The sequence below is a fragment of the Dyella mobilis genome, assembly GCF_016904945.1.
In the GTDB taxonomy this organism is placed as follows: Bacteria; Pseudomonadota; Gammaproteobacteria; order Xanthomonadales; family Rhodanobacteraceae; genus Dyella_B; species Dyella_B mobilis.
Genome location: NZ_JADIKF010000040.1, coordinates 509,598 through 561,839, shown reverse-complemented (window position 1 = coordinate 561,839; position 52,242 = coordinate 509,598). Strand labels below are relative to the sequence as shown.

Annotated in this window: 76 protein-coding genes and 1 tRNA gene (2 of these 77 running past the window's edge); 62 read left to right on the top strand and 15 right to left on the bottom strand. The window is 60.2% G+C overall.

All coding sequences use genetic code 11. From position 1 onward, the window contains the following. From ISS99_RS18875 to ISS99_RS18825, 11 genes are all read right to left on the bottom strand, one after another. Nucleotides 1–276, bottom strand: the start of a protein-coding gene (locus tag ISS99_RS18875) for a hypothetical protein (RefSeq protein ID WP_204633153.1). Its footprint begins 576 nt before the window's first position; 276 of the gene's 852 nt are visible here — the first part of the coding sequence; its start codon is at nt 274–276; its stop codon lies beyond the left edge, outside the window. Between the two features lie 39 nt (nt 277–315). Further along, nucleotides 316–1,515, bottom strand: coding sequence for a hypothetical protein (locus tag ISS99_RS18870; protein ID WP_204633152.1), 1,200 nt, complete (start codon nt 1,513–1,515; stop codon nt 316–318). A gap of 59 nt (nt 1,516–1,574) precedes the next feature. Next, nucleotides 1,575–2,006 (bottom strand): Lcl C-terminal domain-containing protein, encoded by a 432-nt coding sequence (locus ISS99_RS18865; RefSeq protein WP_204633151.1) that lies wholly within the window; start codon nt 2,004–2,006, stop codon nt 1,575–1,577. Nucleotides 2,007–2,020: 14 nt separating this feature from the next. Beyond that, a complete protein-coding gene (locus ISS99_RS18860) occupies nt 2,021–2,221 on the bottom strand; it encodes a hypothetical protein (RefSeq protein WP_204633150.1) in 201 nt (66 codons plus the stop codon). Continuing rightward, nucleotides 2,218–2,433 (bottom strand): hypothetical protein, encoded by a 216-nt coding sequence (locus ISS99_RS18855; RefSeq protein ID WP_204633149.1) that lies wholly within the window; start codon nt 2,431–2,433, stop codon nt 2,218–2,220. The genes ISS99_RS18860 and ISS99_RS18855 overlap by 4 nt, the downstream gene beginning before the upstream one ends. Nucleotides 2,434–2,560: 127 nt before the next feature. After that, a complete protein-coding gene (locus tag ISS99_RS18850; RefSeq protein WP_204633148.1) occupies nt 2,561–2,938 on the bottom strand; it encodes a hypothetical protein in 378 nt (125 codons plus the stop codon). 26 nt (nt 2,939–2,964) lie between these two features. Next, nucleotides 2,965–3,399, bottom strand: coding sequence for an Lcl C-terminal domain-containing protein (locus ISS99_RS18845; protein ID WP_204633147.1), 435 nt, complete (start codon nt 3,397–3,399; stop codon nt 2,965–2,967). Between the two features lie 31 nt (nt 3,400–3,430). Continuing rightward, entirely contained in the window at nt 3,431–3,619 is a 189-nt protein-coding gene (locus ISS99_RS18840) for a hypothetical protein (RefSeq protein ID WP_204633146.1), read from the bottom strand. Between the two features lie 403 nt (nt 3,620–4,022). After that, on the bottom strand, nt 4,023–4,874 hold the full coding sequence (locus ISS99_RS18835; protein WP_204633145.1) for a helix-turn-helix transcriptional regulator: 852 nt from the start codon (nt 4,872–4,874) through the stop codon (nt 4,023–4,025). Nucleotides 4,875–5,113: 239 nt separating this feature from the next. Further along, nucleotides 5,114–5,497, bottom strand: a complete 384-nt coding sequence (locus ISS99_RS18830; protein WP_204633144.1) for a hypothetical protein — start codon at nt 5,495–5,497, stop codon at nt 5,114–5,116. 170 nt (nt 5,498–5,667) lie between these two features. Continuing rightward, nucleotides 5,668–5,916: a hypothetical protein gene (locus tag ISS99_RS18825; RefSeq protein WP_204633143.1), complete on the bottom strand. Its 249-nt coding sequence runs from the start codon at nt 5,914–5,916 to the stop codon at nt 5,668–5,670. A 114-nt stretch (nt 5,917–6,030) separates the two neighbouring features. Between ISS99_RS18825 and ISS99_RS18820 the strand changes: the two genes are divergently transcribed. From ISS99_RS18820 to ISS99_RS23565, 35 genes are all read left to right on the top strand, one after another. Further along, a complete protein-coding gene (locus ISS99_RS18820; protein ID WP_204633142.1) occupies nt 6,031–6,468 on the top strand; it encodes a hypothetical protein in 438 nt (145 codons plus the stop codon). Continuing rightward, entirely contained in the window at nt 6,465–6,761 is a 297-nt protein-coding gene (locus ISS99_RS18815; RefSeq protein WP_204633141.1) for a hypothetical protein, read from the top strand. The genes ISS99_RS18820 and ISS99_RS18815 overlap by 4 nt, the downstream gene beginning before the upstream one ends. Next, nucleotides 6,758–6,988 carry a hypothetical protein gene (locus tag ISS99_RS18810; protein ID WP_204633140.1) on the top strand — a complete coding sequence of 77 codons (231 nt, stop codon included), beginning with the start codon at nt 6,758–6,760 and terminating at the stop codon, nt 6,986–6,988. The genes ISS99_RS18815 and ISS99_RS18810 overlap by 4 nt, the downstream gene beginning before the upstream one ends. After that, nucleotides 6,985–7,110 carry a hypothetical protein gene (locus ISS99_RS23570; RefSeq protein ID WP_275578207.1) on the top strand — a complete coding sequence of 42 codons (126 nt, stop codon included), beginning with the start codon at nt 6,985–6,987 and terminating at the stop codon, nt 7,108–7,110. Before ISS99_RS18810 ends, ISS99_RS23570 begins: the two co-directional genes overlap by 4 nt. Nucleotides 7,111–7,239: 129 nt before the next feature. Then, entirely contained in the window at nt 7,240–7,593 is a 354-nt protein-coding gene (locus ISS99_RS18805; protein ID WP_204633139.1) for a hypothetical protein, read from the top strand. Next, complete coding sequence (locus tag ISS99_RS18800; RefSeq protein WP_204633138.1) at nt 7,590–8,549, top strand: DNA cytosine methyltransferase; 960 nt, start codon at nt 7,590–7,592, stop codon at nt 8,547–8,549. The genes ISS99_RS18805 and ISS99_RS18800 overlap by 4 nt, the downstream gene beginning before the upstream one ends. 136 nt (nt 8,550–8,685) lie before the next feature. Continuing rightward, the gene (locus ISS99_RS18795) at nt 8,686–9,528 is read left to right on the top strand and encodes a YdaU family protein (protein WP_204633137.1); all 843 of its coding nucleotides are present in this window, start codon (nt 8,686–8,688) and stop codon (nt 9,526–9,528) included. Then, a complete protein-coding gene (locus ISS99_RS18790; RefSeq protein WP_204633136.1) occupies nt 9,482–10,120 on the top strand; it encodes a hypothetical protein in 639 nt (212 codons plus the stop codon). The genes ISS99_RS18795 and ISS99_RS18790 overlap by 47 nt, the downstream gene beginning before the upstream one ends. Continuing rightward, entirely contained in the window at nt 10,117–10,509 is a 393-nt protein-coding gene (locus ISS99_RS18785; RefSeq protein WP_204633135.1) for a hypothetical protein, read from the top strand. The genes ISS99_RS18790 and ISS99_RS18785 overlap by 4 nt, the downstream gene beginning before the upstream one ends. Further along, nucleotides 10,506–10,880, top strand: coding sequence for a hypothetical protein (locus ISS99_RS18780; protein ID WP_204633134.1), 375 nt, complete (start codon nt 10,506–10,508; stop codon nt 10,878–10,880). The genes ISS99_RS18785 and ISS99_RS18780 overlap by 4 nt, the downstream gene beginning before the upstream one ends. A 420-nt stretch (nt 10,881–11,300) precedes the next feature. Further along, nucleotides 11,301–11,972 carry a hypothetical protein gene (locus ISS99_RS18775; RefSeq protein ID WP_204633133.1) on the top strand — a complete coding sequence of 224 codons (672 nt, stop codon included), beginning with the start codon at nt 11,301–11,303 and terminating at the stop codon, nt 11,970–11,972. A 104-nt stretch (nt 11,973–12,076) separates the two neighbouring features. Further along, a complete protein-coding gene (locus ISS99_RS18770) occupies nt 12,077–12,523 on the top strand; it encodes a lysozyme (RefSeq protein ID WP_204633132.1) in 447 nt (148 codons plus the stop codon). Beyond that, the gene (locus ISS99_RS18765) at nt 12,520–12,831 is read left to right on the top strand and encodes a hypothetical protein (RefSeq protein WP_204633131.1); all 312 of its coding nucleotides are present in this window, start codon (nt 12,520–12,522) and stop codon (nt 12,829–12,831) included. Before ISS99_RS18770 ends, ISS99_RS18765 begins: the two co-directional genes overlap by 4 nt. Continuing rightward, complete coding sequence (gene lysC, locus ISS99_RS18760) at nt 12,828–13,091, top strand: Rz1-like lysis system protein LysC (protein WP_204633130.1); 264 nt, start codon at nt 12,828–12,830, stop codon at nt 13,089–13,091. The genes ISS99_RS18765 and lysC overlap by 4 nt, the downstream gene beginning before the upstream one ends. After that, nucleotides 13,088–13,468 (top strand): hypothetical protein, encoded by a 381-nt coding sequence (locus ISS99_RS18755; protein ID WP_204633129.1) that lies wholly within the window; start codon nt 13,088–13,090, stop codon nt 13,466–13,468. Before lysC ends, ISS99_RS18755 begins: the two co-directional genes overlap by 4 nt. Continuing rightward, entirely contained in the window at nt 13,465–13,737 is a 273-nt protein-coding gene (locus ISS99_RS18750; protein WP_204633128.1) for a hypothetical protein, read from the top strand. The genes ISS99_RS18755 and ISS99_RS18750 overlap by 4 nt, the downstream gene beginning before the upstream one ends. Nucleotides 13,738–13,741: 4 nt before the next feature. Next, nucleotides 13,742–14,410: a hypothetical protein gene (locus tag ISS99_RS18745; protein ID WP_204633127.1), complete on the top strand. Its 669-nt coding sequence runs from the start codon at nt 13,742–13,744 to the stop codon at nt 14,408–14,410. A 1-nt stretch (nt 14,411) separates the two neighbouring features. After that, the gene (locus tag ISS99_RS18740; RefSeq protein WP_204633126.1) at nt 14,412–14,981 is read left to right on the top strand and encodes a lipase family protein; all 570 of its coding nucleotides are present in this window, start codon (nt 14,412–14,414) and stop codon (nt 14,979–14,981) included. A 124-nt stretch (nt 14,982–15,105) separates the two neighbouring features. Continuing rightward, nucleotides 15,106–15,486, top strand: coding sequence for a hypothetical protein (locus tag ISS99_RS18735; protein WP_204633125.1), 381 nt, complete (start codon nt 15,106–15,108; stop codon nt 15,484–15,486). A 20-nt stretch (nt 15,487–15,506) separates the two neighbouring features. Beyond that, entirely contained in the window at nt 15,507–15,809 is a 303-nt protein-coding gene (locus tag ISS99_RS18730) for a hypothetical protein (RefSeq protein ID WP_204633124.1), read from the top strand. Then, entirely contained in the window at nt 15,754–16,968 is a 1,215-nt protein-coding gene (locus tag ISS99_RS18725; RefSeq protein WP_204633123.1) for a PBSX family phage terminase large subunit, read from the top strand. Before ISS99_RS18730 ends, ISS99_RS18725 begins: the two co-directional genes overlap by 56 nt. Next, complete coding sequence (locus ISS99_RS23355) at nt 16,965–18,464, top strand: DUF1073 domain-containing protein (RefSeq protein WP_239538180.1); 1,500 nt, start codon at nt 16,965–16,967, stop codon at nt 18,462–18,464. Before ISS99_RS18725 ends, ISS99_RS23355 begins: the two co-directional genes overlap by 4 nt. Further along, the gene (locus ISS99_RS18720; RefSeq protein WP_338081596.1) at nt 18,367–19,119 is read left to right on the top strand and encodes a phage head morphogenesis protein; all 753 of its coding nucleotides are present in this window, start codon (nt 18,367–18,369) and stop codon (nt 19,117–19,119) included. The genes ISS99_RS23355 and ISS99_RS18720 overlap by 98 nt, the downstream gene beginning before the upstream one ends. 10 nt (nt 19,120–19,129) lie before the next feature. Further along, complete coding sequence (locus tag ISS99_RS18715) at nt 19,130–20,539, top strand: DUF2213 domain-containing protein (protein ID WP_204633121.1); 1,410 nt, start codon at nt 19,130–19,132, stop codon at nt 20,537–20,539. Between the two features lie 13 nt (nt 20,540–20,552). Further along, on the top strand, nt 20,553–21,044 hold the full coding sequence (locus tag ISS99_RS18710) for a structural cement protein Gp24 (RefSeq protein ID WP_204633120.1): 492 nt from the start codon (nt 20,553–20,555) through the stop codon (nt 21,042–21,044). 76 nt (nt 21,045–21,120) lie between these two features. Continuing rightward, nucleotides 21,121–22,125, top strand: coding sequence for a DUF2184 domain-containing protein (locus ISS99_RS18705; RefSeq protein ID WP_204633119.1), 1,005 nt, complete (start codon nt 21,121–21,123; stop codon nt 22,123–22,125). A gap of 1 nt (nt 22,126) precedes the next feature. After that, nucleotides 22,127–22,330 (top strand): STY1053 family phage-associated protein, encoded by a 204-nt coding sequence (locus ISS99_RS18700; RefSeq protein ID WP_204633118.1) that lies wholly within the window; start codon nt 22,127–22,129, stop codon nt 22,328–22,330. 3 nt (nt 22,331–22,333) lie between these two features. Then, the gene (locus ISS99_RS18695) at nt 22,334–22,726 is read left to right on the top strand and encodes a DUF4054 domain-containing protein (protein WP_204633117.1); all 393 of its coding nucleotides are present in this window, start codon (nt 22,334–22,336) and stop codon (nt 22,724–22,726) included. A 1-nt stretch (nt 22,727) separates the two neighbouring features. After that, nucleotides 22,728–23,213, top strand: a complete 486-nt coding sequence (locus ISS99_RS18690; protein WP_204633116.1) for a hypothetical protein — start codon at nt 22,728–22,730, stop codon at nt 23,211–23,213. A gap of 2 nt (nt 23,214–23,215) precedes the next feature. Continuing rightward, nucleotides 23,216–23,590: a hypothetical protein gene (locus ISS99_RS18685; RefSeq protein WP_204633115.1), complete on the top strand. Its 375-nt coding sequence runs from the start codon at nt 23,216–23,218 to the stop codon at nt 23,588–23,590. Between the two features lie 3 nt (nt 23,591–23,593). Beyond that, nucleotides 23,594–24,154 carry a phage neck terminator protein gene (locus ISS99_RS18680; RefSeq protein ID WP_204633114.1) on the top strand — a complete coding sequence of 187 codons (561 nt, stop codon included), beginning with the start codon at nt 23,594–23,596 and terminating at the stop codon, nt 24,152–24,154. 19 nt (nt 24,155–24,173) lie between these two features. Further along, nucleotides 24,174–25,658, top strand: a complete 1,485-nt coding sequence (locus ISS99_RS18675) for a DUF3383 domain-containing protein (protein WP_204633113.1) — start codon at nt 24,174–24,176, stop codon at nt 25,656–25,658. A gap of 15 nt (nt 25,659–25,673) precedes the next feature. After that, complete coding sequence (locus ISS99_RS18670; RefSeq protein WP_204633112.1) at nt 25,674–26,114, top strand: tail tube family protein; 441 nt, start codon at nt 25,674–25,676, stop codon at nt 26,112–26,114. Nucleotide 26,115: 1 nt separating this feature from the next. Further along, nucleotides 26,116–26,508 carry a phage tail assembly chaperone gene (locus tag ISS99_RS18665; protein WP_204633111.1) on the top strand — a complete coding sequence of 131 codons (393 nt, stop codon included), beginning with the start codon at nt 26,116–26,118 and terminating at the stop codon, nt 26,506–26,508. A 56-nt stretch (nt 26,509–26,564) separates the two neighbouring features. Next, complete coding sequence (locus tag ISS99_RS23565; RefSeq protein WP_275578206.1) at nt 26,565–26,687, top strand: DUF6889 family protein; 123 nt, start codon at nt 26,565–26,567, stop codon at nt 26,685–26,687. Here ISS99_RS23565 and ISS99_RS18660 read toward each other — a convergent pair. Beyond that, the gene (locus ISS99_RS18660) at nt 26,684–27,202 is read right to left on the bottom strand and encodes an HNH endonuclease (RefSeq protein WP_204633110.1); all 519 of its coding nucleotides are present in this window, start codon (nt 27,200–27,202) and stop codon (nt 26,684–26,686) included. The genes ISS99_RS23565 and ISS99_RS18660 overlap by 4 nt on opposite strands. Nucleotides 27,203–27,245: 43 nt before the next feature. Here ISS99_RS18660 and ISS99_RS18655 point away from each other — a divergent pair, with 43 nt between their 5' ends. From ISS99_RS18655 to ISS99_RS18605, 11 genes are read left to right on the top strand one after another with little or no spacing between them, the layout of a single operon-like run. Further along, the gene (locus ISS99_RS18655; RefSeq protein WP_204633109.1) at nt 27,246–29,219 is read left to right on the top strand and encodes a hypothetical protein; all 1,974 of its coding nucleotides are present in this window, start codon (nt 27,246–27,248) and stop codon (nt 29,217–29,219) included. Further along, complete coding sequence (locus ISS99_RS18650; RefSeq protein ID WP_204633108.1) at nt 29,216–29,812, top strand: phage baseplate protein; 597 nt, start codon at nt 29,216–29,218, stop codon at nt 29,810–29,812. Before ISS99_RS18655 ends, ISS99_RS18650 begins: the two co-directional genes overlap by 4 nt. Further along, nucleotides 29,809–30,117, top strand: coding sequence for a phage baseplate plug family protein (locus ISS99_RS18645; RefSeq protein WP_239538177.1), 309 nt, complete (start codon nt 29,809–29,811; stop codon nt 30,115–30,117). The genes ISS99_RS18650 and ISS99_RS18645 overlap by 4 nt, the downstream gene beginning before the upstream one ends. Then, nucleotides 30,114–31,040, top strand: coding sequence for a phage protein (locus ISS99_RS18640; RefSeq protein ID WP_204633107.1), 927 nt, complete (start codon nt 30,114–30,116; stop codon nt 31,038–31,040). The genes ISS99_RS18645 and ISS99_RS18640 overlap by 4 nt, the downstream gene beginning before the upstream one ends. Then, the gene (locus ISS99_RS18635; protein ID WP_204633106.1) at nt 31,033–31,737 is read left to right on the top strand and encodes a Gp138 family membrane-puncturing spike protein; all 705 of its coding nucleotides are present in this window, start codon (nt 31,033–31,035) and stop codon (nt 31,735–31,737) included. Before ISS99_RS18640 ends, ISS99_RS18635 begins: the two co-directional genes overlap by 8 nt. Then, nucleotides 31,738–32,403, top strand: coding sequence for a hypothetical protein (locus ISS99_RS18630; protein ID WP_204633105.1), 666 nt, complete (start codon nt 31,738–31,740; stop codon nt 32,401–32,403). 57 nt (nt 32,404–32,460) lie between these two features. Further along, nucleotides 32,461–32,814 carry a contractile injection system sheath initiator gene (locus ISS99_RS18625; protein ID WP_204633104.1) on the top strand — a complete coding sequence of 118 codons (354 nt, stop codon included), beginning with the start codon at nt 32,461–32,463 and terminating at the stop codon, nt 32,812–32,814. Then, nucleotides 32,811–33,992, top strand: a complete 1,182-nt coding sequence (locus ISS99_RS18620; RefSeq protein WP_204633103.1) for a baseplate J/gp47 family protein — start codon at nt 32,811–32,813, stop codon at nt 33,990–33,992. The genes ISS99_RS18625 and ISS99_RS18620 overlap by 4 nt, the downstream gene beginning before the upstream one ends. Nucleotide 33,993: 1 nt before the next feature. Further along, nucleotides 33,994–34,572, top strand: coding sequence for a DUF2612 domain-containing protein (locus ISS99_RS18615; RefSeq protein ID WP_204633102.1), 579 nt, complete (start codon nt 33,994–33,996; stop codon nt 34,570–34,572). A gap of 36 nt (nt 34,573–34,608) precedes the next feature. Continuing rightward, complete coding sequence (locus ISS99_RS18610; RefSeq protein ID WP_204633101.1) at nt 34,609–36,342, top strand: tail fiber domain-containing protein; 1,734 nt, start codon at nt 34,609–34,611, stop codon at nt 36,340–36,342. Further along, nucleotides 36,342–36,935, top strand: a complete 594-nt coding sequence (locus ISS99_RS18605; protein ID WP_204633100.1) for a hypothetical protein — start codon at nt 36,342–36,344, stop codon at nt 36,933–36,935. Before ISS99_RS18610 ends, ISS99_RS18605 begins: the two co-directional genes overlap by 1 nt. Before the next feature lie 12 nt (nt 36,936–36,947). On the opposite strand, the gene ISS99_RS18600 is transcribed toward ISS99_RS18605, so the two are convergent. Further along, nucleotides 36,948–37,247 carry a hypothetical protein gene (locus tag ISS99_RS18600; RefSeq protein WP_204633099.1) on the bottom strand — a complete coding sequence of 100 codons (300 nt, stop codon included), beginning with the start codon at nt 37,245–37,247 and terminating at the stop codon, nt 36,948–36,950. Between the two features lie 81 nt (nt 37,248–37,328). Between ISS99_RS18600 and ISS99_RS18595 the strand changes: the two genes are divergently transcribed. The 3 genes from ISS99_RS18595 to ISS99_RS18585 all read left to right on the top strand — a co-directional run bounded on the left by ISS99_RS18595 (nt 37,329) and on the right by ISS99_RS18585 (nt 39,515). Beyond that, nucleotides 37,329–38,330, top strand: coding sequence for an SOS response-associated peptidase family protein (locus tag ISS99_RS18595; RefSeq protein ID WP_204633098.1), 1,002 nt, complete (start codon nt 37,329–37,331; stop codon nt 38,328–38,330). Between the two features lie 88 nt (nt 38,331–38,418). Continuing rightward, nucleotides 38,419–38,495, top strand: a tRNA-Arg gene (locus ISS99_RS18590). Nucleotides 38,496–39,176: 681 nt separating this feature from the next. Then, nucleotides 39,177–39,515 (top strand): hypothetical protein, encoded by a 339-nt coding sequence (locus tag ISS99_RS18585; protein WP_204633097.1) that lies wholly within the window; start codon nt 39,177–39,179, stop codon nt 39,513–39,515. A 92-nt stretch (nt 39,516–39,607) separates the two neighbouring features. Here ISS99_RS18585 and ISS99_RS18580 read toward each other — a convergent pair whose 3' ends face one another. Together ISS99_RS18580 and ISS99_RS18575 are read right to left on the bottom strand one after the other, a co-directional pair. After that, a complete protein-coding gene (locus tag ISS99_RS18580; RefSeq protein WP_204633096.1) occupies nt 39,608–39,862 on the bottom strand; it encodes a GlsB/YeaQ/YmgE family stress response membrane protein in 255 nt (84 codons plus the stop codon). Nucleotides 39,863–40,259: 397 nt separating this feature from the next. Further along, nucleotides 40,260–41,264: an OmpA family protein gene (locus tag ISS99_RS18575; RefSeq protein WP_204633095.1), complete on the bottom strand. Its 1,005-nt coding sequence runs from the start codon at nt 41,262–41,264 to the stop codon at nt 40,260–40,262. 462 nt (nt 41,265–41,726) lie between these two features. On the opposite strand from ISS99_RS18575, the gene ISS99_RS18570 reads away from it, so the two are divergent. The 13 genes from ISS99_RS18570 to ISS99_RS18510 all read left to right on the top strand — a co-directional run. Continuing rightward, a complete protein-coding gene (locus ISS99_RS18570; RefSeq protein ID WP_204633094.1) occupies nt 41,727–42,023 on the top strand; it encodes a pilus assembly protein in 297 nt (98 codons plus the stop codon). Between the two features lie 117 nt (nt 42,024–42,140). Continuing rightward, nucleotides 42,141–43,772, top strand: coding sequence for a pilus assembly protein TadG-related protein (locus tag ISS99_RS18565; protein ID WP_204633093.1), 1,632 nt, complete (start codon nt 42,141–42,143; stop codon nt 43,770–43,772). 53 nt (nt 43,773–43,825) lie between these two features. Then, nucleotides 43,826–44,344 (top strand): hypothetical protein, encoded by a 519-nt coding sequence (locus tag ISS99_RS18560; RefSeq protein WP_204633092.1) that lies wholly within the window; start codon nt 43,826–43,828, stop codon nt 44,342–44,344. A gap of 115 nt (nt 44,345–44,459) precedes the next feature. Beyond that, nucleotides 44,460–45,353 carry a TadE/TadG family type IV pilus assembly protein gene (locus ISS99_RS18555; protein WP_204633091.1) on the top strand — a complete coding sequence of 298 codons (894 nt, stop codon included), beginning with the start codon at nt 44,460–44,462 and terminating at the stop codon, nt 45,351–45,353. After that, entirely contained in the window at nt 45,343–46,029 is a 687-nt protein-coding gene (locus ISS99_RS18550; RefSeq protein ID WP_204633090.1) for a hypothetical protein, read from the top strand. The genes ISS99_RS18555 and ISS99_RS18550 overlap by 11 nt, the downstream gene beginning before the upstream one ends. Continuing rightward, a complete protein-coding gene (locus ISS99_RS18545; protein ID WP_204633089.1) occupies nt 46,026–46,217 on the top strand; it encodes a hypothetical protein in 192 nt (63 codons plus the stop codon). Before ISS99_RS18550 ends, ISS99_RS18545 begins: the two co-directional genes overlap by 4 nt. A 23-nt stretch (nt 46,218–46,240) precedes the next feature. Next, nucleotides 46,241–47,026 (top strand): Flp pilus assembly protein CpaB, encoded by a 786-nt coding sequence (gene cpaB / locus ISS99_RS18540; RefSeq protein WP_204633088.1) that lies wholly within the window; start codon nt 46,241–46,243, stop codon nt 47,024–47,026. Nucleotides 47,027–47,029: 3 nt separating this feature from the next. After that, nucleotides 47,030–48,385 (top strand): type II and III secretion system protein family protein, encoded by a 1,356-nt coding sequence (locus ISS99_RS18535; RefSeq protein ID WP_204633087.1) that lies wholly within the window; start codon nt 47,030–47,032, stop codon nt 48,383–48,385. A gap of 8 nt (nt 48,386–48,393) precedes the next feature. Further along, nucleotides 48,394–50,133: a TadA family conjugal transfer-associated ATPase gene (locus ISS99_RS18530; RefSeq protein ID WP_204633086.1), complete on the top strand. Its 1,740-nt coding sequence runs from the start codon at nt 48,394–48,396 to the stop codon at nt 50,131–50,133. Continuing rightward, nucleotides 50,126–50,980, top strand: coding sequence for a type II secretion system F family protein (locus ISS99_RS18525; protein ID WP_204633085.1), 855 nt, complete (start codon nt 50,126–50,128; stop codon nt 50,978–50,980). The genes ISS99_RS18530 and ISS99_RS18525 overlap by 8 nt, the downstream gene beginning before the upstream one ends. Then, nucleotides 50,977–51,867, top strand: a complete 891-nt coding sequence (locus ISS99_RS18520; RefSeq protein WP_204633084.1) for a type II secretion system F family protein — start codon at nt 50,977–50,979, stop codon at nt 51,865–51,867. The genes ISS99_RS18525 and ISS99_RS18520 overlap by 4 nt, the downstream gene beginning before the upstream one ends. Continuing rightward, entirely contained in the window at nt 51,867–52,220 is a 354-nt protein-coding gene (locus tag ISS99_RS18515; RefSeq protein WP_204633083.1) for a DUF192 domain-containing protein, read from the top strand. Before ISS99_RS18520 ends, ISS99_RS18515 begins: the two co-directional genes overlap by 1 nt. Beyond that, a protein-coding gene (locus tag ISS99_RS18510) for a tetratricopeptide repeat protein (protein ID WP_204633082.1) crosses the window boundary here: on the top strand, nt 52,220–52,242 show its beginning. It continues 526 nt past the right edge of the window; the window shows 23 of its 549 coding nt (coding positions 1–23); its start codon is at nt 52,220–52,222; its stop codon lies beyond the right edge, outside the window. The genes ISS99_RS18515 and ISS99_RS18510 overlap by 1 nt, the downstream gene beginning before the upstream one ends.

The window sequence follows — 52,242 nt, the reverse complement described above, 5'->3', positions numbered from 1 at the left end:
CTTGACCCGATAGTGGATCTCGCCGGATTCGCCGAGGTCTTCGACATCCACATCCGAGCCGAGACGGAAAACGGCCATTAACTTCTCGGCGCCCGCCTTATAGAGGCTCTGCGATTGCGTGCCAGGTATCTTGCCGTAATGAGTGCCATCAATCATGACGGAGCGCATCACGTCCTGAATCAGATTCACTTGGGCGCGGATGTCTGCTGCTGTGAGGCTTTGCTCACCGTATACGGCTACCGCTTGTTGCTTCATTTGTGCGAGCTGTCCGCTCATATCGAATCCTCTGCGCGCAGCCGGCGCGCACGGTGTTGACTAAAGGGGTTGACCGGTCAGCTCTTCGCCAAGACTTACGACCTTGTCAAAAAGGAAGCTCTGCAACTCGCGCGTGAGGTCGTGCCAGCCCTGACGCAGATGGAGGTATTCCTCGATCAGGGTGGATGCGAGCTGCTTCGTACCGCCGAGATGGAAGACGCGTTCGGCGATGTAAATCGTCTGATCCTTCGCCAAACCGAGGCAACCTTCGCCGAGACTTTCGACAACCCTGATGGGATAGGCGTCTCGGATTTGGAAGCCGATGCGACCGCAGAAGTCGAGTGCCTTCTCCATGGTCATCTGCTGGACCCGTGTCAACTCGATTTCGCGCGGCTGAATAAGGTCCTTGCAATGCTCATTGAACTTCTTGAGGGCAGAAACGTTGAGCTTCGTGACGCGGTCAGCAACGCATTCGCGCATTACCTTCATGAACGCAGAGCCTGGCGTTATGCCGCCCCAGTCGAAATCGATATGCCCCTCAAAGGAGTCGGATGGTGCAGTAAGGATCGAATAGAGAAACGGCTCGTTTTCGCATTCGAGCAGGGCATTGGCGATCCGATGCTGCACGCTCCAAGAATTTTTTACCGTGCGGTCTTCGGTCAGTTCGAGCGTCGCCGTCTGGTTGAAGGTATAGAGCGACGGGCGCTGCAGATTCATCACTCGAACCCCGCGATAAAAGAACGCGGTTGACGGTCGCCTGCGCACCTCGAGGCCTGGTAGTACGAAATCAGACTCGTCCTCGAGCAGGTAATCTCGACGGTTCGAGTGCACATCCGCGAACGCGTCGCCAGTGACAAACACCCGCGTGATACCCGCAATAGGGGAAAAATCGTCGTTCGTGCGCGAGGCGCTTCCTGCCTCATCTTTGCAGTTGCAGGCGATCTCGCGATAAGCCATCCACAGTTCCCAGGTCTTGCCAAGTTCCGTCGTGAAGCCCATCGGAAACGGCTCGGCGCCGTTGAGGGACATCATCACGAAGTCGAATTCCTGGCCACGGACGACTTCGGCGCGCTTGCTGAACTCGACGACGGTCGCGCCGGAATGGATGGTGATGCCGTGGCCGGTTCGCAGAAGCACGGCAATGGCATATTTCAGGCCCGTGCCGAAGAAGCCGATCGGGTTGTCGCTTTCCTTAACGCTGACCCCAAAGGTGGAAATCGAGCGGATGTCGATCTCGCCAGGGTTCTCGAACACGATCATGGGAATCCTCTGCCGGCTATCCGGCCGGCGCGGTGTTGGAAGGGATGATCAAAGTTCAATCACTGACGGGCGGGCACGGACGCCACCGGCCGGCAGAAAGCCCTGTAGTAGCGAGTGAGGTCGTAGACGCTGCCGCCGTCGAAGTACACGGCGAAGACGAAGGACGTACTCCAAGGCACCGTCTGGCCTGTCCAGTAATAGGCGCCCTGCATATCGGGGTAGAAATCGCGATCCGCCATCACGTCTTCATCGACGTACTTGACCTGCGTCAGCGATTCCCACGGCTCCGGCCTGCGCCAGGTGGTAATGCCGAGATAGCTGTCCGCGTTGAGCTTAGCGACTGCGGCGTCGGTGTCCGCATCGTTCATGCGCTGATCGAAGCCGGGTGCATTGACGGACTCGTACAGGCCGAGCGTTTCGTTGTGCACGATGACGTGGCCGGTCTCGACCGGTTGCAGATCCGCGCCGAGCTTGTGCTTGATGAAGGTCATGGCTTATTCCTGGATTAGTGGCTTAGGGGCTGATACCAAGCGATCACATCGCGCGCCTGGTCGAGAGTGAGCGGAGGACACTGACCAATCTCCCCGCCAGAGAGGATCGATTGCGCACGCATGCGCATCTGCGTTTCGTCAGGGAATACGGGCGCGGCCAATTCACTCCATTGCTTGTCGCGTCCGGTTATTTCCGCGAGGAGTTCGATGGTCATGCCGCCTTCTCCTGATAGGCGCCAACCGCCCCGGCTTCCACGCAGGGGGACGCTTCCACCGAAGCGGTTGGCATAAAACGGTTGGCTCGCGCACGGATGCCTTCATCGATAGCGAGTTCTTTGCGGCGGCGATCCGCCAGCATGGCTTCGAGTGCGCACATTTGGCGCTGGGTCTCAAGGTCGTAGTCGGATATAGCGGCGAGGCACATCACGCAGCCCTCCGGCGGATCGGCACGTATCGCATGACGATGTGCCATTCCGGAGACCACTGACCGAAGGGGCCGATGTAGTCGATGCGCATACCATCGGCGCGCTGGAGCTTGCAGCGGAATAGGCGGCTCACAGCGCACCTTCCCTGGCCGCGATACGCAGCTCAGCCTTCTCGACCTCGAAATGGAGTAGCGTCTGTTCGTCGATGCGGTCGTAGAACTCCAGGTCATGCTTCTCGCGCAACCACACCAAGGCACTGCGAACGACCTCGGCTGGCGCCGGCACTTCGGAGCCATCCGGCATCTCTGCTGTGGTGCTGTGCGGGCAAAGCTCCTCGAGCTGAGCGGCGAGCTGTGCAGTCGCCTCCTTCTGGAAGGAAAGGCGCCGCTCCAGGTCGAGCAACTGCGCTTCGAGCTGGCGAATGCGCGACACGGCCGCATCCTGCGGCGGCGCTACGCCAGCGAGCGCAGTAGACATGATCGGATGAACCTTGCTCACGCTTTGCATGACGCTCTCCAGAGTTCAAAAATCAATCACTGACGGGCGGGCACGGACGCCACCGGCCGGCAGAAAGCCTTGAGGTGGCGATTGAGGTAGAAGACGGCGCCGCTGCCGAAGGTCACGGCGAAGACGCAGGACGTAGCGGCCGGATTCACCTGATCCGTCCAGTACCAGTCATCGGTACGCATGTCGGGGAAGGCGTCGGCGTCGTACACCTTGTTGCCATGCGTGTAGCCGACCAGGGAGAACAGTTCGTGTGGTGTCGGCAGGCGCCAGTCCTTGCGGCCACCGTGATCCAGCTCGGCTATGGCCTTCTTGGCTTCCTCGTACGTCATGAACTTGCCCTGCAGGCTCGGCACGTTGACGGCCCATTCGAGACCTGCCGCGGCGTCGATCACGCTGGTATGCGTGGCAGGGTGCTGCTTGGTGAAGCGAGAAACCGGAGCAGATGCGAGCTGTGCGGACATGAAGACGTCTCCCGGATGGGCTGAGGAAGGGTTAGGCGCGGGTGGCGAAGGCGCTGATGGCCAGGACGGCGATCACCAGCAGCACGGTTGCGAAAGGGGTCGAGAGCTTGCGCGGCGGAAGGCGCTCGGGCAGGTAGGCCGGATTCGTGCGGACGCGGATGAGCAGGGCGTCGACGTGCAGCGTGGCGCTCTGGTGCTGGAGGTAGTCGAGGCGGGACATGCTGGTCTCCCAGGCCTTCGGTGAAGGCGATGTGGGAGATTGTCAGGATGCTGACCAATATTGTCAATATACTGACAGCCGAATGTGTCAGAAAGCTGACTTGCGTTTACTATTCATTCAGCATTAGTGCGCCCGCAGAGCGCAGCCAAGCCGGAATCCTTTAGGCTTGCAGCAAGTGCTGGATACCAATTAAAAAGGGCGAATTATGGATAGAAAAATATGTAGCATCCTGCCATTCAAGAAAACAGCAGAAGTGCGATCTAACCCAGCCCCTCAATTGAATGAACGCCAATTTTTCGCGCCAACTGGGCACGATTCCATTCGGTGGTCGAAGGAAGATTATGTGAGGCTCGGACGGGCTCTTGAAAAGCTCAAAATCAGAGCTGAGTCAAGCTAACGCGAATTAGAATTCGCGCAATGTCCATACGGCTACGGCGCGGCCACCTATTTCAATTTCCCTCAAATCCACATCGATTGGAGGGTATTTTGGATTTTCGCTTAAGATGCGAACTTTTCCATTTCCGATTAATTGCAGCCGCTTAATTTGCACTCTGCCATTCCATCGATAGCAATAGGCGGAATCATCATCAAATTGCTTGATGCGTGAATCGATGAAAATCAAATCTCCATTGTTGTACTGCCCGCGCATGCTATCACCGCGTCCAGTGATAACTCTGATCGACTCAAGCGGTATTCCCCGCAGGCTGTCCTGAGCCCACTCCCTGGTTACCTCTACGAATTCAACGATTTCTGGAAAATCGCCCACGTAATCCCCCCTGCCAAGTCCGGCAAACCCTTCCAACTGGGCGAAGCGAACATATCCAGGATGAGTCTCATATGATGACTTACCAAAAACGTTCCAGAGTGTAGCCTTCGACCTGGCCGTTTCGTCAGAATCGCGCACCCCTTGGAAGTCACTCTGCTCAGGTAGAAATTGATAGGACACGAGAGGGTCTGAAGGGTCTCCTTGTACAGGAAAGCCGCTCTCTCCCAAACCATCAGTTAGCCACGCTAGCTTGACTTGATAAGCCATTGCCGCTGCAAGCTGATATTTGCTGCCTTTGATAGTGCCTGACCCATTCTCCCAGCCAATAACAAGGGTGCGCGAGCACCCAATTGCCTGAGATGCCAGGCTCTCAGTTTCAAATCCGGCCTGAAGGCGCGCTGCCTTTGCTAGCCGTGCCAGTTCGTCTCTATCCATGTCAGAAGCTTGACATGGCATCACTGTCAGGGTCTTGACAATATTAGTCAGCATCCTGACAATGCCTGCCCATGAGCATATATAAGCATGAAGCAGTTGCGGCCTATGGCTCCCAGCAAGCACTGGCAGACGCCTTGGGAATTTCGCGAACCGCCGTAACCATGTGGCCGGGCGAAGAACCAATACCGGAAGTGCACGAGCTGAAGCTCCGCTACGAACTTAAGCCACAAATATTCGGTCCGCGCGATCACGGCTCGCCGGGGCAGGAGGCGGCCTAAATGACTAGCCATCGGTCATTTATCCTGGCTTCCGCCGCTCTGATGGGCAGCTGGGCTGTGAGTTGCGGCACTGGCGTTTGGATGGCTAACTCGTTCGCGCGTTACTACCAGGGACATTACCCAGCCAAGCCAGATAACCAACAGAAGAAGGACGCCCAGCAACTTGAACCAGTTCGGTATGGGGTTGGTGGCGATGAGTTCCTCACGATTCCATTGCGCAACGGCTCCTTGTGCATATGCGAACTCATAGACCGTCAAGAGAATGCCAGCGCCAAGAACGGCGTAGAACATCGGCAAAAATATGACGCCGTAAATGTCCGGCTGGCCGAATGCCAAGACGACCAAACCGGACACGATGGCCATAAAAATAGCCATACAGAGCTGCTGCTCGAATTTCATGAATCCCCCTTGTTGGTAGCTGATCAGGTCGCACTGCCAGCTTACCGCAAGGAGGGATTCGCCAATCTTCAAGCCCCGACCGAAATCGAGAGGGGCGCCTGATATGTCCGCCGCGCGCAACCAGACTGCCAAACGCATCGCCCAGCGCGAGGCCGAGGTGATCCTCAGCTTTATTCGTCTTGCAGGGTTAGAAACTTGTCCATGTGCTCTTGCAGGGCACTCAGGTATTGGGCGGACGCCCCTTGAGCAATCAGTCCCACCGAAAGCTCCGACATCACGATTGCATACATTGACCGCATACGTTCCCGCAAAACATCGGGCTCCGGGTGCGCATCTATGAGTGCGGCGACTGTCGCATCGATCACCTGCACCTGCGCAAGCAGCGCAAAGAAGTGCATATCCCGTTCTGCATGGTCCATGGATTCCCTCCTGGTGGTGGGTTCGTTGCCCGCACGGCGAGCCTATCACCGGGAGGAGTCCGCCATCTCGTGTCGTAGCCATGGAAAAAATTTTCAATCAAGGAGGACCGTCCAATGAAGTCCAATGTTTTGCATGCGATGGACGCAGGGCAAATTCCGCTCAAGCTGGTGCGCACGTCCCAGGCCCTGGATCCAACACTCGTCATCGCCCAGCCGACCTTCCTCGCGGCCATCAAATTATGCATCTCCCTGGGCGGTTTTGAGGGCGACAAGCAGGTCTATGGCGCCCTAGGGATTGATGCGAGCCATTGGACCCGGATCCACCGCGGCGAAGCCCATTTCCCGGTCGACAAGCTATTGGCGCTTATGGACCTCTGCGGTAACGAGGCGCCCCTGATCTGGCTCGCGCAGTCCCGCGGCTATGACCCCGCCAGTCTCCGTAAACGCGAAACCGAAACCGAGCGCGCATTGCGTTTTGCAAATGAGGCGCTTGAAGCGGAGCGCGTGAAAGTGCGTGTTCTCACTGATGCCCTGCATGGGAATGTCACATGAACGCTAGAGCCAAGAAATTGCCCCCCCCGGTCATTCAAAGCCGCAACCTCAGCGAATACCGGCTGACGAAGAAGCATCTCGGCGTACTCCAGAAATGGAAGGACATGCGCGCCTATATGCGCCTGGCGAACCGAGAGCCCGATTGCGTTCGTCTTAGCAAAGTGGACTATCAGGACATCAATGCCGCAGTCACCAATCAATCGGACAACAAGTTCACATTGGCCGATGTTCGCTTCGAGGGTGTCCCGGTGCTCTCGGCTGAACCACAGATGCAGGAGAGCTTGGTGCCATGAGCGCCAATCTTCCCGTCGGGGCGGAAGTCACCACTCAAGATGGTGAGCGTCAATCCATTCATGTTGTCGTAGCGCGGCGCATGCATGCCGAATCGCCCAGTGGCGTGCAGTATCGCCTGATGCCGGCGGTTCATCCGGAATGGATCGATTCGGCCAAGGTGCGCAAAGCCAAGGGTTTCGGGAATGCCGTTGATCGTCATTCCGATCCCTTCGAGATCGCCGAGTGACCCGCATCTATTCCTCCTGCGCGCTACAGGAAGAAGCCAATCCAGGCTTCGACATCGTCGAGCGCGCGCTCTGGGAATCCATCGTTCAAGAACTCGAGAGGTTTGACCATGAAACCTGCTGAGGGAGCTGTGTTTTGCTGGACTGTGCATTACGGGCCGCGCAAGTGGTCGTCGTTCCACAGTCGCAAAGAGGCGAGGGCGTTCCTGCGAGCGAACGGTGGGCAGCTTTACAAACTGGTAAGGGCGCATTGATGAACCAGGAAGCCTTCCACTTTGGCAGCGCGACACCGGTACGCCGAATCGAGACGCCAGCCGCGCGCGCCACCGATCCAGTCAGCTCGCATATCGCCGCGGAACGCGTCACTACCAGTGGGGTGCGTCAGACCCAGCTCGAGCGCATCGTCGCCGCGATCTACGCGTACCCAGGCCGCACAGCAGGGGAGTTGGCCGAACTCACCGGCCTCACGCACGTGCAGATCGACCGGCGCACCGGTGACATGCGCTTGAGCGCAAAGGTCGTCTTTGGGGCCATCCGGCAGTGCAGGGTGCTGGGAAGTCAGATGCAGACCCTTTGGCCAGTTGAGGCGCAGAGGTTGGTGGCGTGAAGGCTCCCGTCTACTACAACGAGATAGACGCTTATTGCGCGCAATGGCTGCGCAACCTCATGGACGCCGACCTGATACCGCGCGGCGATGTCGACACACGAAGCATCGAGGACGTCGTTCCCAATGACCTCAAGGGATATACACAGTGCCACTTCTTTGCCGGCCTTGGTGGTTGGGCATTTGCATTGGAAATTGCAGGATGGCCGCGTGGTCGACGCGTGTGGACTGGCAGCTGCCCTTGCCAGCCTTTCAGCGCGGCAGGTAAGGGAGCTGGGTTTGCAGACGGGCGGCATCTATGGCCGGCCTGGCAGCACCTCATCGCGCAGTGTGACCCTCCAGTCATCTTTGGAGAGCAGGTTGCAAGCAAGGACGCAGCACCTTGGATCGACCTTGTACACGCTGACATGGAAGGCATGGGCTACGCCTTTGGGTGTGTCCCGTTCCCGTCTTCGGGCATCGGTGCGCCGCACATCCGGGATCGAAATTACTGGGTGGCCGACGCCGACTGTCGGCAATTCGAAGGGCTCGCAATCGTGCGAGGGGATGAGCGCAACGGGGCGCATGCCGGATGGCCGAAAGGTAGCGGTGGCGCTTCCTCACGTGGCGACGTTCGCGGGCTGGCAAACACCTATCTCGATCGACAGTCTGCGCGGGGACTATCAGTACGATCAGGGCGACAAGACAAAGCCGCGCCCATCGAATCAGGGGATGGCGCGCATGGTTGGGCCAATCCGCTTAACGGCTTCTGGGCAGATGCTGACTGGCTGTTCTGCACAGATGGAAAGTGGCGGCCAGTTGAACCCGGCACATTCCCGCTGGCTCATGGGATACCCGCCCGCGTGGGACGTCTGCGCGCCTACGGCAATGCCATCGTCCCGCAAGCTGCGGCAGCGTTCATTGGCGCATACATGCAAGCCCGGGGACTGATCGCTAACCAGCAGGCGGTCGCTGCATGAATCCCCGCCAGAGTCATCCGCAAAAAATATTTTTGAGAAATGTTCAGCCCCTGAGACTGTTATGCATATATTGGGAAGCCATGAACACAAATCATGGCTCCCGCACTCCATCAACCCTCCGCCTCCCGGAGGGTTTGTGAACTATTTCGAGTTCTATCCGGGCGACTATCTGCGCGATACAACGCGCCTGACGCTCATCGATCATGGCGCCTATCTTCGCCTGCTCATTGCCTACTACTCCGAAGAGACCGCGCTCCCCGCCGATCTCAACGAGTTGTATGTCATGTGCTCTGCCGTATCGGCCGCTGACAAGGCCGCTGTGAAGAAGGTCGCCGAGCGCTTTTTTCCTATAAGCGATGATGGGTTGCGCCATAAAAACCGTGTTGATGAAGAAATCGCGAAGGCGCAAAAGCGCATCAAGATCGCGCAGGAAAACGGATCGAAGGGCGGTCGCAAACCAAACCCAGCGGGTAACCCGTCAGGTAACCCAACGGGTTCTTCTGGAGAAACCCAGCGGGGTGCCCAGCGGCCAACCCAGTCTGGTGAAGCTCTCCATACACCACACGCCATAGAAGCTAAGAGCGAGAGTGAGATGGGCGCGCCCGAAGGCGTCGACCCGCAGCGGTGGAAGTTATTCGTCGACCAGCTCGCCTCAGACGGGAAGCTCTCGATCAGTCGCGTCACCACGGCGCGCATGCACCTCGCAACCCTGATCGCCCAAGGCCACGACCCAAACGAAATCCTCGAAGCCTCCGTGATGCGGGGACTTCGCGACCTCAAGGCACTCGCCGCACAGCTCGTCACCGAGCGCGGAAACGCCACGAACGGAGCCACCCATGCAGCCCATCAGTCAGGCCGCTCAAATGGCCATAAGCCAAGCGCGAGCGAGCGCGTCCAGCAAGCCATTGCAGACCGGCAAGCACGAGAGCACGGTGCCGGAAGCATCATCGAAGGCACGTTTACCGCAGTCGATCCTTGACCAGTTCTGGCAGCGCATGGCGGATATGTTCGGGCACGCCTGGGTGAGCCAGTACGGCGCAGACCCAGCGGGACATGCTGCCGATACCTGGGGTGCGGCACTTGCCTCCCTGACGCCGAAGCAGCTCGCCACCGGGCTGCATGCCACCCATAACCTCGGCAGTGACTTTCCACCCAGCTCGCCGCGCTTTCGCAAGCTCTGCCTCGGCATTCCTGAGTTCGCCGCAGTCGAGTACGAGCTGCGCACGAACAAAGGTGCACGCTCTCCGTTCCTGCGCCAGGTTTGGAGCTACGTCGATGGCTACCTCTTCGCCCGGGCGGAATCCAAAAAGGCAGAGCGCATGCTCCGCGAGGCCTACGGCTTAGCTGTCGAGTATGCGATGAAGGGCGGCACGCTGCCCTATCCGATTGAGGGAGAGCTTGAGGCGCCGAAGCCGGAACAGCGCAAGCCTGCCAGTGCAGAAACCGCCGAGGCTGAGTTGCAGAAGATGCGCGACATCCTTAGGGAGAACGAGCCGGAAGCTGAACAGGTAGAGGGAGAGGCGACAGGCGATGAATGTCATCCTTTAAGCGCGCAGGAGGATGGAGTATGAGCAAAGATATCCTCGACTCTCATCGCATACCGGTGAATCGCGTTGCCGCGCGCGTTATCAAGCACGGTGTGCACTGGGACACGGCGAAAAATATTCAAGCAGCCGATCAGGAAAATCCTATCGAGGTGCGTCAGTACATTCCATTCAAGGACCGAAATCTTGTTGGAGTGAAGTTTGGCCGTTTAACCGTTATTGGACTATCTTTCACGCCTAAGCGATGGGTTGTCCGATGCGTGTGTGGCATCTACACACTGCGCACCGCAAAGGCAATCCGCAATCCCACCAATGCAGATGATCGCTGCGAAAAATGCCGGCAATTGGCGTTTCTGAAGAGAAGAGATATCTATCAGAGAACTGGCAAAGAAACGCCGTGGAAGGATTTGCCATGATCCCTGCCCACATCGCGCGCGTCATCACGCTTGAGCTTCCGATCCGGACTGGCGCTGGCCTCAATGACCGTCTGCACTGGGCGGCTCGTGCCGCGAAGGTGAAGCTGCAGCGCCAGCAGGTCGGCCTCGTCGTCAAAAGTAAGCGCCCGCTGCCATTCCCCGCAGTCATCACCCTGACACGGCTGTCCCCCGGCACGCTTGACGATGACAATCTCCTGGGCGCGCTCAAAGCGATCCGTGACGGCGTGGCGGATGCGTTCCAGCTGCCCGACAACCATTGCGGACTGACCTGGTGCTATGGCCAGGAGAAGTACAAGCGTGGCGCGTATGCGGTGCGGATAGAGATAGAGGAGGCGCGGGAAGTTGCATGATCGCCTGCGCCCGCTGCCGCCACTTCCAGCCAGGCCCCATCAACCCCCAGGCAGGCATGGGGCGCTGCATGCACGACGCGCGGCATGGGTATTGGCACCCGGAGGCGATGCACAGCTGTTACGACTTTGTCGAGCCCGAAGCGGGCGTTCAAAAGGGCAAGACGGGAATTGGTCGTGACAGTCGAATCAGGGGCACCTCAACTGCCTCCGAAGGTGCTCGATGATCCGCGCCAATAAAGCTCCGCGCCCTGACTGCGCTTGCCATAGCGCTGATGTACTGACCCCAACCGAACGCGCTGCCTCAAAGCTTCCCATAGGCTTTGCGCATCCGACCAAGCTCGTCTTCCGCGACCGCGATATGCGCTGGGGTGACGATCCAGAAATTCGAAAGTTGTTGTTATCGCTCCGGGGGATCAAACCATGCATGTAGGAAAAACAATGGCACGCCTTGGCCCAAAGATGTCCCAGCTTACTATCGGTAGCGGCGGCGTGCCGGAGCTATCGCCCCAGGACATTGCTGCGGCCCTGGGAATGGTCGAGAACCGTCTGGGCCGCGAGCTGCTTTGCCTGATGTGGTGGCCCGACAGCATGACGGTCTCGATCAAGCAGATTCAGGATCTACTCGAATCCGAGCAGCGGGCCGAGTGGTGGAAGGGTGAGCAGGGCATGCTCGACGCCATGCTGGCCGTTGCCTCCCATACGGGCGGCGAATCCTTGCGCAGGGCCCAGCGGATGTATGCCGATGCCCATGCCGCCCGCTGGCCGCATTGGGTCGACAGCGCCGAACTCGGCACGCATTCGGAGGGTTACGAGCGCCTACGCCTGATCGTGCTGGCTGAGATCCGGGCTCCGAGCCAGTGTGCGGCGTGCGCCGGCCGCAAGACTGTCCGCGTCGGCGCGGTCATCAGGGACTGCGAGGTCTGCGAGGGGACAGGGCGCCAGTCCATCAGCAACCGCACCCGGGCCGCGCTCCTGAAGGTCAATGAATCGGTCTATCGCCGGAGCTGGCAGAAGGTCTTTGAGTGGACGATGGACCGGTGCGTAGACGCCATGATCGAGGCCGAGAGGCAGATGAAAAAGGCGGTCGCATAGTGCGGCCTTGCGAGAGCCGCACTTTTGCGTGCAAATTCCTACCGTCACAGACTCCCCCTTCAGCCCCGCCTCCCCGCGGGGCTTTTTATTGCCCGGAGCCACCCATGCAACCCAGTTCGAAATGCATCGGGCTGATCCAGGAATTCGAGGGCTGCGAACTTCGCGCCTACCAGGATCAGGGCGGTAAGTGGACAATCGGCTATGGCCACACCTTCGGGGTCTACCCGGGTCTGGTCATCACCCAGGCCCAGGCAGATGCCTTCCTGCAGTCCGATAGCCAGAACGTCGCCATCCAGATCGCCAGTTACGTCAAGGTGCCGCTGACGCAGGGCCAGTTCGATGCCCTGACCAGCATCACGTTCAACGAAGGCATCGGCCGCATCTCCGGCTCGACGCTCATGGAAAAGCTCAATATGGGCGACTACCAGGGCGCGAGCGGCGAGTTCGCGAGGTGGAACCTGGTCCAGGGCGTCGTCGATCCCGGCCTTGTCCGGCGCCGGGCGGCCGAGCGTGCGTTGTTTCTTTCGGCTGATGATGGGAGCGCCGCGTGACGACCTTGCCACCGGTTCCGAAGCACAAAAGCGCCAGCGAGATCGCCAGCACGATCGTTCTCTGGCTGATCCTGGCAGTGATGGGCTGGGTGGGGATATCCATCAACCAGCTCCGCGATGCCAGCAATGCGCAGAACATCGCCCAGGCACAGATGCAGACCAAGTTCGACGACATGCAGCAGTCGCTCAAGCCGCTCTCGGATGCGCTGCCGGCAGTCAGCCGTGAAGTCGACAAGCATGACGTCCAGCTCGCCGATCATGAGCGCCGCATCGCCGCGCTTGAGCAGGTCAAAGGGCTGAGGCAGTGAAAATCCTGGCCGCCGCCGCGACGCTCGCGCTCGCCGGCTGCGTCTCGCATCAGGTGAAGGTCTCGCTCCCCCAGACGCAGGTCGAGACGCAAGCCATCTACGTGCCAGTGCCGCCCGAGCTGACCGCGCCATTCGATGTGCCGGAGCGCAAATCCAATCTCATCGATGACGTGGTCGAAGCCTATAACGCGCGCGGCACAACGATCCGCCAGTGCAATGCGCGCTTGCAGAAGATCAGCGACCTGGGGATGCAACCGTGAAGCCCGTCAAACAGGATCGCCTCTGGTCGCCAGATGGAATCGGGAATGGCAATTGTTTGGCGGCATGCTATGCATCTCTGCTCGATTTGCCACTTTGGATGGTGCCTCCATTCGATCAGATGTTTGGTCGAAATGATTGGGGTCATCGTCTCGACGAATGGCTGCAGGTTTTGGGCTACGAACGCGTATGGCTTGATGGCCATCAGCTCGACAAGCTTCCGGAGTTCTACATTGCGATTGGCCATTCTGTCCGTGGCGTATTGCACGCCGTGATCTATTCGAACGGAGCGCTGGTCCATGACCCCCATTTCAGCGATACCGGCATAACCGAGGTGAAAGACACCTATCACCTCGAGCCTATCGGGAAGGAATCATGAAGATCAGCCCGGCCACCCTGGATCTGGTCCAGCGCATCGCGCGCAAGCTCAATGAGAAATCGTCGGTCTACGGCTACGCCATGGTCCTCGGTGGGCAGTTCGTGGCCGCCAAATATCAGGCGCACATCGCGCAGGCAGTTGGCATCGTCTCGGCCACCGCCGGCGTCGTGCTCTGGCTGCTCAGCGACACGCAGGTTCGCTATCTGCTCACCGGTCAGCGGCCGGCCGATACCAAGCCGCCGACCGTCCCTCCGTCTCAGCAAGGGTAATCCCATGAAATTCAAAGTCATGCTCGTGGCGCTGATCGCCGCGGTGATCACGCTTGTCCCGGGCTGTGGAATCAAGCCGACTCAATCGATCGCGCAAATGACTGCAGGGTTCTGTTCGAACCTCGGCACGGTGAATGCCTCGCTCGACGCGTTCAATGCAACGCTCACCGCTGTTCCGCAGACGCATGCACTCGGCGTCAAAGCGACCAATGACCTAGCTGCGGCGAAGAAACTAGCCGCGCCTCTTTGCGCGGCTGGCGCCACCGTTACCAGCACGCAGCTCCAGACTTTGGTTCCGCAAATTTTGGCCGCATCGGCTGCAATCGTGGCGGAGTTGCCGTTGCCGCCCGCGCAGCAGCTTGCGATTCAGAACGGTCTCGTTTTGGCTCAAGGCGCGGTCGGATTGGTGGGTGTGGTCGAAGCCCAGATTCAGGCCGCGAAGGCCGCTCAGGCCGCTCAGGCCGCTCCCGCTGCGTCATCGACGAGTGCTGGAGCGCCCCAGGCGAGCCTTCAATCGGTCGCAAGTATTCGTGCGACCGAGATCGCTCTGACAAAGCAGATCGATGCCTCAACGGATACGCAGGCCGCGATTCACCTGGCTCGTCGATATAACCAGCTCGATGCGAATTTGAGCAGCTTGTTGTATCCGCAAGTCGCAACGACCGATCGCTGAAATGACCCCGCGCGACTACGCCATTCTGGCGCAGCGTTCCTACCAGGACGCTCCGACGGTTGGCTGGCCTGACAGCGCCTCACGAATGCACGTGTACGATGGCGTGCATGTGTTCCGCGGCTCCGATGATGTTGACTCCTGGCTGCACGACTTCGATATCGACCTGATCGATGTGCCAGGCCTGGGCAAACTGCACGCGGGGTTCTACACCGCATGGCTGGCCATCCGCGACCAGTGCCTCGCGCTGGCTCCACCGAAGGCCACGGCCGGCCACAGTCTCGGCGGTGCGCTGACGCTCATCTGCTGCGCAGAGTGGGCGCTGCGGGATGTCATCGTGCCGGTCTATGCGTTCGAAGCGCCTCGCCTGTGCGCTGATGGCGTCATGGCCGCACTACTGAAAGCCAAGAACGTGCCGGTCTTTGCCACGCGTAACGGCAACGACATCGTCACCCAGGTGCCGCCGCTGCTGACGCGGCCGGGCGAGCTTACACAGATCGGCCACGCTTCGGCACCGTTCGACAACGTCACCGATCACAGCATCGGCCGGGTGATTCAAGCCCTGCCAGCATGACCCATGTACACCGCGCTCAGCTTCCTCTACGCAGGAGCCTGGGCGCTGGTGGTGATTCCTACCTTCGCCTTGATCGGCTGGCTTGAATGGCGCCGGTTCAAAGGCTAACCCTCACGAGATCCCTATGAAGCGCGATTTCAACGCACCCCTCACCTTCGCCGGCAAGCCGATCGAAGAGAACAAGGCTGTCCTCACTCTGGGCGGCGTTTCGGTCAATGCTCTGCTGGTCATGCCTGACAACGAACCGAATCTCCAGGCGGAGGAGAAGTTCAAGCGCTACAAGCTGGCCGAACGCCTCTCGGCTGGTGGCGTACAGGATCTGTCGGTCGATGAGCTCGCACTGGTCAAGCGCTTGGTCGGCAACATGTACCAGCCGATCATCGTCGGCGCCTCATTCGATCTGTTTGAGCGTGAGTTGCCGCCCGAGCCGGTTGAAGACAAGGCAGCGGACACCACTGAACAGCCCAACGCAGCGGATCCGGCGCCCGTTTCGTATCAGGCCTGATCTAAAGTAGATGAAAGTAGATGGCCAAGGGAAAGAAGACAGGTGGCCGCTCAAGTGGCACGCCCAACAAGGCGACCCAGGACATCCGGAAGCTTGCGCAGGACTATGGCGACGAGGCCATCAATACCCTGCGCGAGATCATGAATGACAAGGCCCAGCCTGCTGCAGCTCGAGTCGCTGCTTCCGAGAAGCTGCTCGATCGCGGCTATGGCAAGGCGATCCAGTCCCTGAAGGTCGGTGGCGAACTCGGCATCAAAGGGATCAAGCGTGTCATCGTCGATCCTGCAAATCGAAACGCCAAGGGTATTCGCCCCACTTCTTGAGCCATCCCGTTACAAGGGGGCGCATGGTGGGCGCGGCTCTGGTAAGTCGCACTTCTTCGCCGAGATGCTTGTCGAGCACTGCATGATGCAGACGACACGCGCAGTCTGTATCCGCGAAGTCCAGGTATCACTCAAGCAGTCCGTCAAGCGGCTCATTGAGGACAAGATCGAGCAGCTCGGCGTGGGCGGATATTTCGATGTCCTCGATACAGAGATCCGTGGCCCCGATGGTGGCCTGATCATCTTCCAGGGCATGCAGAGCCATACGGCGGAGTCGATCAAGTCGCTGGAGGGCTACGACATCGCCTGGTGTGAGGAGGCGCAGTCGCTGTCGCAGCTGAGTTTGCGGCTACTGCGCCCAACGATTCGCAAACCAGGGTCGGAGCTTTGGTTCACGTGGAACCCGGATAGCGAGACAGATCCGGTTGACACCCTGCTACGCGGCGACAAGCGCGTGCCGGGCGCAATCGTGGTTGAGGCGAATTGGGCCGATAACCCATGGTTCCCCGATGAGCTCGAGCAGGAGCGATTGGTCGACCTGGGTCGCGATCCAGATGGCTATGACCACGTCTGGGAGGGTGGATATCAGACCATCTCGGAGGCGGTCATCTTCCGCAACCGCGTATCGGTCGAGGCATTCGGCGAGCCGCCCGAGAAGACACGCATATTCTTTGGCGCCGACTGGGGCTTTGCGAATGACCCGACTGCGCTGATCCGCTTCTGGATCATTGATGAGTGCCTCTACATCAGTCACGAGGCCTTCGGGCATGGCGTGGAGATTGACGAGACACCCGAGTTGTTCGACAGCATTCCTGGCGCGCGTAACTGGCCAATCAAGGCTGATTGCGCGCGACCCGAGACCATCAGCTATATGCGCCGGCAGGGCTTCCAGATCGATGCCGCTGAAAAGTGGCAGGGTTCGGTCGAGGATGGCATCGCGCACATGAAAGCCTTCAAGCGCATTGTCGTGCACGAGCGCTGCGGGAACATCGCCAAGGAATTCAGGCTGTACTCCTACAAGGTCGACAAAAAGACCGGTGATGTCCTGCCGATCATCGTCGACAAATTCAATCATGGGATTGACGCAGTGCGATATGGTCTTGATGGCTATATCCAGCGCCGCGGTGGTCTCGGCGTATGGGCGAAACTCGCGCGATGAGCAAACGCAACCGGCAAAAGCAGGCAGCGCCGCAGCCATCGCACGCGGTCACCCGTGATAGCGGCAAGCGCTGGATGACGCCCACCCTCGACAGCTTCGCGAACTTCGAAGCACGGGTCGGCATCGGCACGAACAACCAGAGCGCCGCGTCGACGTACACGTTCGACTTTATCTCGCGCAACCGCGTGCAGATGGAGGCGATGTATCGCTCGAGCTGGATTGTCGGCGCGGTCGTGGATTGCATCGCCGAGGACATGACCCGGGCTGGCATCACCATCAATTCCGACCTATCGCCGGAGGATGGAAAGAAGCTCGACCAGTCGTTCGCCTCGCTCGGCATTTGGGACGGCCTGTCCGACAACGGCAAATGGGCGCGCCTGTATGGCGGCTCCCTGGCGGTCATGCTGATCGATGGCCAGCAGATGAACACGCCACTGAACATCGATTCCATCGGTGAGGGGCAGTTCAAGGGTCTGCTGATCCTCGATCGCTGGCTGGTGCAGCCAACGCTGAACGACCTGGTGAGCGACTTTGGCCCCGACATGGGCATGCCGAAGTTCTATGATGTCGTCGCCGATTCGATGGCACTGAAGCGGCAGCGCATCCACTACTCACGGGTGCTGCGCATGGATGGTGTGACGTTGCCGTACTGGCAGCGCATCGCCGAGAACCTGTGGGGTCAGTCAGTCATCGAGCGCCTGTTCGACCGCCTGGTCGCGTTCGACTCGACGACCCAGGGCACCGCGCAGCTGGTCTACAAAGCGCACCTGCGCACGTATGGCGTCGAGAACCTGCGCGACATCATTGCGATGGGTGGCCCGGCGCTCGAGGGTCTGATCAAGCAGATCGAGATGATCCGCCGCTTCCAGTCGAATGAGGGGATCACCCTCATGGACTCGAAGGACACGTTTAACACGCATCAGTACGCGTTCTCCGGTCTACGCGATGTACTGCTGCAGATCGGTGAGCAGCTCTCTGGTGCCGCCGAAACGCCGCTGACGCGCCTGTTTGGCCAGTCCCCGGGAGGTCTGAACTCCGACGGCGACGGCCAGATGAAGCAGTATCACGAGGGCATCAACGCCAAGCAGGAACGCAGGATGCGTCGCGGCCTCACGCTTCTGATTGAGGTCATGGCGCGGTCGGTGCTCGGCAAACCGATGCCGGAGGGCTGGAGCTTCGTCTTCAACAGCCTGCAGAAGATGAACGACAGCGAGAAGGCCGACATCGGGCAGAAGACGACCGCGGCCGTGCTCGATGCCTATGACGCCGGTCTGATCGACCAGGCCACGGCCTTGAAGGAATTGAAGCAGTCCAGCGAGGTGACGGGGCTGTTCAGCAATGTCACCGACGATCTGATCAAGGACGCGGAGAATGCGCCGCCTAAAATCACTCAGGTCGATCCGGCAGCAGCCAACGCTGGACCGGAAGGCCAAGAACAGCGCCAACCCGGCGAACAGTCGCAAGGCGGAGCAAAACTACAGCCGCTCGCTGCGTAAGCTTGCGCAGGAAGTTGGGCGACTGATTGGTGCGTTCCCAGCGGGTGACCCGGCATCGGTGGCTCCGATCACCGACATGTTGGAGAAGTATTCGCAGGCGCTCGACGGATGGGCACTGCGGACGGCATCGGCGATGGTTGCCGAGGTCGAAGCACGCGACCGCAAGGCGTGGTTGCAGGCATCGGCCGACATCTCCGAGGCACTGCGGCATGAAATATGGACAGCGCCAACCGGTGAGGCCATGAAGGCACTCCTGGCCGAGCAGGTCACGCTGATCAAGTCCATCCCGCTCGATGCCGCCAAGCGCGTGCATGAGCTGACGCTAGCCGGTCTGGAGAACAGTTCGCGCGGCAGTGAGATCGTCGCGGAGATCAAGCGATCGGGTGAGGTCTCGGTCAGTCGCGCCAACCTGATCGCGCGCACCGAGACGGCCCGTGCCGCATCCGTGCTGACGCAGGCACGTGCGCAGCACATCGGCAGCGAGGGTTACATCTGGCGCATTGCTGGTGACAGCGACGTGCGCCACAGCCATAAGCAGATGAATGGGAAGTTCGTGCGGTGGGATTCCCCGCCGACACTTTCCGATGGAACGACCACGCATGCCGGGCAGATTTACAACTGCCGGTGCTATCCCGAACCGGTATTGCCGGAGTAACGACATGCCATTGAAACGCGGCAGCTCCAAAGAGGTCATTGAGGCCAACATCAAGGAGCTGATCGAAGCCGGCCACAAGCCGGACCAGGCCAAGGCCATTGCGGAAAAGAATGCGCGCCAGACCAGTGATTACGACAGCACTGGCCAGTCCCGGTATTACACCGTGTCGAAGCTTGGTCCGAAGCGCTCGCTGACGCCGGAGGGCTATCTGCTCTGCCTCGATGTGCCGGTCGCGCGCACGGGCGAAATGCTCTATGGCGAGGGCGAGATTGCTGACGACCAGGGTGAAATGGTCAAGGGTGACCAGGACGGGATCATTCGCGTAACGCGTGGCCCGGACGATCTGTTTCGCCCTGAGACGATTGCCAGCTTCGAAGGCAAGTCAGTGACGCTCGGTCACCCCGATGAATTCGTCACGCCGGAAAACGTCAAGCAGCACGAGATCGGCACGATGCTCAACGTCCGCCGGGGCGATGGCGTCAACGACGACGTGATGCTTGCTGACCTCCTGATCAAGGACAAGACGGCCATCAAGGCCATCCAAACCGATGGCATCGAGGAAGTCAGCAACGGCTATGAGGCCGATTACGAACAGCAACAACCGGGGCGCGCGGTACAGCACAACATCGTTGGAAACCACGTAGCGCTCGTCGAGCGTGGCCGCTGTGGCCCGCGGTGCGCAATCGGAGACGAAATCATGCCAAGCCTGAAAAAGAAGACCTGGAAAGATCGCTTCATGGCCGCCTTCAAGGCCAATGACGCGGCCGAACTCGAAAAGCTCGCCTCGGAGGTCAAGGACGAGGAAGAGGAGTCCGAAGAGGATAAGGAAAAGCGCGAGCGCGAGGAGAAGGACAAGAAGACCACGGATGCGCTCAGCCAGGTGCTCGACCGCCTGAAAGCCATCGACGAACGCCTCGACAAGATGGAATCCGAGGACGATGACGAGGATGACGATGACGACATGGACGGCGAGCCGACCAACGATATCGTCTTGACGGCCGAGAAGACCGAAAAGCTCGATACGGCTGGCGTGAAGCTCTACACCGGTGACTCGGCGAAGAAGATTCCGCAGCTGGCCGAGATCATCGCACCTGGCTTCAAGATCCCGACCTTCGACGCCAAGACCACGGATGCGCAGCGCGCCGCCACGCTGTGCCAGTGCCAGCGCCGCGCATTGGCCAAGGCCTACGCCACCGATGCCGGCCGCGCCATCATCGATCCGCTCCTGGGCGGCCAGAAGGCCAACTTCCAGAAGCTGCCCTACGCGCTGGTGAACGCCGCCTTCCATGGCACCGCAGCTGCCATGCGCGTGCGCAACAACGACGGCGGCCATCGCCAGATTGCCCCGACACGGGATGCCGGCAAGACGGTTTCGATTGCCGACATCAACAGAGCCAACCGCGAGTTCTACAAACACTGAGGAATGACGACCCATGAGCAACGCAATTCTGTACCGCATGCCGTCCGGCATTCCTGGCGATGTGAGCCGTCCCTCCATGTCGACCACGGAGACCGGCTTCTTCAACCCGTCCAACCCGTTCCCGGCTTACGGCCTGCCCGGCAAGATCGTGAGCGGGCAGTTCGTACCGCTGGCTGCCAATGACCCGGCATCGGTCGTGTATGGCTTCCTGGTGCGTCCTTACCCGACGACTGGCGCCAATGCGTCCGATCCGCTCGGCACCGCCGTGCCGCCCACCAGCGGACCTTGCAACATCCTGCGTCGCGGTTACATGACCGTGCTGAACGTGGCCGGCACGCCGGCACTCGATGGCCAGGTTTACAGTCGCATCGCCAGCCCGTCGTCTCCGACCTTCATCGGTGACATCGAAGCGGCCGCGGTCGCCGGCGACACCATCGAAATCAACGCGACGTTCATGAACGCAGGCGATGCCAGCGGCAACGTCGAAATCGGCTACAACATCTGATCCCACCCACAAAGCAGCCACGCATGAAGCCGCCGAAAGGCGGTTTTTTTGTGGGCGCGATTCGGAGATGTCGACAATGAGCAAATTGATCCTCCCGCGCTCCATCCGGAGCGCATACACCCGTGACAACGGTCTGATGACCTTCGACGCGGCCACCATCGATAGCGCCGGTGTCTTCCTGGTGGGCGAGCTGGAACGTCTCGATCAGGAACTGCACATGCCGCTGGCATCGGTCACCTGGGGTCGTGACATCGATCTGCGCGAAGACGTATCGATCGCCGACGAAGTATCGTCCTATACGAACTCCACGTTCGCTGCAGCTGGCGGTGCATCGCCGAATGGCAAGTCCTGGATCGGTAAGGACGCTACTGCCATCCAGGGCCTGGCGCTGGATATCGGCAAGACGCCGCACCCGCTGAACCTGTGGGGCATGGAACTGGGCTGGACGATCCCCGAACTGCTGAGCGCGCAGCGCCTCGGCCGGCCGGTCGACCAGCAGAAGTTCGAAGGCCTGCAGCTGAAATGGAACATGGACACGGACGAGCAGATATACATCGGCGATACGGGCCTCGGCGTGACCGGCCTGGTCAATAACGCCAATGTGGCGACGTCCAATGCCGTGAACGGAAACTGGTCCAATGGCACGACCACTCCCGCGCAGATGCTCGCGGACGTGAATGCTGTGCTGGAGACCGCATGGACGAACTCCGGTTACGCGTACACCCCGAGCGAGCTGCTGCTGCCGCCGCAGGCGTTCTCGACGCTCGTGCAGACCATCGTGAGCAGCGCCGGTAACATCAGCGCGCTGGAATACCTCAAGGCGAACTGCATCAGCAACGCCAACAACGGTAAGCCGCTGAACGTGTACCCCTGTAAGTGGCTGACCACCGCCGGCGCGAGCGGCAAGACTCGCATGGTCGCGTATACCAAGCAGAAGCGTCTCGTGCGTTTCCCGCTGGTTCCGCTGCAGCGCACGCCGCTCGAGTACCGCGGCATCCTGCAGTTGACGACCTATTTCGGCCGCCTGGGCGCGGTGGAATGGGTCTATCCCGAAACCGGCGCGTATGCGGACGGGGTGTGACATGGCCAACAAGACCGTCACCGTCAACATCGTCAAGGCCTTCACGCTGACCATCGTGCAGAACGGAGAGCTGAAGAAGCTCCAGTTCGTGCCCGGTGTCCAGGACGTCGACGAAGATGTCGCCAATCACTGGTACACCAAGGCGCATTGCGGCGATCTCCCCGCCGCAGTGAAAGCCGCGGCATCGGGCAAGGGCGCTGCCTAAGCCATGGATCCGACCCAGTTCGTCACGGACTTCCCCGAGTTCGCAAACTCGACGATGTACCCGACGACTGTCATCGCGTTCCAGATCGGCATCGCCACACAGCTGCTCAATGCCCAACGCTGGGGCTCGATGCTCAATTACGGCATCGAGCTCTACGTTGCGCATAACCTCGTCCTGGCCGCGCAGGCGGCCGAGGACAGCGCGCTCGGCAATACCCCGGGCGAGATGACCGGTCCGACGTCTGCGAAGAGCGTGGACAAGGTCTCCGTCTCGTTCGACACCGCGGCCGCACAGCTCGCCGACGCGGGTTACATGAGCCTGACTCGCTACGGCATCCAGTTCTTGCAGTTGTCGCGCATGATTGGCGCCGGCGGTATCCAGCTCGCGATGTGCTGACATGGGCGTCAAGGTCACCAAGGACAAAGTGTCCGCGGCGCTTCGGTCTATCCATCAGCTCGTGAAGCAGGACGTCATGGTTGGCGTCCCGCTGAGCAATGACGCTCGCTCAGATGGCGCTCCGATTACGAATGCGGAGATCGGCTACATCCAGGAGAACGGCGCACCGGCGGCCAACATCCCGCCACGCCCGCATCTCGTTCCCGGGGTCGAGGGTGCCGAGAAGCAGATCGGCGAGCAGCTCAAGAAGGGTGCCCGGGCCGCATGCGATGAGAATAAGGCTGGCGTAATGGCCGCGTTGGATGCGGCTGGGCTCATCGGCGAGATGGCCGTCAAGGCCAAGATCACCAGCATCATCCCGCCACCGCTGAAAGCCTCCACGCTCGCCGCACGTGAGCGCCGGGGGCGCACCGGTGAAACGCCGCTGCTCGATACGGCGCGCTATCGCAATTCGATCACGCACGTCATCCGACCGAAGAAGACCTGACGATGCCCTCACTGAATGTCTCCCGCGTGCTGCTGTCGCGCGAGTTCGTTGATCGCACGCTCGTCTGCCTCCGCAACGCGCAGACCGTGAGCGAGGGCGGCATCGCGACGAATACGCAGACCAGTACGCCTTTCTTTGGCGTGGTCACATCGGATCGCGGCGACGTGCTGACGCGTTTGGCTCAGGGTAGCCATGTGACCGGAACGATCTACGTGCACAGCCAGTTCGCGCTGTCGGCCGGCGCGGCTGGCCAGGATGCCGACATCGTCCAATGGAACGGGCGACAGTTCACCGTCACGGACGTGAACAACTATTCCACCTATGGCGCCGGCTTCACGTGCGCGCGCTGCGAGCCGGTCTCGCTGCAGGGAAGCTGAGCCATGGCGAACGATTCATCGACCGGCGGATTCATCCCGCCGGCAGCGAGTCCTGCGCCATCGGTCGATGCCGCGCTCGATGCGCTGTTTCAGCAGCTCGTCGTCGGTGTCACCGGGTTGCCCGGCACCATGGTGCGCCCGCGCTGGCAGCCAGTGGTGCCGAAACAGCCAGATCCGGCCACGGACTGGTGCGCTATTGGCGTCACCAAGTTCGACCCAGACGACTATCCGGCCGAAGTGCACGACGGCACTGGCGATGGCAGCAGCACGCAGAGCGACCACGAATCGATAGAGGTTGTGGCGAGCTTCTATGGGCCGGATGCCATGGCCAATGCCAAGCAGCTGCGCAGCGGGCTCTACGTGGCGCAGAACCGCGACACGCTGGTCGCCGCGGGGCTCAACCTCCAGGAGGCGAAGCGCTTCGTCCAGGTGCCGGAGCTCGTGAATCAGCAATGGATACGCCGATGGGATCTGACCATCGTCTTCCGCCGCCAGTCCATCTACACGTACCCGATCCTCAACATCGTCTCGCCAGGTCCGCTGGATATCGAGTCGGCTGTCTAATCACCAAGGAGTCACCTCCATGTCGCAGCTTTCCGTCAACGACATCGTCAACGTCAATGTCGTCCTGAATCCCCTGGTAGCGGCCCTGCGCAACTTCGGCTCGCTGCTCATCATTGGCTCGACGCCTGGCGTGATCGACACGACCGAGCGCATCCGCTCGTATTCCACGCTCACCGGCGTGACCAATGACTTCGGCGGGAGCGCGCCGGAAGCGCTGGCCGCGACCAAATTCTTCGGCCAGACGCCGCAGCCGTCGCAGCTCTACATCGGCGTCTTCGCGCAGGCGGCGACATCCGGCCGACTGGTGGGCGGCGTGTTGAGTACGGCCCAGCAGGCGCTCTCGAATTTCACAGCCGTCTCCTCCGGCGACATGGACATCATTGTCGACGGGACGTCGCACACCATCACGGCGATCAATCTGTCGGGCGCTGCGAACCTCAACGCCGTTGCGGCGCTGGTTACCGCTGGATTCTCCGGGGCGGCTACCGTGACGTGGAATGCCAACTCTGGGCAGTTCTATGTCACCAGCGCAACGACTGGCACGACATCGAGCGTCGCCTTTGCCACCGCGCCCGGGTCTGGCACGGACATCGGCGCGCTGATGAACCTGGAGTCGACCCAGGGCGGCTACTCGGCGCCGGGCAATGCCGTAGAAACCCCGCTGGCCGGTGTTGAGGCCTGCGCGGCGGCGAGCGGTCTCTGGTACGCGGTGGAAATGGCGCCCGTATCCTCTCTGCAGACGAGTGACATTACCGGGATTGCGGGCTTCATCCTGGCCGAATCGCCGGCGCGCATTCATCTGGCCACGACCAGCGATCCGAACTCGCTGAACGCATCGAGCACGACCGACATTGCCTATTTGCTCTCGGCCGGCAAGTTCCAGCGCAGCTGCCTGCAATATTCCTCGAGCACGCCTCATGCGATCGCTGCCTTCTTCGGCATTGCCGCGACGGTCGACTTCGAAGGCAGCAACACCACCATCACCATGAAGTTCAAGCAGGAGAACGGCGTCACCGCTGAGAACCTGACCGAATCTCAGGCCGCCGCGCTGAATGGCAAGAACTGCAACGTGTACGCGAACTACACGAACTCGCAGGCCATGCTGCAGCAGGGCGTGATGTGTGATGGCACGTTCTTCGACACCCTCCAGGGCACGGACTGGCTGCAGAACGCCTGCCAGGCCGCGGTGTTGGCCAGGTTGCAGACGATGCCGAAGATTCCGCAAACCGATGCGGGCATCAATGATCTCTGCACGGCGCTCACCGGTGTGTTTGAGCAGGCGATTGAAAATGGCCTTGGAGCGCCCGGGGTTTGGAACGGGCCGCCCATCGGCGCATTGCAGACCGGGCAGACGTTGTCGAAGGGCTATTACATCTATGCCCAGCCCGTCGCCAGCCAGAGCCAGGCCGCCCGATCGGCGCGCCAGGCGCCCACCATCCAGGCCGCATTCAAGCTGGCCGGCGCCGTCCATTCGGTCGACGTCGTCATCAACGTCAACAATTAATCGAGGCCGCTGACCATGTCGACTTACAGCTTCCTGGACACGCAGGCCACGATCTCCGGCCCGGGCGGTTCGTTCAATATCGGCTCCGGCGCCGCGGTGGCGAAAGAGGGAATCACCATCGAGCCCACCGGTGACAAGAACACCATGACCATCGCCTCCGACGGCGCTGGCATGCACAGCCTGCATGCTGACAACTCCGGCACGATCACGGTGCGTCTGCTCAAGACGTCGCCGGTCAACGCCCAGCTCATGGCGATGTACAACCTCCAGAAGACCGGCTCGGCGGTATGGGGCCAGAACATCATCGAGATCAACAACCCGGTGATCGGCGAAAACAACGGTTGCCGCGGCGTCGCCTTCAAGAAGAAGCCGACCATCGTCTATGCCGAGGAAGGTGCGTTGAACGAGTGGACGTTCGACGCGATTGCCATCGACTCCATCTTGGGTACGTACTGATATGGATTTCTCCGTCAACGGCAACAATTACATCTCGTCGGCGCTCGATGCGAAGCGCCAGTTCCACCTGGCGCGCCGCCTGGGGCCGATCCTTTCAGGCATCCAGGGTCGGCCGGAGAACGAGATGTTCCCGGCGATCATGGAAGCAGTCGCGGCCATGTCGGACGAGCAATGCGACTACGTGCTCGATACCTGCATGTCGGTCGTCAAGCGGCAGCAGGACGGGAACACTTGGGCGCCCGTTTACAACGACCGGGCCCATCGCATGCAGTTCGACGATATCGACATGGGAGCAATGTTGCAGATCGCTCGCCATGTCATCCAGGAGAATCTCGCCAGTTTTTTCGGCGGAAATCTCGGGCTCGACGGATTGAGTCCGAAAGCGACGGCATAGCCTGGTCGTCTCTCCCCGATGGTGAAGACTGGCTCCTGCGGCCGGTCGTCAAGGGGATGTGCAAGTTCGAAAGCTTGGTCGACGGAACACTCGACCTGGCCGACGTGGCACTGATGAATGACGCGCTCGACGTCATCGATGAAAACCGCGAGATCGCGAGGAACCTTCAGAAGGCCTAGGCGATCTTGCTGAATTCGCCCGCAAGCTTTTTCGCGGCATCGCAATAGGCTTGATGTGCAGCTTCCTCTGTATCAAAGAAGCCGAGGAAAATCTGCTTGTAGTTTCGGCAGATAGATGATTGCCATTTGCCTGTGCGCACATGCCAATAAGCGCCTTTTAGGTGTCGTCTGGCGCCTTGGTTTGCCATGTTATCGACCATGGAGCATGCCCGAAGATTGGTGGGTCGATTATCGGGTTTGATGCCATTTGCATGGTCGATGGTCTTAGGCCAGTAGCCATTCGTCATAGCGAAAGCTATGCGATGAGCAAGAAAAGGCTTCCCAGATACGAATACGTCCAGATAGCCATCTGGACGTAATGAGCCGGTAAGCCTACCAGCGAATTTCGTATTGAAACAACGATGCCCACGGTCATTTTTGAAGTGATGGCGGGGACGGTATTTCCATCGAAGAGCACCAGATGATTCATCAAAGTCAAAGCATTCAACTAGAAATTCGATGCCAAGCTCTTTCATCGAAGGCTCCTTGACCAAGACTTAATGATATCGGGATTTGAGCATGTCTGACGTTATTCGCGAATTCTTGGTCAGCCTTGGCTACAAGGTCGATGCGTCCGGCGAGAAGCGCTTCACCGATGGCATCAAGACCGCGACGAAGACGGTCATGGAGCTTGGCCTCGCGGCGGGTGCCACCGCCGTTGCGCTGGGCGCCGCCGTCGCCAAAATGGCCGAACAGCTCGACGGGCTGTACTTCGCCAGCCAGCGCACGAAGGCGGCCGCCGAGAACATCAAGGCGCTCGGCTTTGCGGCAGATCAGATGGGAAGCTCGGCGGATGCCGCGCAGGGTTCATTGGAGAACTTTGCGAAATTCCTGGCCATAAATCCAAATGGCGAAAATTTGGTTCGAAGCTGGGGAATTCAGACACGCGATGTAAATGGACAGTTGCGCGACACGACTCAGATCATGAACGATCTGGGGGGGCTATTCCGCAAGCTTGGACCAGCGCAGGCCTATCGACGATCTGAAGTCCTTGGCATTGATTACAAGACCATGCTCGCCTTGATGAATGGCATGGACGGCTTCGAGGACAGGTACAAGCAGATCCTCGCCCGGTATGGCCTGGATACGAAGAAGGCTGCGGAGCAGTCGCATCAGTTCATGCTGCGCATGCGGGATCTTCGCGCGAACGCCGATGTTCTCGGCACCGTGATCGGCACGCACCTGATCGGCGTCTTCGACGAGCTCGAATACCGGTGGAATTCGCTGGATAGCACGACGCAGAGCAACATCGAGTCCTTCGGGAAATGGGCGGCTGCCATCGTGGCCGGCGCGGCGGTGATCGCCGGAGGCCCGGTCGTGTGGATCGGCGCACTGGCGGCGGCCATCGGCCTGCTCTGGGACGACTATCGCGTCTGGAAGGAAGGCGGCAAGAGCCTGATCGACTGGGGCAAATGGAAGCCTGAAATCGACCTGGCCAAGGCTGGCATTGATCTGATTGGCGACGGGTTGAACAACCTCGTCGCCATCGGGAAAGCAGCATGGCCGCACATGGTGGGCGGCTGGCACGACCTCACGGCCGCGATCAAGGACGCCTACGAATGGATCATGAAGATCATCCATGCCGTTGAGGGCAGCAAGGCATTTCAGTGGGTGATGGAGAAGTCGCAAGGCATCCGGGCTGGCATCACCAACGCGTTCGATCAAGCGAAAGGCTGGGTGCTCAATAAGACGAAAGGCCCCAGGGATTCCATTGCGCAACTCTATGCGCAGACGGGCATCGTCGATCGCGTCAAGAATTTCGGCAGTGAAGTCCAGGCTGGCGTCGACACCGACCAGGAGGCGACGGACAGGTCGAATGCTGCGGACGCCTTGGGCCAGCTTTGGCGGCAGCTGACCGGGCAGCCCTATGACCACGGCACGCCTGACCAGGCGCCGCCGGCCGCCGGCCGCCCGTCAGACCAATCGTCGGGCGCAACCGATCAAGCGCCGCTCGGTGTCCGTGACAACAACCCGGGAAATCTCCGCACCGGCCCTGGTGGCAGCTTCGGCAACTATGCGACACCGGAGCAGGGGTTGCAGGCCCTGAGCCATCAGCTCGGCCTCTACTTCAACGGGCAGTCCGCGGCGGCCGGCTACCGCCATTTGCAGACCCTGCGCGACATCCTCAGCACCTATGCGCCGAAGTCGGAAAACGATACGGGCGCCTATATCGCGGATGTCGCGAAGCAGATGGGTGTCAGCCCGGACGCGCAGTTGAATCTCAATGATCCCCAGGTAATGGCCTCGCTGATGCGCGGGATCATCCAGCACGAGGATGGGTACAACCCCTACAGCTCTGAGATGATCGACCATGCCGCCGGGAATCAGGCATCAGCTGCCCCCTCGATCGCTGGCGTCAGCCTGGAGCAGAAGACCTACATCACGGTGAGCGGAACGGATAAGCCGCAGGAGACCGCACGCGCGGTGGCCAGCGAGCAAAACACCGTCAATCAGCGGTTGGCCCGTAACTTCCAGTTCGCGACGGCAACATGAGCGGCCTATCCGCATTAGGCATTGTCCTGGCCGGCAGCCTCGAGGATGTCCTGCTACGCACCAGCCGAAGCATCGGCACCATCATTCCGCAATGCACGGTGGAGGAGCGCGTCGTCGACGAGCTGGAGATCACGGACCATCCGATCGAGCAGGGCGCCGATATCACCGACCACGCGTTCAAGCGGCCGTCGATCGTCACGGCGCGGTATGGGTGGAGCAATAGCGGGTCGATCTTCAATCTCACTACTGGCGGCATCGTTTCGAGCGATCCGGTCGACATTTACAACCAGCTGCTCGCGCTCCAGGCATCTCGCCAGCCCTTCACGCTTCAGACTGGAAAGCTCTCCTACGACAACGTGCTCATCAAGACGATTGAGCAGTTGACGGATATGAAGACCGAGAATGCGCTCTCCGTAACGATCACGTTTAAGCAGATCATCATCGTCAGCTTGCAGGCGACAACCCTGCAGGCGGCTAACCAGGCCAATCCAGCGCAGACCGCACCGGTTACGAACGGTGGCACGGTGCAGCCGAACCCAGTGCCGACGAGCGTCCTCTCTACGATCACCTCTTATGGCGCTGGCGTCCAATGAACGGCTTTGAGATCCCGCTCGCCGGCGTATCCACAACCTTTCAGACGACGATCCTCAACGTCGTCTATACGCTCACCCTTCAATGGCGCAATGCCGCCGGCCTTTGGTTCCTCGATATCGCTGATGCATCCGCGAATCCCATCGTCAGCGGGCTTCCATTGGTCACCGGTGCCGATCTCCTGGAGCAATACGGTTACCTGGAATTCGGCTTTGAACTGTGGGTGCAATCAGACGTCAATCCCGATGACCTGCCGACGTACGAGAACCTCGGCACGTCCTCGCACCTTTATGTGGTGACGCCATGACGCAGCAATATCTTCGCGCGTTGAGCGTGGTAATCGGCAACGAAAATGAGGCCTATGACTTCTCGCAGCTGCATGTGCGCTTCGAGGTCAAAAATGCCGATGTGCAGACGTTGAAGACGGCGAGCATCACCATCTACAACCTTTCCAGCGATACAGCAAAATCGATCTTTTCCCAAGAGTTTACGAAGCTGCAGATCAGTGCCGGCTATCAAGGAAATATGGCGCTGATCTTCTCTGGTGATATCACCATGTGCCGTTCTGGCCGAGAGAGTGCTATCGAAAGCTTCGTCAACATACAGGCCCAGGATGGCGATAAGGCGTTCAACTGGGCAAGGAGCAACTGGACGCTTCAAAAGGGATACCTTCCAGACGATGTGTATAAGCGCCTGCTCCAAGACCTGGCGCAATACGGCATCACTCAGGGATACAAACCACCTTTTACGCAAAATCCGTCTGTCGATGCTCTCACATGCTATGGCATGACGCGCGATCAGCTTCGTAACCTAGCCGATGCGCAAGGTTGTCGATGGAGCATCGAAAACAATCAGCTCAACTTCTTGCCTCTCCAAAGCGTATACCCGGGCACAGTACCCCTGGTAACTCCTGACTCCGGTCTAATTGGAATTCCCGAGCAGACCATCGACGGAATCATCATCAAATGCTTATTGAATCCGCTTGTTAGGGCGGGCGGACAAATAAATCTCGGCAATGCTCAAGTGACGCAGTTGATGCTCACACAGAAATATCAGCAGCCAGAATCTGTTCCTACGCTTGCGGGAGCGGGCGCCTATAAGGTTTGTCAGTGCATTCACACCGGCGACAATCGCGGAAACACTTGGTACACGACCAATCTGTGCACTGCGGTCGATGGAACAGCTCCGCTGACCAGCAGGGCTAATGTACAGGTGCCCGACAATGGATGATCGTCAGCGATACGATGACCTGGAGGAAGTGTTTCGGCTCGCGATCAACGGGTTGCTTGCCAATGCGTGGACAGGTATCCCCGGCTATATCGTGAGCTTTGATCCCGCCTCGGTCACGGCAACTGTGCAAATAGGCATTCAGGGTCAAGGCGAGAATCCTGACGGTTCGACGTCGCAGAGCAATTATCCGGTGCTCGAGGGCGTGCCGGTGGAGTTTCCAGGCGGTGGAGGCTCCCGGCTGACGTTTCCTGTGGCGCCAGGCGACGAATGCTGGATTGCCTTCTCGTGCCGCGCGATGGGAGCCTGGAAGGCATCGGGCGGCATCCAGCCGACCAATGATCCACGAATGCATCATATTGCTGATGCGGTTTGCCGAATTGGCCCTATGAGCCAGGCGAATAAGCTGAGCAATGTGAGTACGTCGACCGTACAGCTGCGCAGTGCGAACAAGGAAACCTATATAGAACTGGACCCTACGGGCCAGATTGTGAACGTTGTGGCTCCCGGTGGCATGACGATCACGGCGCCCACCCTGCATCTCATCAATGGCGCCTTGACCGTTGATCAGACCATTACGGCAGCCGAGACCATCTCTTCAAGCGGAGGGGATGTGCTTGCCGGTTCGATTAGCCTTACGAACCACAAGCATACGGGTGTACAGTCCGGGTCCAGCGTGACGGGACCACCGGAGGGTTAAATGCGCAGTATTCGACTGGCAATCATTGCACTTTTTTTTGCTTTATTCGCAGGCAATGCATTTGCTTCGCAAAGCGTTACTGACAACGTAACAGCAGCTCTGCTCTACCAGGATTTAGACACCTATGTGATGGGAGGGAAGTCATACTTTTCCGATCCATGGCAGAAGGCGGTCGTCCCGTACCAGATGGCGACCGACATTGCACAGAAATACGTTCGTCAGCCGATTGGTGCCGACCAGGAATTCAAAGGAAAGATTGCGTTTATACACGCGATTTTTATCACTTCGGATAATTGGCTTGGTGACACGTATCGAGTTCAGTTCCAGACCTTCGTCGGGATTTTTAAGAAGGAAGACGCAACGTTCTTGGCGAACGCTTCTTCTGGTACTCCAGTGAATATCGCTTGTGAAGTAACGGGTAAAGAGATCGATGGGTTCCCATGGGGCGAGAATTGTCGTGATGCTCAGGAAGTCGAGCGCGAATTGATTACGTCGATCATGGCCGGCAAAGGTGTGCCAAATAGCCCTCTCGGAAAAATGCATGGCATGGCAGTAAAAATAACGGCTATGCCCGGTATAACTGATGCGTGCTCAGGCAACTTTTACGATGGACTGTGCATCAATGCCATTCAGTCCGCTACAGCGAACGCGCCTCCAAAAAAGTAAGGCGCTCGGAAATGAACAAGAGCCCCGCACTCGCGGGGCTTTTCTTTTGGAGCTCTCATGCGCTATCGAAAGCTCGATGCGAACGGTGACTACACGTTCGGACATGGCCAGGACGATTTCTACACAAACGTGCCGGCCGCAGTGGCGCAAGCCGTGGAAACTGGTCTGAAGCTCTTTCAGAGCGAATGGTTTCTGGATACGTCCTCCGGCGTGCCGTGGCGCCAGAACATCCTCGGCAAGTACGCGGCCAACGCCTACGACCTGATCCTGAAGAACGCGATCCTGACGACTCAGGGCGTGCAGACGCTGGACTCGTATAGCAGCACCCTGAGCGATCAGACGCGCGCGCTGACGGTCACGGCGACCATCGACACCATCTATGGGCCCACGGACGTAACCATCACGCCATGACTATCACCACGGTTGCTCCGACCATCGATGCGAATGGCATCACGGCGCCTGCGTATTCCGACATCCTGGAGTATCTGCAATCGATCTATCAGGGCATCTATGGATCGGACGTATACCTCGGCCCTGATTCGCAGGACGGCCAGTTTCTCGGCGCACTCGCCCAGGCCTTCAGCGATGTGAATGCGATCGCTCTGTCGATCTACACCTCGTTTAGTCCGAACACGGCCGCCGGTGCAGCGCTATCGAGCAACGTGAAGATCAACGGTCTTCAGCGCGAGTCGGCGACCTATTCCACGGCGCCCGTTGCATGTGTCGGTGTGGCCAACACGGTCATCACGAATGGCGTGGCGACGGATGTGAACGGCAATCGGTGGGATCTGCCGGCATCCGTGACGATTCCGTCGGCGGGCACGGTCACGGTCACGGCGACTTGCGAAGTGTTGGGCGCCATACTCGCGCCGGCCGGCACGATCAACGGCATCGCAACGCCGACTCTGGGCTGGCAGACGGTCTCAAATACGTCCGATGCGACGCCTGGCACGCCGGTGGAGGACGATGCGGAGCTGCGCTATCGGCAGTCGATCTCGACCTCAAACCCCTCCCTGTCGGTGCTGGACGGCATCGTTGGTGCGGTGGCCGCCATTGATGGTGTCATTCGCTACCAGCCCTACGAGAACGACACGGGGTCGACGAACTCCTATGGGATACCGGCCTACAACACATCGATCGTGGTGCAGGGCGGCGACCCGGTCGCCATCGCGACCGCCATCGCAGCCAAGGGCTATCCGGGCATGCCGACGTATGGCACGACCAGCGAGACCATCACTGACGTCTATGGCAACCAGAAGACCATTAACTTCTTCTTCGCCACCGATGTCGCGATCACGTGCGCGATCTCGCTAAAAGCGCTGACAGGCTACAGCTCCACGGTTGGCCAGAATATCCAGAACGCCGTATCCGCCTATGTGAACCAGACGGCCCTGGGCGGCGGCGAGAGCGCCTCGGTTGAGTGGGACGGTGCTGTGGCCGCAGCGAAGAGCGTGGCGAACGCCAACACCTTCCGCATCATCAGCCTGACCCTGTCCGGGCCCAGCGGCGCCGGCGCGCCTGACGTGCCGATCGCATTCAACGATGCGGCCACGTGTACGCCTTCTGCCGTAACGCTCACGGTCAGCTGACATGGGTGATGCAACTGCCTATACCGGCCTAATCACGTCGCAGCATGCTGATAAGCCGAACTTCATGGCTATGGTGGCCGCGGTGTGTGGCGCGGTCGTCGATCAGCAGAATTTCCTCAACGCGATGCCCGAGGCGTTCGACCTGGACAACGCAGTAGGCCCGCAGCTGGATGCTGTCGGGGCCTGGGTTGGTATCAGCCGCAATGTGAACGTCCCGATCGACAACGTCTATTTTTCCTGGGACGAGACGGGCGTTGGCTGGGACCAGGGTGTCTGGATGGGGCCAAGTGATCCATCCACGGGCGTGACGGTGCTGGACGATGGCACCTATCTGCAGGTGATTCAGGCGAAGATCGGCGCGAATAACTGGGACGGGACGCTCGGCTCGGTGGTGCCGCTCTACAACGCCATCTTCGGCACGTCAGGCACGTACGTGAAGATCACGGACAACAGCAACCTCACGTTCACGCTGCACGTTCTCGGGCCACAGCCTTCGGCGCTGTTCCAGGCACTCCTCACCGGCGGATACATACCGCTCAAGCCAACCGGCGTAGCCATCACATATTCCTTCGGCTCGTAACCGCGCGCCGCAGAACAGTTCGAATCCGGAGCAACAATGGCACTCGAAAATGACTTCCTGGTCTTCGCGGGATCGTCCAGCGCGAACGTCCTGACGCAGTCCGCCTATGCATCGTCGTCAACCCTGGCGGGCGGCTTCGTGAGTGGCGTTGCCTCTTCGCAGGCCACGAACAAGACGTTGCGTCAGGCCTCGATCATCTCGGCCATGATCGCGCAGTTCATCTGCGACAACTCAGGCCAGCCCGCGATCGACAACGGCACCATCTCGACGCTGGAGACGAACTTCGAGGCGGCCATTCTGGCCATTGCCGATACCGTGGTTATTCCGATTTCGCAGGTGACCGGACTATCGACGGCGCTAGCTGGATTGCTGCCGATCAATGGGACGGCGGTAGCCGCCAATAAGCTCGCCACTGCGCGCAATATCGCGCTGACCGGCGCCGTGTCTGGCGCTGTGAACTTTGATGGTTCGTCGAACGTCTCGATCACGACGACCTTCGGCGCCATCAATGCGGACACTTTACTCGGCAATCCGACCAGCGGTTCGGCCGTGCCGACTGCGATCACGCTTGCTGACGGTCTCGTTTTCAGCTCCGGCGCATTGGGTCTCGGTTCAATCACCGTCACCGGCGTGACGAATTCAGGGAACGAGACGATCGCTGGCACGTTGGGCGTGACGGGCTCAGCAACTGTGGGTAATGGCACTGCAGCGACGACCGTCACCTCGAATGGAAGTGCTTCAGGGACGGGTGGTGGCACCTACATCATCGCGCGTCTGAATGGCTCGGCGTGCATCGCCATCGGTAACTATTCGGCGCTTGTAGGGGGCGCCTTCAACGCCGCACCTACTCTCAACTTTAACGGTGGGTCGTTGCAGCTCGTAGGTGGTTCGACCATCGTGGGCACACTTGACGGCTCGGGTGACCTTTCGCTCAACGGTAGTATCAGCACGGGCGGCAGCATCACGTCCGGCGGTAACATCCAAGCCGCGCAGACGGTTACCTGCACGGCGACCGCTTTGGTCTTGGGTCCTACGGCCGGCTCTGGCAGTGAGATCCTGCTACGACCAAATGGTCCTGGCAGCTCTACCGGGCAGATTCTCATCGACTCATTAGGCGATCTGGCTACGCCGGGTAACCTCACCGGGTTGAACTTCGTTGCATCCACGTCTAACTATGTTTGCGGTACTAGCGGCAGTGGCGGCGCTATGTATTTCCGGCCGAACGGCGTCGGTTCGACTTCCGGTCAATGCGTCATCGACAGCTCGGGAGATTTCACTTCACCTGGGACGGTCACCTCTTCATCGAGCTTCGTAGCGAGCGGCGTCAATGTGATCCTGGCCGCCACTGGCACGACTGGCGGTGTCTACCTGCGGCCGCAGGGAGCTGGCAGCTCGACAGGACAGGCGGTGGTCGGCCCCACTGGCAACTTCAACGCTTCGGGCGTCATCCAGCCTGGTTCGGATGGTCGCGTGAAATACGACCGCGAGAAGATCGATAACGCGCTGGCGATCGTGCGCACATATCTGGTGGGAATGCGCTACCGCCGTCGCGACCAGAAAGGCGCTCTGCAGGCCGGATTCATCGCCGACGCCGTGCAGCTGGGATTGCCGCATCTGGTGAGCGAAAGCCCGGAGCCGATGAACGGCTACGAGCGCTTCAAGACGTTGGACTACAACGGCGGTGAGGCATATCTCGCCAACGCGATCACCGAGCTGCACGACCTGGTGCTCGCACAGGGCGCCCGCCTCGACGTATTGGAGGTGCACTGATGGCCTCCGGATATCTATTTATCGATGGGCGCGATCCCGATGCGATCTTTCAGTCGGGCAACGCCGGTATTGTGACTGATCTGGCGCATGAGTCTTCAGGTGTTGACCTGGGTAGTCTCTATGCCAGTGGCAACAGCGGCATTACCACGGGCCTCAAAAGCAAGTCAGGGGTCGATATCGGCTCACTCTTCGCGCTCCCGTCTGGATCGCTCCCGATCAGCGGCCAGACATTCCTAGGTACGAATTCCGTCGCGGGTGGTTTCTCCACCTCGATCATCAACTTCAACGTCAATAGCTCAACGTGGGCGGTAGTCGGATCGACTTCGGATACGTCGGGCAGCGTGCCGAGTGGAGCTACTAGCGTCAAGGTGACCTATACCTATGTGTCAGGGTCGACTGCGGGATCGGTGACCAATCCCATGTCCTCCACCACGACGCTGACCTCTACCACTCTGGACTCCTACGTCCATCTCTCGGCCGCGGTATCGTCGCCTGCCAGCGCGAACTACAGCGTCAACGTGGAATTCATGAACAGCGCGGGATCGGTCATCAGCAACACCACGTTCACCTATTTCCCGCAGACGTCCGGCTGATCCATCGGCCGATCATGTCGGCCATGGCCACGGCTCATCCGGTGCCGGCGCGCTGAAGCCGATCTTCATCCGCTGGCCTTTGAGCGCGGCCTCGTGATGTTTCGCATATCCGCTGATCCAGCGCTTCGCCTGCGCAAAGCTGGCGGCATAATAAGGGCCCGAGTCCTTCGGGCCTTTCCCTGGCGCGAACAGGATCTCCCACTCGTGCCCGGTGTCGCGGACCCGGCAGAAGGGCTGGGCGGCATAGTTGATGCGGAAGTAGAGCGCGTCATCGAGCCATTGGCGGCGCTCGTAGGAAAAGCCAAGATTCATCAGCTCAGTCTAGGCCGGCGACGTCTCACTCCGTAGGAGCGGCCATGGCATCATGGTCGCCTCGTTCCCCGGAGCGCGGCCATGTGTTACTCGGCGCAGATTTTCGCCGACTTCCGAAAGTATGAGCGGTTGGGCGGTGCGCTCGACCTGCGTGCCTTCGTGAAGATGTTTTGGCAGCGGAGGAAAAGCGGCGACTGGGTGCGCAAGGTGCCCAAGGCGATGCGTGATGCATTCGCCAACCCGCGAGATGCCGGCGAGGCTGAGATCAATGCCATCGCGATCGACGCCAACCGGTCGGCAGCGCTGGCGCTCGAAACAGAGATTGCCGAGCAGACCGAGCGCAAGCTCAAGGCTGATGCCGTTCTGGCCAGCCCCAAACCCACCAAGAAAGCAGAGAACGACCGGCGCGTAGCCGGCAACAAGATCGAAGCGGCCCAGGCAAAGCTCGACCAGCTCGGGGCTACGGCCAATGCAGAGGGCCTCGGGCGCATCTGGCCAGGCTCCTATTGCCCCGTGCTGGTGCGCGACCACAAGACCGGCGAGCGCCTCATCCGGCGCATGCGCTACCGCTGCCGGCTGCCGGGGTGGACCGCCAAGGATGAGGCGCTAAAGCCAGGCACCTACAACGCGCGCCAGGACAAGCTCTCGACCGTCTGGAAAAAGCTGTTCGGCTGGAACCATGGCATCGTCGTCGCGAGCCGGTTCTACGAGAGCGTCAGCCTCCATCGGCTTCAACATCGCGAGCTGGCGCCCGGCGAGCGCGACATCAGCGTCGAGATCCGTTTTGAGCCGGAGCCGCGGCAAGACATGCTCCTCGCGTGCCTGTGGCGGTACGTTGAGCCCGAGCACGACGAGGAGGGTGCCGGGTTCTACTCGTTCGCCATCATCACGCGCGAGCCGCCGGCCGAGGTCCAGGATGCCGGCCACGACAGGTGCGTGATCGCCATCCGGCCGGAGAATGTGGACGTATGGCTGAATCCCGATCCGCACGACTTGGCGCCCCTGTACGCCATCCTGGATGACCCGATCGATGCCTTCTATCAGCACGAGCTGGCGAAGAAGGAAGCCGAGGAGGTGGCATGATGGAACGGGCGCTCCGCTGGCCCCGAGCGGCTATACTTGCCCGGCCCAGGCAGCCAAAATATGTAGAGCTTGTGTAGAGTTGCCTTGAGCCCCCGTAGCTCAGTTGGATAGAGCGTCCCCCTCCTAAGGGGAAGGTCGTACGTTCGAATCGTATCGGGGGCACCATTTATCAATGACTTACGTCCGGCGCTCCCACGTTCAATGGGTATGTTTCGCCACATTTCGGGCGCACTTGGTCACAGTAGCTTTTTGAGCGCGTTCAAAGCTCCGCCTGCACCTTCCGACGTGAGATGGGCGTAATGCTTTTCCGTCGTTTAGGGGCCGCGTCGCCCATCAAATCCTGCACTCGTCGAGCAGCGGCTGACGCACATCGTGGAAACGCGACATTGATTTCGCGCATCACCGTCGCTGCTCTGGCGAGCCGGACCGCAGCACCGCAAAAAATCAGGCGGAACAGGGTCGACGTTTTCTCCGCACAGCGAAATTTTTTTCGCTCAGTAGTTGCGAAGCATCCATTTCCTGAGTCGTGCGGAGCACCAAAAACGTCAGCCGAATGAAAGATATGTCTGCTCGCTCGGGGGCCGGCTGCACGAAGTTATGCGAAAGCTGAACCGTTACGGGTTCCCTTTGGGTACTTGTCAACGCAGGCCATGGCCGCTCGTTCTCTGCCATTGTGCGAGGTGAGGGGCACGCGATGGATGCAGGATGCTGGAGGAGACACCATCGGCAGGGCAATACCCAAGAGCAGATGACCCCACCCGACACGTGCATGCCGCTATCTCCAGCAACGGCGAGGCGGCAGATTCCAATCAGTAACGTCCGCTAACAGACACCAAGGAATTTGCCATGAATGCAAAGTCGAAACTCACTCTTCTGGGCCTGGTCATCGGTGCAGCGATGGCAGCCAGTCCGGTGATGGCGCAGACCGATGTTGCCGGCCATCCGCGCGTCAACGAAGTGAACAATCGCCTGGAAAACCAGCAGGATCGCATCAACAACGGCCTGAAGAACGGCACCATGTCGCAAGCCCAGGCCAATCGCGATGAAACGCACGATGCGAACATCGCTCGCCGCGAAAGCGTGGATGAGGCCAAGCACGACGGCCATCTGACCAAGCAGGAAAAGCACAACCTCAACAAGTCGGAGAACCACAACAGCCGCGCGATCTATCGCCAGAAGCATTGATCGCGGCGATTGCTGCTACGTAGCTATGAAACCTCCCGCGTTGTTGCGGGAGGTTTTTTTGTGTCTGCATGCCGATGTGGCATGCGCAGGATTCAGGCGCGCTTGACCAGCCGGATGACAAACAACAGGATGACCGCACCCACCGTCGCGGTAATGATCGATGCGATCCATCCGCCGCCCAGGCTGATGCCGAGCAGGCCGGAAAGCCATCCGCCCACGAACGCGCCCACGATACCTACCAGAATATCCACCAGCAGCCCGAAGCCGCCGCCTTTGACCAGTTTGCCGGCCAGCCAGCCCGCAACGGCGCCGATGATCAGCCACGCAAGAATGTCGTGAGTTGCCATGCACCTTACTCCTGAAAGAATTTGGGAAACGGAATTTTCGGAATCGGAACGCACTGCAAAAAAAAGCCAGGCAGGTTGCAAGCCGCAAGCCCTGCCTGGCATACCCCACACTTCAATGGAAAAGGCCGGCGGCCGCCCCCGGCCCAGGGGAAGAGGGAACGGGATAACCGCCAAGCTAAACTCCGCAGGCCACGCTGCGTGCGGAAACCGTCGGCCGACTTGCCATCGCAACCATGCCTGCTGCGGTGGCCCGGTACCGTCAGTGGCGATAGTTTGAAAGCGCGTATTCGCCGTCCGTATCAGAGGATTCCTAAAACGCAGCTGCCCTTGGGGCAGCCTTAGACGGTGCCCCAGGTGAGAAAACGACAGGCATTTGCAGCGGGCCTGCAGCCCGTGATCATTGCTCGACCAACTCGACCCTGCGGTTCTTCGCCTTGCCGTCGTCCGTGGCATTGCTTGCCACCGGCGCGAAAGAAGCCAGGCCCTTGGCAGCCATGCGGGTCGGTGTCACCCCAAGTCCCTGCAAAGCCTTGACCACCGATTCCGCGCGCTGGGCGGAAAGCGCGAGGTTGTGTTCCAGTGCGCCGGTGTTGTCGGTATGCCCGACGATGTACACCTTGAGCGCCGGTTGCGCTTTCATCAATGCAGCCATTTGTTGCAGCGTGGATTTGGAATCGGCGCTGAGCACGGCACTATCGGTGTCAAAGTGGATGCCATAGAGCGCGATGTGCCCTTGCTGGGCCAATCCTTGCGCCATGGCCTTGGCATCGACGGTCACTTCGCCGGCAGACATGGCCTTGCTCTGGCATACCTGCAGATAGATACCTGCCGGCTTGCCTTCATTGCCGCTGATGAACAGTGCGACGTCGACCGGTCCGCCTGCGCGATCCAGTCGCGCGGACTCCACGAAGACCGAACCGCCGTTGGACCACAGCGTGTCCACCATGGTGTTCTCGTCTTGCGTGTTCGGGCTCAGGCTGTGGATCAGTGCTTCCGATAGCAGCGATTGCGACATCGAGGAGGCATCGCCGCATCCGGGATTGGCTGACGAACCCTCGCACGCGAAACGCTTCTGAAAGCCGGAGTGCTCCAGTGCCTGCTCGAAATTGGTGGCTATCTCGTGGACGGATTTACCGGCTGGTGCAACGTAGGCAATGCGTGTTATCTGGCCTTGCACGGAATCGGTCTTGCCGTAGGCGCCGTTGTTGAAGGGCCCCAAGGGCAGCGTGAGCGAATCGAAGTCGATAGCTTTGTAGCCGATGATGACGGAGCCGGCGAAGCGCGAAACGATCGGATTGTCGTGCGATCCGGCCAAATCGCGTTGTGGCGTGTCTGCGGCTGCGGCAAGCGAGCTGAAGGCTGCGATGGTGAAGCAAAGAAGCGTGAGCAGGCGTCGTTGCACGGTCGATCCTTCGATGGGTGAGGCACGCGACGTTATCCAAATTGCGGCGGTCAGTTCAAGCTCCGATGTGGCCGATGGCGATGTCCTTCACGTTTGCATGCTTGCGTAATGCTTGCATGAGCTGCGTTGATCGCCTCTATGGCGGATCGCGGTGTTTTTTTCGTTGCACATGCAATGATCGCTTTCAGCTTTGTGAAAACGAGTGCGTGTTTTCACAACATTGAATCATTAGTGAACTTGACAGCAGTGATCATACTTTTCTACGAATGGGTCGCAATATTTAACAACTTGATCGTACTTGCCTGATATTTTCCTCCCCGCTGGTGTAGCGACAGCATGTTTCGCGAAGCCAGTGTAGTGCGTGTGTAGCCTATATTTAGGCTGATTCAGGGGGCACGTGTTTCATCAACCTGACTTGTCTCGTCATGGACGAGCAATTTTACGAGCGTTAGGGGAAATCTGATGAATCACCTTCGTGTGCTTAATAAGCAGTCGTTTCGTATCCGTCAGCGGGGCCAGGGCATGACGGAATACATCATTATCACCGCCCTGATTGCCATTGCCGCCATTGCTGCCGTTACCTATTTTGGACACACGGTGCGCGCACAAGTGGGCGGTATGGCGCATGAGTTGTCGGGTACCGACGCAACGCCTGACATCAATAACGCGAAGTCCGCAGCGGGTAAGGCTTCGACGCAGGGTCAGCACGACAAGACCTTGAATTCCTACGATAACCAAGTAAGCGGCACGGGCGGCTAAATCGCCCAATCCCTGAGGTGTTTGCAAGTGTGCGGTACCTTGCAGGTGCCGCACATTCCGATCGCTTTGCCTGTTGATGCCGAAATTCGGCGAGTGGGTACGTTAGGGATGTGTGCCATGAAAGGATGGAATCGACACGCACAGCAATGTGCGGTGGGGGCAGCTGCGGTAAGTAAAGGCGCCTGCGCATCGGTGCACGGGCGGGCTTTTTTTCGCGGAAAAGTCGCGGGACAGGCGTTGATTCTGGTCGTGGTGTCCTTGCTGGTGCTGTGCCTTGGGCTGGTGGTGCTGTTCGATACCGGCCAGGTGGTTACCAAGAAAGTGCAATTGGTCAACACCGCCGATGCCGCGGCCTATAGCGCGGCCGTGCAGGAGGCGCGTGCGCTGAATCTGATTGCCTATATGAATCGTGCTTCCGTTGCCAACGAAGTGGCGATGGCGCAAATGGTGAGCTGGTATTCGTGGACGAACTTCGCGATCAGTGCCACCGATCACCTGGCCGACGCCTTGGGTGTCATCGCCCTGGTCACTTCGTGGGCGGGCGTCGGCGAGGCGATCGCGGCCGCTACGGAGGCATTGGAAGAAGCCAAGAGCGATCTCGAAGCAGGCCGCAACGTCGAGCAGCAACTGTTTAATGTTGCTTCTGCCGCGGTGGCGGATCTCAACGGAGTCTATTCGAAAGTCTCGCTGGTCGTGGCCGATGGCGGTGCCGCCGACGCGGCAAATGTCGCGCGCAATGTCGTGACGCTCAATGATCCGCAGGCCTCCATCCCGGCGATGGGGATTGGCATCCTCGCGCAGAACACCTTGGCCGCGAATGCCTATGTGACTCGATACACGATCCCCAATGCGAGTTCGGGCAGCGCGGGTGCCGAGCGCCTGAAAAACGTGGTGATGGAAGCGCGAGATCCGTTCTCGCGCCAGCGAGACGGCTCCTTCCTGTTTGGATGGATCAAGAAATACGGCGGCACCGACCTGGCCAACTATCACAGTTGGGTGGGCCTGGACACGCTTGATATCGAATTCACGTGTCCCGTCGTCCCCTGCGGCATGGAAGGTTTTCCGCCGCATTTGAAACACTTCGATACGCCGATTGCCTGGGGCGGTGCGGCCGCGGTGGACACGGTAAGCACTTCTTTCGCCGCGCTGGCACGCCAGGACCCTGGTTGGAACGGGCCGTACCAAGGCAACGATCCGCAGTACGCCCAAAAGCAACCCTATGCGGCTTACAGCAACGCGCTCAACAACGGTGCGGCCAGCGGCATGGCGCTTTCACAACCCGCCGAAGACGGCACACCGTGGATTACGCCTGAGCTGGAGCAGCCTGGTGCGACGGTCGGTCTTCCCGACTACAACGACATCGTGGCGAACAAGGCGACCGTGCCGTATGACAACGGCAAGAGCGCATCAGCTGACGGTGTGAGTGCGGTGGACGTCGGCCCCGTTTTTAGTGTGCTGGTCGCTCAAGTCATGAATACCGTGCAGACGAGCAGCAATGTGAAGGGTATCGGCGGCCCACCCGATTTCCAGGTGACCGATACGAGCGTGGCCAACGGCATGACGGCATTGGCATCCGCGCAAACTTATTTCAGCCGCCCGCGCAGCCTGTTTCCGCGGTTGACCGATCCAGGGCGCGAAACGGGCAGCCTGTTCAGCCCGTACTGGCAGGCGCGCCTGATCGACACGCCTTGCACGACTCGGCAAGAGGTGGCCGTAAGCAACGGCGCCGCTGCGCCATGCGTGCCATGAACTTCGCGATATTCAAATCTTCCTCGTACCAACCCAAAAAGATGACGACCGCAATGACGAAACACGTGCACACCGTATTCCGCAATTTTTCTGCCGCACTCAGCCTTGGCGCTCTGTTGCTGGCAGGAACGAGTTGCTCGGCCAAGTCGCCCGACAGCCAGGGTGATGCAGGCAAAGGGCCGTCGGGCACGCTCAAATACCAGGGCGCCGTTTCGGGCAGCGCCACGTTCCAGTCGGCCGATTGCGCGTTCGACGGTCATCAGCATCTGGTCACGTTCGTGGCGCCGCATCAGGACAAGTTTCATCCCGAGATCAAGACGCCGGGGGCGTTTATCGATGTCGCCATGGTTGATCCGGGTGCGATCGTGCATTTTGCCGTCGATCACCAACACGTCACCGACCAGACGGCGTTCATGGTGACGGGGCAGAAGGGTGCCGTCAGCGTGGCGAAGAAGGGCGACGCCTGGGTGCTCACGATCAGCGGCCTGCAAATACCCAACCTGGATGTGATGAATCAGCAGACGGCGACGCTGTCCGGCACCTTTGTCTGCACACACTTGATCAACGGTTGAACGGTCCGAATCGGTGGCATCGGCCATGACGCCAACGCGATCGCAGGTTCGGATAACGACCTGTGATGGTTCGGTCTCAGCGTCGCGCCACGGCACTGCGAGGGAGGGAGGCATCATGCCAAGCTGGCAGAGACATCGGAACACGACGCGCCCCGCGCTGCAGCGCGGGCAGAGCCTGGTGGAAATCATCGTGGCGATGCTGGTGTTGGCGCCGCTGGCGGTCGGCATCACCTTGGTGGGGCAATACATCCACATCCAGCAGACCACGCAGTCCGCCGCGCGCGAGGCGGCGTGGGCAGCCACGGTGGACCCGGCCTTGCTCAATCAAAGTTTGCCCAATACCAGTACCGAGCAGGATCGCCTGCGCGAACACCAGTTCGCCCAGGCGCAGCAAGCGATAAAAAGCAGCGCCACGGTGCCGACGCAGTACGTCGATCCCATGTTGACCACGTTTTCCGGCAAGACATTGCTGCAAACCAACGACCTTAGCTTGAGCGGATATTCGCAGACATCCTCGCCCAGCCTGGTCGACAAGGCAGTGAGCGCGATTGGCAACGTGGTCAAGACTTTCGGGTTGAGCAACAGCCTTCCTCCCAACAAGCAAGGACTGGTCACGGCGCAAGTAACCGCCAACGCGCAGCAGATTCTCGATAGCGCGGGCAATCCGGTGTCCTTTCTAGGCACGACCGCTACGGAACGCTTCGCCTTTTCTTCCAAGACCGTGCTGTTGGCCGATAGTTGGGATGCCGGTGGCGGTGGCGAAACGCTGGACGGCAACTCGACCAATACGCTGCGCAGCGTTCGCAGCACAGTGGCGCCATTGGTGCCGTCGACCTGGTTAGGGCGTTTCACGGGCATCGTCAATGGCGCGGTGAACATTCTGGAGCACGTTCCCATGCTCAATCAGCTGATGGGACTGACCACGCCCGCCAGCCAGTTCGAAATGGGGCGCACCGCGCCCGACGTGGTGCCCACCGACAAGCTGGTGCCGTACAAAAATGTTCCGTAAGCCTGCCAGCTTCGTCGTGGCTGCGCTGATCTGGGCGATACCGTTTGCCGCATTGGCAACGGACTGGCCCGAGACACCGGTGCCGGTGGAAACACAGATATCGCCGGTGGCCAAGCGCATCGTCTACAACGGCATGGACATGCATGCCAGCGTGTTTGATTCACACGAGCATAGTGCCGACATCCTGGCGTTTTATCGCAAAGTCTGGGGCGGCAAGGTGGTGGTGAACGAGATGGGCGGCAAGCAAATCATTGCGCATCGCGAAGGCGACTACTTCACCACCGTTGAAGTAGCCGATGCTGGCGAAGGCAGTAAAGGCCAGATTGGCGTGATCGATCTGGCTACCGCACCCAGGCATCCGGAACCGGGCAAGGGCTTTGCGCGGCCGGAAGGCACCAAGGTCTTCAACGACATCGCTTACCCTGACGATCCGGTTCCGGCGCGTACCATCGCGATGGACAACGGCCTGTCGGCCGGCCAGAACGCGGAATACTTCCGCGAGCATCTGCTCGCAGATGGCTGGAAGCCTGCCGACGGCAGCCGCTGCGCCGCCACCAGCTGCGTGCTCAGCTACGAGCGCGGCAGCGGCAAGCTGACCGTGGTGGTGGTGCAGGACCGCGACGATCACTCGCAGGTCGTCATCAACGTGCAGGATCCGAACGGGGTGACGCCATGACGAAGCACTCGCGGCAGCTCATGCGCACGCGGCAGCGCGGCAGTGCGTTGGTCGAGTACGTGCTCGTGGCGCTGTTCGTAGTGTTGGTGCTGATGGCGGTCGGGCCGGGCGGCATCCAGCAATTGATGACCAATCTCCGTCAGGCCTACTCGGCTTTCGTGTATGCCATTTCGGCTTCGTGGATATGAGTTGAGGGGAAGGAAAGGAACGCATGGCAAGGATCAATCGAAATCTCATCTTTCTCGGCATCGCAGCCGTGCTGGGTATCGGCGCCAGCTTGATGGCGGTGCACTACATCAACAGCGAAGTGGCTGCACGCACACAGGCGAATACGCCGCCGCCGCAGGAAATGCGTACGGTCGTCGTGCCGGTCAAGGACTTGCCCAAGGGCGCAACCCTGACCAAGGCGGAAATCGCTTCGCGCGACGTGCCGGCGGATTTCGTGCCGGCCGACGCGCTGACGCCCGACAACTACGAAGCTTATCTGGGGCAAACGCTGGGAGCGCCGTTGACGCACGGCACGCCCATTCCGGGGAGTGCGGTCGAGCTGGTGACGGACCACTTCTCCAACATCATCGATCCCAAGGACGTGGCGTATTCGATCCAGGTCGACGACACCAACTCGGTGTCCGGCCTGATCGTCCCGGGCGACCACATCGACCTGCTTTTGTTGACCACGCAGGACCAGTCCTCGGATATCCGTTCGCTGCTCGGCAACGTGCTGGTGCTGGCCACCGGCAAGCGTGCCAAGGGCGTGCAGGCGAACGATGACAAGCAGGGCGATTCGACCTATTCCAACATCACCCTGGAAGTCGCCCCGCAGGATGCGCAGCGCATCGGTATGGCCATGAAAGTGGGTGAGCTGCGGGTACTGCTTCGTCCCCCCGGCAGCAATCGTCCGTTCGATCTGAACCTGCTCAGCAAGCAGGATCTCTTGCGTCTCGGTCGCCGCGTCAAGAGCGGCAGCGGCATTCAATTCATTATTGGAAATGTGTAGTCCATGGACATTCGTGCAAAGGACAAAGGTTACGCCCGGGGCTTCATCGCGCTGTTGACGGTGTCGCTGTTGATTTTCGCTCGCTTCGTGCCGATCGCCCGGGCGGAAGCCGTGGTCATTCCCGACCAGATCACCATGTATGCCGGGCAGGCACTGGTGCAAAACGCACCGGGCTCGCTCACGCGGGTGGCAGTCGGCGACGGCAAGCTGATGACCGTGAAGGTGCTGGGCGACCGCCAGATGGTGCTGATCGCCACGAAAGAGGGCGATACCTCGCTGCAGTTGTGGATGGCCGATGGCACGCAGCGCAGCGTGGCGGTGCACATCGTCGTAGGCAATACCGACCAGGTGGCGGATCTGGTGCGCCAGCTGCTTGGATCCGGCAGCCCGATCTCCGTGAATGCGGTGGGCGGCAGCGTGGTGCTGAGCGGCAATAATCTTTCGCCCACCGATGTCGCGCACGTTGCCGCGATTCGCAAGCTCTATCCGCAGGTGCTCGATTTCACCAGCGCGAACGCGGTCAATATGCAGCCCATGGTGGAGATGAAAGTGCGCATCATGGAATTCGACAAGACGGCGCTCAACCAGATCGGCATTCAATGGGACAGTGTCATCGCCGGACCCAGCGGCGGTTTGGTGCACGACTGGGTGACCAATCCCTATTACCGGGTGATGTCGAGCGGTTTCAACGGCGTCGATGGCACGGGAGCCGCGGCCAGCCTGCCGGTGAGAGTACCGGGAACCGCCTCGTATTTCGGCATTGCCACCTCGATCGGCTCGCAGATCAATCTGCTCGAGCAGGATGGCAAGGCGTGGGAGCTGGCTTCCCCGCAGCTTTCGGCGCGCAGCGGCGGCACGGCGGATTTCCTGGTCGGCGGACAGGTGCCTATTCCGATCAGCAGCGGCGTGCTGGGGCAGGTGCAGGTTGACTACAAGGACTACGGCATCAAGCTGCACATCGCACCGGTGGTTAATAGCGACGGCGAGATATCGACCGATCTTTCCACTGAAATCAGCCGCATCGATCCCACCGTAACAGTGCAAGGCTACCCGGGCTTCGTCACCCGCCGCACCGACACGCAAGTGAACGTGCACGAAGGCCAGACCATTGTCATTTCAGGCCTGGTCGACGCACAGGGAGCGAAGAACTTCGACAAGTTCCCGGGACTGGGCGACCTGCCGATACTCGGACCGCTGTTCCGTTCGCGTAATTTCCAGGCCAAGCGCACCGAGCTGGTGGTGTTCGTGACCCCGGTGGTAGTGGATGCCAACTCACCAGAGAACAAGAAGGAAATCGAGCACAGCGACCGGCTTCGAGACGATTTCCGCAAAACCATCGGCAGCGACATCGTTGATTGAGGCCAGTCATGTTTGAAGTGCTGATCGAAACCCCCAATCGCGACAAGCGCCAAGTGCGCTGCCTGCACGACGTGTGCGTCATCGGGCGCGGCGACGACAACCTGGTGATCCTGCAAGGCTGGAACATCGCGCGCGAACACGCGGCGTTGCGCCTGCGCCAGGGCGCCGTGTTCATTGAAGTGCTGGGAGGGCGTGCGCCGGTGGCGGTCAACGGCGAGCGCATCCAGGACGTGCACGGGCCGCTGTTGCGCGACGATATCGTAACGATCGGCGCCTATCGCCTGCGCGTGCTGGTGGACAAGGCCGAGACGGCGCCGCTCAAGGTGCCGCGGGAAGCCGCCAATGCGTCGTCTCACCTCGCGGACGCCCCGCCGGCATCCAGTCCTTCGCCGCCGCCGATGCCGGTAGCTGCGGCGCGCGAGCCGGAGATCCCTGCCCAAATCGGTACGCCGAATCCGGAGATGCTCGAATGGCGCACCAAGGCGCACCTTTCGCTGGTCAAGCAGATGGACCTGCGGCGGGTCGACGTGCGCGGCATGACCGATGATGACTTGCGCGAAAAGACCGCGGCACTGATCGAAGAAATCATCGGGCGCGAGTTCGACGCGGAGCTGCCGGCCAGCATCGACCGCACCCGCCTGGCCAAGGAGGTGCTGGACGAAGCGATCGGCCTGGGGCCGCTGGAGGACTTGATCGCGGACGAGTCGGTGACGGAGATCATGGTCAACCGTTCGGACGAAATTTTTATCGAGCGCGCCGGCCGCATCGAGAAGTCCTCGATCATTTTCACCGGCGACAAGGCGGTGCTGGCGGCGATCGAGCGCATCGTGGCGCCGCTGGGGCGCCGCATCGACGAAAGTTCGCCGATGGTGGACGCACGCCTGGCCGACGGTTCGCGTGTCAATGCCGTGATTCCGCCGATCGCCTTGCGCGGACCCAGCATCAGCATTCGCAAGTTCAGCAAGCGCAAGCTGATGGGGGAGGATCTGCTCAAGTTCGGTTCGATCGATGAGCCGATGCTCGAATTCGTACAGATGGCAGTGCGCGAGCGCAAGAACATCGTGGTGACTGGCGGCACCGGATCGGGCAAGACCACGCTGCTCAATATTCTGTCGAACTTCATTCCCGACGAAGAGCGCATCGTCACTATCGAGGACGCCGCGGAGCTCAAGCTCAGCCAGCCCAACCTGGTGTCGCTCGAGGCGCGCCCGGCGAACCTCGAGGGCAAGGGCATCATCACGATCCGCGATCTGGTCCGTAACGCTTTGCGCATGCGGCCGGACCGCATCGTGGTCGGCGAATGCCGCGGCGGCGAGGCACTGGACATGCTGCAGGCCATGAATACCGGTCACGAAGGCTCGCTCACCACCGCGCACGCAAATTCTCCGCGCGATGCGCTGTCGCGCCTGGAGGTCATGGTGCTGATGTCCAACATGGACTTGCCGATGGTCGTGGTGCGCGAGCAGATCGCCTCGGCAGTCGACCTGATCATCCATCAGCGACGCTTCCCTTGCGGCTCGCGCAAGGTCACGCACATCTGGGAAATCACCGGCATCGAAAGCGGCACGATCCAGACCCAGGAGCTGTTCTCGTTCCGGGCACGCGACCAGGGTGGACCTGGCGGCCGAGTGCGCGGCGAATTCAGCGCAACCGGCGCGGTGCCGGAGTTCTATGAAGAACTTGCTGATCGCGGCGTGCCGGTGGACCTGTCGATCTTCAAGCCGGCGGGAGGCAAGGGGCATGAATAGCGCGTTGTTCGGCCTGGGCGTCGTGACCTTCCTGGCCGTGGCGTGCATCAGCTACGTGCTGGTGCAAAGTTCGCTGGTGTTCTGGGGGCGCTATCAGGATGCCTTCACCGAGCAGGCACGATTCAATCTCGCCGATATGTTCATGTTCATGGATACGGGGCATCTGTTTCGCATCAACGTCGTCGCGCTGGTGCTGGTGCCGGTATTGCTGTGGCTGGTAACGCGCAACCCGTTGCTGGCCGGCTTTGCCTTGGCGATGATCTGGCTGCTGCCCAAAAAGATTTACCAATGGATGAGGCAGCGTCGCATCGACAAGATCCAGCAACAGCTTCCCGACGGCTTGCTGATGGTGGCCGGAGGCATGCGCGCCGGCCTCGGTTTTACGCCAGCACTGGAGAGCCTCACGCGCGACGTGGAACCCCCGCTTTCGCAGGAATTCGCCTTGGTGCTTCGCGAGCAGCGCATGGGCGTGAAGCTGGAAGAGGCGCTGGTGCATTTCAACGACCGCGTGCCGGTGCAGGACATCACGCTGTTCGTCTCTGCGGTGAGCATTTCGCGCGAGGTGGGTGGCAATCTCGCGGAAAGCCTGGCGTTGCTGTCGGAGACGCTGCGGCGGCGCCTGATCATGGAAGGCAAGGTGAAATCGCTCACCGCGCAAGGGCGCCTGCAAGGCATCGTGATGGCGATGATGCCGGTCGGCATCATCGCCTTTCTCAGCTTTGCCTATCCGGAGACGATGGGCGCGATGTATCACACACCGCTGGGCTGGGGCGTGGTTGCCGTGGCAGCGGTGATGGAATATCTCGGCTACCGCATGTGCCGCAAGATCACGAGTATCGACATATGATCGCGCTGGCCATCCTCATTGCAGTGACCGTGGCGGGCTGCATCGGGCTCGGCTTCTGGTCGATCTACGGATTGATGCGCGAGGTGCCGCAGGCGGATCGCAACTTCCAGGATCCGTTGTCTTTCGGGCTACGCCTGCTGTGGCCGCTGGTGAACCTGGCCACGTTTGTCATCGCACCGCGCCTGCCGCCGCACAGGCTGGAAGTTACCTATAAGCAATTGCAGGCTGCAGGGCAGGACTTCGTGCTCAGCCCAGAACAGTTCTACGGCCTGCGGGTAACGAGCATGGCGCTGGTGGCGCTATTCCTGTTGGCGCTGGTGAAGCTGCTGGATGTGCAAGGTCTTCCACCATACCTGCTGGCAGTTGGTTTCGGTGCGGTGCTGGGCTGGTGGTTTCCGCTGCTGTGGTTGACCGAACGGCGCAACAAGCGCCGGCGCCAGGTGATCAGGGATCTGCCGGTCTACCTGGACTTCATCACCATGGCGGTGGAAGCCGGCCTCAATATCACCGGGGGTATCGAGCAAGCGACGCAGAAGGGGCCGCCTGGTCCGATGGCGCAGGAATTTACCCGGCTGCTGCGCGACATCCGTTCCGGCCTGCCGCGCGCCGAGGCGCTGCGCCGCATGGCCGATCGCATGGACATGTCGCAGATATCCGGTTTCACCGGTACCTTGATCCAGGCTGATCGCGTGGGTGCGAGCCTTGGCTCCACGCTCCGTGCGCAGGCTTCGCAGCGGCGCGAGGAACGCTTTTTGCGCGCGGAAAAGCTGGCGTTGGAAGCACCGGTGAAAATGATGCTGCCGCTGGTGCTGTTTTTCTTTCCGCTGATCTTCCTGGCGCTGGGTTATTTCATCTATCTGCGCATGCGCCAGGAGGGCATCTTCTGATGCGACTCGGCGCTCTCTATCGCGACGATGTCTGCCTGGTGGCACGCACCTGGCTTGCCGACACCGCGCTGTCGCGCTTGCGCGGCCTGCTTGGCCGCACGCCCTTGGCGCCGGATGCGGGCGAGGGCCTGCTGCTCAAGCCTTGCGGCTCGGTCCATACCTTCGGCATGCACTATCCGATCGACGTGGTGTACCTCGATGCGGAGGGCGGCGTGCTGACGACCCGCGAAAACATGTTGCCAACGCGCACCAGCGCTTGCCGCGGCGCGCGGCAGACTTTGGAACTTTTTGCCGGCGGCATCGAGATTCTTCGCCTGCGGCGGGGCGACCGTCTCCTCTGGAGGTCGATGTGATGATTTCTACTCGTGTCCTTGC

Bases quoted from the DNA above. Each gene is read 5' to 3' on its own strand.
- ISS99_RS18870 (WP_204633152.1), bottom strand. From the start codon at position 1,515: ATGATCGTGTTCGAGAACCCTGGCGAGATCGACATCCGCTCGATTTCC.
- ISS99_RS18865 (WP_204633151.1), bottom strand. From the start codon at position 2,006: ATGACCTTCATCAAGCACAAGCTCGGCGCGGATCTGCAACCGGTCGAG.
- ISS99_RS18860 (WP_204633150.1), bottom strand. From the start codon at position 2,221: ATGACCATCGAACTCCTCGCGGAAATAACCGGACGCGACAAGCAATGG.
- ISS99_RS18850 (WP_204633148.1), bottom strand. From the start codon at position 2,938: ATGCAAAGCGTGAGCAAGGTTCATCCGATCATGTCTACTGCGCTCGCT.
- ISS99_RS18845 (WP_204633147.1), bottom strand. From the start codon at position 3,399: ATGTCCGCACAGCTCGCATCTGCTCCGGTTTCTCGCTTCACCAAGCAG.
- ISS99_RS18840 (WP_204633146.1), bottom strand. From the start codon at position 3,619: ATGTCCCGCCTCGACTACCTCCAGCACCAGAGCGCCACGCTGCACGTC.
- ISS99_RS18835 (WP_204633145.1), bottom strand. From the start codon at position 4,874: ATGCTGACTAATATTGTCAAGACCCTGACAGTGATGCCATGTCAAGCT.
- ISS99_RS18830 (WP_204633144.1), bottom strand. From the start codon at position 5,497: ATGAAATTCGAGCAGCAGCTCTGTATGGCTATTTTTATGGCCATCGTG.
- ISS99_RS18825 (WP_204633143.1), bottom strand. From the start codon at position 5,916: ATGGACCATGCAGAACGGGATATGCACTTCTTTGCGCTGCTTGCGCAG.
- ISS99_RS18820 (WP_204633142.1), top strand. From the start codon at position 6,031: ATGAAGTCCAATGTTTTGCATGCGATGGACGCAGGGCAAATTCCGCTC.
- ISS99_RS18815 (WP_204633141.1), top strand. From the start codon at position 6,465: ATGAACGCTAGAGCCAAGAAATTGCCCCCCCCGGTCATTCAAAGCCGC.
- ISS99_RS18810 (WP_204633140.1), top strand. From the start codon at position 6,758: ATGAGCGCCAATCTTCCCGTCGGGGCGGAAGTCACCACTCAAGATGGT.
- ISS99_RS18805 (WP_204633139.1), top strand. From the start codon at position 7,240: ATGAACCAGGAAGCCTTCCACTTTGGCAGCGCGACACCGGTACGCCGA.
- ISS99_RS18785 (WP_204633135.1), top strand. From the start codon at position 10,117: ATGAGCAAAGATATCCTCGACTCTCATCGCATACCGGTGAATCGCGTT.
- ISS99_RS18780 (WP_204633134.1), top strand. From the start codon at position 10,506: ATGATCCCTGCCCACATCGCGCGCGTCATCACGCTTGAGCTTCCGATC.
- ISS99_RS18775 (WP_204633133.1), top strand. From the start codon at position 11,301: ATGCATGTAGGAAAAACAATGGCACGCCTTGGCCCAAAGATGTCCCAG.
- ISS99_RS18770 (WP_204633132.1), top strand. From the start codon at position 12,077: ATGCAACCCAGTTCGAAATGCATCGGGCTGATCCAGGAATTCGAGGGC.
- ISS99_RS18750 (WP_204633128.1), top strand. From the start codon at position 13,465: ATGAAGATCAGCCCGGCCACCCTGGATCTGGTCCAGCGCATCGCGCGC.
- ISS99_RS18745 (WP_204633127.1), top strand. From the start codon at position 13,742: ATGAAATTCAAAGTCATGCTCGTGGCGCTGATCGCCGCGGTGATCACG.
- ISS99_RS18740 (WP_204633126.1), top strand. From the start codon at position 14,412: ATGACCCCGCGCGACTACGCCATTCTGGCGCAGCGTTCCTACCAGGAC.
- ISS99_RS18735 (WP_204633125.1), top strand. From the start codon at position 15,106: ATGAAGCGCGATTTCAACGCACCCCTCACCTTCGCCGGCAAGCCGATC.
- ISS99_RS18730 (WP_204633124.1), top strand. From the start codon at position 15,507: ATGGCCAAGGGAAAGAAGACAGGTGGCCGCTCAAGTGGCACGCCCAAC.
- ISS99_RS23355 (WP_239538180.1), top strand. From the start codon at position 16,965: ATGAGCAAACGCAACCGGCAAAAGCAGGCAGCGCCGCAGCCATCGCAC.
- ISS99_RS18710 (WP_204633120.1), top strand. From the start codon at position 20,553: ATGAGCAACGCAATTCTGTACCGCATGCCGTCCGGCATTCCTGGCGAT.
- ISS99_RS18705 (WP_204633119.1), top strand. From the start codon at position 21,121: ATGAGCAAATTGATCCTCCCGCGCTCCATCCGGAGCGCATACACCCGT.
- ISS99_RS18700 (WP_204633118.1), top strand. From the start codon at position 22,127: ATGGCCAACAAGACCGTCACCGTCAACATCGTCAAGGCCTTCACGCTG.
- ISS99_RS18695 (WP_204633117.1), top strand. From the start codon at position 22,334: ATGGATCCGACCCAGTTCGTCACGGACTTCCCCGAGTTCGCAAACTCG.
- ISS99_RS18690 (WP_204633116.1), top strand. From the start codon at position 22,728: ATGGGCGTCAAGGTCACCAAGGACAAAGTGTCCGCGGCGCTTCGGTCT.
- ISS99_RS18685 (WP_204633115.1), top strand. From the start codon at position 23,216: ATGCCCTCACTGAATGTCTCCCGCGTGCTGCTGTCGCGCGAGTTCGTT.
- ISS99_RS18680 (WP_204633114.1), top strand. From the start codon at position 23,594: ATGGCGAACGATTCATCGACCGGCGGATTCATCCCGCCGGCAGCGAGT.
- ISS99_RS18675 (WP_204633113.1), top strand. From the start codon at position 24,174: ATGTCGCAGCTTTCCGTCAACGACATCGTCAACGTCAATGTCGTCCTG.
- ISS99_RS18670 (WP_204633112.1), top strand. From the start codon at position 25,674: ATGTCGACTTACAGCTTCCTGGACACGCAGGCCACGATCTCCGGCCCG.
- ISS99_RS18665 (WP_204633111.1), top strand. From the start codon at position 26,116: ATGGATTTCTCCGTCAACGGCAACAATTACATCTCGTCGGCGCTCGAT.
- ISS99_RS23565 (WP_275578206.1), top strand. From the start codon at position 26,565: ATGTGCAAGTTCGAAAGCTTGGTCGACGGAACACTCGACCTGGCCGAC.
- ISS99_RS18660 (WP_204633110.1), bottom strand. From the start codon at position 27,202: ATGAAAGAGCTTGGCATCGAATTTCTAGTTGAATGCTTTGACTTTGAT.
- ISS99_RS18655 (WP_204633109.1), top strand. From the start codon at position 27,246: ATGTCTGACGTTATTCGCGAATTCTTGGTCAGCCTTGGCTACAAGGTC.
- ISS99_RS18650 (WP_204633108.1), top strand. From the start codon at position 29,216: ATGAGCGGCCTATCCGCATTAGGCATTGTCCTGGCCGGCAGCCTCGAG.
- ISS99_RS18645 (WP_239538177.1), top strand. From the start codon at position 29,809: ATGAACGGCTTTGAGATCCCGCTCGCCGGCGTATCCACAACCTTTCAG.
- ISS99_RS18640 (WP_204633107.1), top strand. From the start codon at position 30,114: ATGACGCAGCAATATCTTCGCGCGTTGAGCGTGGTAATCGGCAACGAA.
- ISS99_RS18635 (WP_204633106.1), top strand. From the start codon at position 31,033: ATGGATGATCGTCAGCGATACGATGACCTGGAGGAAGTGTTTCGGCTC.
- ISS99_RS18630 (WP_204633105.1), top strand. From the start codon at position 31,738: ATGCGCAGTATTCGACTGGCAATCATTGCACTTTTTTTTGCTTTATTC.
- ISS99_RS18625 (WP_204633104.1), top strand. From the start codon at position 32,461: ATGCGCTATCGAAAGCTCGATGCGAACGGTGACTACACGTTCGGACAT.
- ISS99_RS18620 (WP_204633103.1), top strand. From the start codon at position 32,811: ATGACTATCACCACGGTTGCTCCGACCATCGATGCGAATGGCATCACG.
- ISS99_RS18615 (WP_204633102.1), top strand. From the start codon at position 33,994: ATGGGTGATGCAACTGCCTATACCGGCCTAATCACGTCGCAGCATGCT.
- ISS99_RS18610 (WP_204633101.1), top strand. From the start codon at position 34,609: ATGGCACTCGAAAATGACTTCCTGGTCTTCGCGGGATCGTCCAGCGCG.
- ISS99_RS18605 (WP_204633100.1), top strand. From the start codon at position 36,342: ATGGCCTCCGGATATCTATTTATCGATGGGCGCGATCCCGATGCGATC.
- ISS99_RS18600 (WP_204633099.1), bottom strand. From the start codon at position 37,247: ATGAATCTTGGCTTTTCCTACGAGCGCCGCCAATGGCTCGATGACGCG.
- ISS99_RS18595 (WP_204633098.1), top strand. From the start codon at position 37,329: ATGTGTTACTCGGCGCAGATTTTCGCCGACTTCCGAAAGTATGAGCGG.
- ISS99_RS18585 (WP_204633097.1), top strand. From the start codon at position 39,177: ATGAATGCAAAGTCGAAACTCACTCTTCTGGGCCTGGTCATCGGTGCA.
- ISS99_RS18580 (WP_204633096.1), bottom strand. From the start codon at position 39,862: ATGGCAACTCACGACATTCTTGCGTGGCTGATCATCGGCGCCGTTGCG.
- ISS99_RS18570 (WP_204633094.1), top strand. From the start codon at position 41,727: ATGAATCACCTTCGTGTGCTTAATAAGCAGTCGTTTCGTATCCGTCAG.
- ISS99_RS18565 (WP_204633093.1), top strand. From the start codon at position 42,141: ATGAAAGGATGGAATCGACACGCACAGCAATGTGCGGTGGGGGCAGCT.
- ISS99_RS18560 (WP_204633092.1), top strand. From the start codon at position 43,826: ATGACGAAACACGTGCACACCGTATTCCGCAATTTTTCTGCCGCACTC.
- ISS99_RS18555 (WP_204633091.1), top strand. From the start codon at position 44,460: ATGCCAAGCTGGCAGAGACATCGGAACACGACGCGCCCCGCGCTGCAG.
- ISS99_RS18550 (WP_204633090.1), top strand. From the start codon at position 45,343: ATGTTCCGTAAGCCTGCCAGCTTCGTCGTGGCTGCGCTGATCTGGGCG.
- ISS99_RS18545 (WP_204633089.1), top strand. From the start codon at position 46,026: ATGACGAAGCACTCGCGGCAGCTCATGCGCACGCGGCAGCGCGGCAGT.
- cpaB (WP_204633088.1), top strand. From the start codon at position 46,241: ATGGCAAGGATCAATCGAAATCTCATCTTTCTCGGCATCGCAGCCGTG.
- ISS99_RS18535 (WP_204633087.1), top strand. From the start codon at position 47,030: ATGGACATTCGTGCAAAGGACAAAGGTTACGCCCGGGGCTTCATCGCG.
- ISS99_RS18530 (WP_204633086.1), top strand. From the start codon at position 48,394: ATGTTTGAAGTGCTGATCGAAACCCCCAATCGCGACAAGCGCCAAGTG.
- ISS99_RS18525 (WP_204633085.1), top strand. From the start codon at position 50,126: ATGAATAGCGCGTTGTTCGGCCTGGGCGTCGTGACCTTCCTGGCCGTG.
- ISS99_RS18520 (WP_204633084.1), top strand. From the start codon at position 50,977: ATGATCGCGCTGGCCATCCTCATTGCAGTGACCGTGGCGGGCTGCATC.
- ISS99_RS18515 (WP_204633083.1), top strand. From the start codon at position 51,867: ATGCGACTCGGCGCTCTCTATCGCGACGATGTCTGCCTGGTGGCACGC.